49 protein-coding genes and 3 pseudogenes are annotated in these 44,728 nt (G+C 66.1%); 23 read left to right on the forward strand and 29 right to left on the reverse strand.

Annotation, left to right across the window (positions count from 1 at the left end):
* On the forward strand, positions 1–2,724 hold a 2,724-nt coding region (gene leuS / locus ACRDU5_RS08100; RefSeq protein ID WP_526613967.1), incomplete at its 5' end, for a leucine--tRNA ligase.
* Positions 2,725–2,732: 8 nt separating this feature from the next.
* Here the strand turns inward: leuS and ACRDU5_RS08105 are convergent.
* Complete coding sequence (locus ACRDU5_RS08105; protein ID WP_526614012.1) at positions 2,733–3,398, reverse strand: SDR family oxidoreductase; 666 nt, start codon at positions 3,396–3,398, stop codon at positions 2,733–2,735.
* Positions 3,399–3,432: 34 nt separating this feature from the next.
* On the opposite strand from ACRDU5_RS08105, the gene ggh reads away from it, so the two are divergent.
* The gene (gene ggh, locus ACRDU5_RS08110; protein WP_526613968.1) at positions 3,433–4,773 is read left to right on the forward strand and encodes a glucosylglycerate hydrolase; all 1,341 of its coding nucleotides are present in this window, start codon (positions 3,433–3,435) and stop codon (positions 4,771–4,773) included.
* On the opposite strand, the gene ACRDU5_RS08115 is transcribed toward ggh, so the two are convergent.
* The 7 genes from ACRDU5_RS08115 to ACRDU5_RS08145 form a co-directional block, all read right to left on the reverse strand.
* A complete protein-coding gene (locus tag ACRDU5_RS08115) occupies positions 4,770–5,237 on the reverse strand; it encodes a MarR family winged helix-turn-helix transcriptional regulator (protein ID WP_526613969.1) in 468 nt (155 codons plus the stop codon). The two genes, ggh and ACRDU5_RS08115, sit on opposite strands and share 4 nt — an antisense overlap.
* A gap of 19 nt (positions 5,238–5,256) precedes the next feature.
* Positions 5,257–5,946, reverse strand: coding sequence for a GntR family transcriptional regulator (locus ACRDU5_RS08120; RefSeq protein ID WP_526613970.1), 690 nt, complete (start codon positions 5,944–5,946; stop codon positions 5,257–5,259).
* Between the two features lie 88 nt (positions 5,947–6,034).
* Positions 6,035–6,832, reverse strand: coding sequence for an LLM class F420-dependent oxidoreductase (locus tag ACRDU5_RS08125; RefSeq protein WP_526613971.1), 798 nt, complete (start codon positions 6,830–6,832; stop codon positions 6,035–6,037).
* A 9-nt stretch (positions 6,833–6,841) separates the two neighbouring features.
* Positions 6,842–7,735: an Rv0045c family esterase gene (locus ACRDU5_RS08130; RefSeq protein ID WP_526613972.1), complete on the reverse strand. Its 894-nt coding sequence runs from the start codon at positions 7,733–7,735 to the stop codon at positions 6,842–6,844.
* Between the two features lie 18 nt (positions 7,736–7,753).
* A complete protein-coding gene (locus ACRDU5_RS08135) occupies positions 7,754–8,830 on the reverse strand; it encodes an inositol-3-phosphate synthase (RefSeq protein WP_526613973.1) in 1,077 nt (358 codons plus the stop codon).
* A gap of 48 nt (positions 8,831–8,878) precedes the next feature.
* Positions 8,879–9,424, reverse strand: a complete 546-nt coding sequence (locus tag ACRDU5_RS08140) for a PadR family transcriptional regulator (RefSeq protein WP_526613974.1) — start codon at positions 9,422–9,424, stop codon at positions 8,879–8,881.
* 24 nt (positions 9,425–9,448) lie between these two features.
* Positions 9,449–9,742: a hypothetical protein gene (locus ACRDU5_RS08145; protein WP_526613975.1), complete on the reverse strand. Its 294-nt coding sequence runs from the start codon at positions 9,740–9,742 to the stop codon at positions 9,449–9,451.
* 60 nt (positions 9,743–9,802) lie between these two features.
* On the opposite strand from ACRDU5_RS08145, the gene ACRDU5_RS08150 reads away from it, so the two are divergent.
* The 5 genes and pseudogenes from ACRDU5_RS08150 (at position 9,803) to ACRDU5_RS08170 (ending at position 14,910) form a co-directional block, all read left to right on the forward strand.
* Complete coding sequence (locus ACRDU5_RS08150; RefSeq protein ID WP_526613976.1) at positions 9,803–10,237, forward strand: DUF5318 family protein; 435 nt, start codon at positions 9,803–9,805, stop codon at positions 10,235–10,237.
* The gene (locus ACRDU5_RS08155) at positions 10,230–12,683 is read left to right on the forward strand and encodes a transglycosylase domain-containing protein (RefSeq protein WP_526613977.1); all 2,454 of its coding nucleotides are present in this window, start codon (positions 10,230–10,232) and stop codon (positions 12,681–12,683) included. Before ACRDU5_RS08150 ends, ACRDU5_RS08155 begins: the two co-directional genes overlap by 8 nt.
* Before the next feature lie 62 nt (positions 12,684–12,745).
* Positions 12,746–14,392 carry a glycosyltransferase family 87 protein gene (locus ACRDU5_RS08160; RefSeq protein WP_526614013.1) on the forward strand — a complete coding sequence of 549 codons (1,647 nt, stop codon included), beginning with the start codon at positions 12,746–12,748 and terminating at the stop codon, positions 14,390–14,392.
* A gap of 13 nt (positions 14,393–14,405) precedes the next feature.
* A pseudogene (locus ACRDU5_RS08165) lies at positions 14,406–14,513 on the forward strand (DJ-1/PfpI family protein); the annotation flags it as partial.
* Positions 14,514–14,670: 157 nt separating this feature from the next.
* On the forward strand, positions 14,671–14,910 hold the full coding sequence (locus ACRDU5_RS08170) for a DoxX family protein (RefSeq protein ID WP_526613978.1): 240 nt from the start codon (positions 14,671–14,673) through the stop codon (positions 14,908–14,910).
* Between the two features lie 35 nt (positions 14,911–14,945).
* Here the strand turns inward: ACRDU5_RS08170 and ACRDU5_RS08175 are convergent, their stop codons facing one another.
* The 4 genes from ACRDU5_RS08175 to ACRDU5_RS08190 form a co-directional block, all read right to left on the reverse strand.
* Positions 14,946–15,503 carry a copper chaperone PCu(A)C domain-containing protein gene (locus ACRDU5_RS08175; RefSeq protein WP_526613979.1) on the reverse strand — a complete coding sequence of 186 codons (558 nt, stop codon included), beginning with the start codon at positions 15,501–15,503 and terminating at the stop codon, positions 14,946–14,948.
* A gap of 28 nt (positions 15,504–15,531) precedes the next feature.
* Positions 15,532–17,391, reverse strand: coding sequence for a glycoside hydrolase family 15 protein (locus ACRDU5_RS08180; RefSeq protein WP_526613980.1), 1,860 nt, complete (start codon positions 17,389–17,391; stop codon positions 15,532–15,534).
* Positions 17,382–18,443, reverse strand: a complete 1,062-nt coding sequence (locus ACRDU5_RS08185) for a glucose 1-dehydrogenase (RefSeq protein ID WP_526613981.1) — start codon at positions 18,441–18,443, stop codon at positions 17,382–17,384. Before ACRDU5_RS08185 ends, ACRDU5_RS08180 begins: the two co-directional genes overlap by 10 nt.
* A gap of 105 nt (positions 18,444–18,548) precedes the next feature.
* On the reverse strand, positions 18,549–19,136 hold the full coding sequence (locus ACRDU5_RS08190; RefSeq protein WP_526613982.1) for a TetR/AcrR family transcriptional regulator: 588 nt from the start codon (positions 19,134–19,136) through the stop codon (positions 18,549–18,551).
* A 252-nt stretch (positions 19,137–19,388) separates the two neighbouring features.
* Here ACRDU5_RS08190 and ACRDU5_RS08195 point away from each other — a divergent pair, with 252 nt between their 5' ends.
* Entirely contained in the window at positions 19,389–20,273 is an 885-nt protein-coding gene (locus tag ACRDU5_RS08195) for a SigB/SigF/SigG family RNA polymerase sigma factor (protein WP_526613983.1), read from the forward strand.
* 177 nt (positions 20,274–20,450) lie between these two features.
* Positions 20,451–21,326: a S1C family serine protease gene (locus tag ACRDU5_RS08200; RefSeq protein ID WP_526613984.1), complete on the forward strand. Its 876-nt coding sequence runs from the start codon at positions 20,451–20,453 to the stop codon at positions 21,324–21,326.
* 3 nt (positions 21,327–21,329) lie between these two features.
* On the opposite strand, the gene ACRDU5_RS08205 is transcribed toward ACRDU5_RS08200, so the two are convergent.
* Positions 21,330–21,596, reverse strand: coding sequence for a lipoprotein LpqH (locus ACRDU5_RS08205; protein WP_526613985.1), 267 nt, complete (start codon positions 21,594–21,596; stop codon positions 21,330–21,332).
* A 21-nt stretch (positions 21,597–21,617) separates the two neighbouring features.
* On the opposite strand from ACRDU5_RS08205, the gene ACRDU5_RS08210 reads away from it, so the two are divergent.
* The 6 genes from ACRDU5_RS08210 (at position 21,618) to ACRDU5_RS08235 (ending at position 27,609) form a co-directional block, all read left to right on the forward strand.
* Positions 21,618–22,235 (forward strand): lipoprotein LpqH, encoded by a 618-nt coding sequence (locus ACRDU5_RS08210; protein WP_526613986.1) that lies wholly within the window; start codon positions 21,618–21,620, stop codon positions 22,233–22,235.
* Between the two features lie 121 nt (positions 22,236–22,356).
* On the forward strand, positions 22,357–22,647 hold the full coding sequence (gene rpsF, locus ACRDU5_RS08215; RefSeq protein WP_526613987.1) for a 30S ribosomal protein S6: 291 nt from the start codon (positions 22,357–22,359) through the stop codon (positions 22,645–22,647).
* 76 nt (positions 22,648–22,723) lie between these two features.
* On the forward strand, positions 22,724–23,251 hold the full coding sequence (locus ACRDU5_RS08220; RefSeq protein WP_526613988.1) for a single-stranded DNA-binding protein: 528 nt from the start codon (positions 22,724–22,726) through the stop codon (positions 23,249–23,251).
* Positions 23,252–23,289: 38 nt separating this feature from the next.
* Positions 23,290–23,544 (forward strand): 30S ribosomal protein S18, encoded by a 255-nt coding sequence (gene rpsR, locus ACRDU5_RS08225; protein ID WP_526613989.1) that lies wholly within the window; start codon positions 23,290–23,292, stop codon positions 23,542–23,544.
* 34 nt (positions 23,545–23,578) lie between these two features.
* Positions 23,579–24,037 (forward strand): 50S ribosomal protein L9, encoded by a 459-nt coding sequence (gene rplI / locus ACRDU5_RS08230; RefSeq protein WP_526613990.1) that lies wholly within the window; start codon positions 23,579–23,581, stop codon positions 24,035–24,037.
* Between the two features lie 485 nt (positions 24,038–24,522).
* On the forward strand, positions 24,523–27,609 hold the full coding sequence (locus tag ACRDU5_RS08235) for a replicative DNA helicase (RefSeq protein ID WP_526613991.1): 3,087 nt from the start codon (positions 24,523–24,525) through the stop codon (positions 27,607–27,609).
* Between the two features lie 196 nt (positions 27,610–27,805).
* Here ACRDU5_RS08235 and ACRDU5_RS08240 read toward each other — a convergent pair.
* The 7 genes and pseudogenes from ACRDU5_RS08240 to ACRDU5_RS08270 form a co-directional block, all read right to left on the reverse strand.
* Positions 27,806–28,126, reverse strand: a pseudogene (locus ACRDU5_RS08240) (TIGR03085 family metal-binding protein); the annotation flags it as partial.
* 18 nt (positions 28,127–28,144) lie between these two features.
* A complete protein-coding gene (locus tag ACRDU5_RS08245) occupies positions 28,145–29,035 on the reverse strand; it encodes a TIGR03621 family F420-dependent LLM class oxidoreductase (RefSeq protein WP_526613992.1) in 891 nt (296 codons plus the stop codon).
* A gap of 34 nt (positions 29,036–29,069) precedes the next feature.
* Entirely contained in the window at positions 29,070–29,672 is a 603-nt protein-coding gene (locus ACRDU5_RS08250; protein WP_526613993.1) for a peroxiredoxin-like family protein, read from the reverse strand.
* A 92-nt stretch (positions 29,673–29,764) separates the two neighbouring features.
* Positions 29,765–30,439, reverse strand: coding sequence for a class I SAM-dependent methyltransferase (locus ACRDU5_RS08255; RefSeq protein ID WP_526613994.1), 675 nt, complete (start codon positions 30,437–30,439; stop codon positions 29,765–29,767).
* A gap of 3 nt (positions 30,440–30,442) precedes the next feature.
* On the reverse strand, positions 30,443–31,294 hold the full coding sequence (locus ACRDU5_RS08260; protein ID WP_526613995.1) for an NAD(P)H-binding protein: 852 nt from the start codon (positions 31,292–31,294) through the stop codon (positions 30,443–30,445).
* Positions 31,291–31,884 carry an anthrone oxygenase family protein gene (locus ACRDU5_RS08265; protein ID WP_526613996.1) on the reverse strand — a complete coding sequence of 198 codons (594 nt, stop codon included), beginning with the start codon at positions 31,882–31,884 and terminating at the stop codon, positions 31,291–31,293. Before ACRDU5_RS08265 ends, ACRDU5_RS08260 begins: the two co-directional genes overlap by 4 nt.
* A 127-nt stretch (positions 31,885–32,011) precedes the next feature.
* Complete coding sequence (locus tag ACRDU5_RS08270; RefSeq protein WP_526613997.1) at positions 32,012–32,734, reverse strand: NAD(P)-dependent oxidoreductase; 723 nt, start codon at positions 32,732–32,734, stop codon at positions 32,012–32,014.
* Between the two features lie 74 nt (positions 32,735–32,808).
* Here ACRDU5_RS08270 and ACRDU5_RS08275 point away from each other — a divergent pair, with 74 nt between their 5' ends.
* Positions 32,809–33,357, forward strand: coding sequence for a MarR family winged helix-turn-helix transcriptional regulator (locus tag ACRDU5_RS08275; RefSeq protein WP_526613998.1), 549 nt, complete (start codon positions 32,809–32,811; stop codon positions 33,355–33,357).
* Complete coding sequence (locus ACRDU5_RS08280) at positions 33,354–33,788, forward strand: nitroreductase family deazaflavin-dependent oxidoreductase (RefSeq protein WP_526613999.1); 435 nt, start codon at positions 33,354–33,356, stop codon at positions 33,786–33,788. Before ACRDU5_RS08275 ends, ACRDU5_RS08280 begins: the two co-directional genes overlap by 4 nt.
* Positions 33,789–34,057: 269 nt before the next feature.
* Here the strand turns inward: ACRDU5_RS08280 and ACRDU5_RS08285 are convergent, their stop codons facing one another.
* Positions 34,058–35,278, reverse strand: coding sequence for an Ig-like domain-containing protein (locus ACRDU5_RS08285; RefSeq protein WP_526614000.1), 1,221 nt, complete (start codon positions 35,276–35,278; stop codon positions 34,058–34,060).
* Between the two features lie 195 nt (positions 35,279–35,473).
* A complete protein-coding gene (locus tag ACRDU5_RS08290) occupies positions 35,474–36,346 on the reverse strand; it encodes a F510_1955 family glycosylhydrolase (RefSeq protein WP_526614001.1) in 873 nt (290 codons plus the stop codon).
* A 127-nt stretch (positions 36,347–36,473) separates the two neighbouring features.
* Between ACRDU5_RS08290 and ACRDU5_RS08295 the strand changes: the two genes are divergently transcribed.
* Positions 36,474–36,860, forward strand: coding sequence for a BlaI/MecI/CopY family transcriptional regulator (locus ACRDU5_RS08295; RefSeq protein WP_526614002.1), 387 nt, complete (start codon positions 36,474–36,476; stop codon positions 36,858–36,860).
* A 353-nt stretch (positions 36,861–37,213) separates the two neighbouring features.
* Positions 37,214–37,801: a M56 family metallopeptidase gene (locus ACRDU5_RS08300; RefSeq protein ID WP_526614003.1), complete on the forward strand. Its 588-nt coding sequence runs from the start codon at positions 37,214–37,216 to the stop codon at positions 37,799–37,801.
* Between the two features lie 75 nt (positions 37,802–37,876).
* Here ACRDU5_RS08300 and ACRDU5_RS08305 read toward each other — a convergent pair whose 3' ends face one another.
* From ACRDU5_RS08305 to ACRDU5_RS08320, 4 genes and pseudogenes are all read right to left on the reverse strand, one after another.
* Complete coding sequence (locus tag ACRDU5_RS08305) at positions 37,877–38,287, reverse strand: DUF2752 domain-containing protein (protein ID WP_526614014.1); 411 nt, start codon at positions 38,285–38,287, stop codon at positions 37,877–37,879.
* Positions 38,288–38,365: 78 nt separating this feature from the next.
* Positions 38,366–39,014, reverse strand: a pseudogene (locus ACRDU5_RS08310) (cation efflux transmembrane domain-containing protein).
* Between the two features lie 66 nt (positions 39,015–39,080).
* Positions 39,081–39,440, reverse strand: a complete 360-nt coding sequence (cmtR, locus tag ACRDU5_RS08315; protein WP_526614004.1) for a Cd(II)/Pb(II)-sensing metalloregulatory transcriptional regulator CmtR — start codon at positions 39,438–39,440, stop codon at positions 39,081–39,083.
* Between the two features lie 106 nt (positions 39,441–39,546).
* Positions 39,547–39,813: a hypothetical protein gene (locus tag ACRDU5_RS08320; RefSeq protein ID WP_526614005.1), complete on the reverse strand. Its 267-nt coding sequence runs from the start codon at positions 39,811–39,813 to the stop codon at positions 39,547–39,549.
* A gap of 41 nt (positions 39,814–39,854) precedes the next feature.
* On the opposite strand from ACRDU5_RS08320, the gene ACRDU5_RS08325 reads away from it, so the two are divergent.
* The 3 genes from ACRDU5_RS08325 (at position 39,855) to ACRDU5_RS08335 (ending at position 41,221) form a co-directional block, all read left to right on the forward strand.
* Positions 39,855–40,235 (forward strand): hypothetical protein, encoded by a 381-nt coding sequence (locus tag ACRDU5_RS08325; RefSeq protein WP_526614006.1) that lies wholly within the window; start codon positions 39,855–39,857, stop codon positions 40,233–40,235.
* A gap of 88 nt (positions 40,236–40,323) precedes the next feature.
* Positions 40,324–40,584, forward strand: a complete 261-nt coding sequence (locus ACRDU5_RS08330) for an SHOCT domain-containing protein (protein WP_526614015.1) — start codon at positions 40,324–40,326, stop codon at positions 40,582–40,584.
* A gap of 91 nt (positions 40,585–40,675) precedes the next feature.
* Positions 40,676–41,221: a hypothetical protein gene (locus tag ACRDU5_RS08335; RefSeq protein ID WP_526614007.1), complete on the forward strand. Its 546-nt coding sequence runs from the start codon at positions 40,676–40,678 to the stop codon at positions 41,219–41,221.
* 22 nt (positions 41,222–41,243) lie between these two features.
* On the opposite strand, the gene ACRDU5_RS08340 is transcribed toward ACRDU5_RS08335, so the two are convergent.
* The gene (locus ACRDU5_RS08340; RefSeq protein WP_526614008.1) at positions 41,244–41,792 is read right to left on the reverse strand and encodes a DinB family protein; all 549 of its coding nucleotides are present in this window, start codon (positions 41,790–41,792) and stop codon (positions 41,244–41,246) included.
* 162 nt (positions 41,793–41,954) lie between these two features.
* Here ACRDU5_RS08340 and ACRDU5_RS08345 point away from each other — a divergent pair, with 162 nt between their 5' ends.
* Complete coding sequence (locus tag ACRDU5_RS08345) at positions 41,955–42,083, forward strand: hypothetical protein (protein WP_526614009.1); 129 nt, start codon at positions 41,955–41,957, stop codon at positions 42,081–42,083.
* A 461-nt stretch (positions 42,084–42,544) separates the two neighbouring features.
* Here the strand turns inward: ACRDU5_RS08345 and ACRDU5_RS08350 are convergent, their stop codons facing one another.
* Both ACRDU5_RS08350 and ACRDU5_RS08355 read right to left on the reverse strand, forming a co-directional pair.
* Positions 42,545–43,807: an MFS transporter gene (locus ACRDU5_RS08350; protein WP_526614010.1), complete on the reverse strand. Its 1,263-nt coding sequence runs from the start codon at positions 43,805–43,807 to the stop codon at positions 42,545–42,547.
* Positions 43,791–44,728, reverse strand: a 938-nt coding sequence (locus ACRDU5_RS08355; RefSeq protein ID WP_526614011.1) for an NAD(P)/FAD-dependent oxidoreductase, incomplete at its 5' end; no start/stop codon positions are given. The genes ACRDU5_RS08355 and ACRDU5_RS08350, both read right to left, overlap by 17 nt.

The following is a 44,728-nucleotide window of genomic DNA, read 5'->3' on the forward strand; positions in this document are numbered from 1 at the left end:
GACGGTTCCCCGGTGCCCTCCGACAAGATGTTCGTCCAGGACATGTTTCCCTACCCGTCGGGTGAAGGTCTGCACGTGGGGCATCCACTCGGCTACATCGCCACCGACGTCTACGCCCGCTATTTCCGGATGACGGGCCGCAATGTGTTGCACGCCTTGGGCTTCGACTCGTTTGGTCTGCCTGCCGAGCAGTACGCGGTGCAGACCGGCACCCATCCGCGAACACGGACCGAAGCCAACATCGTCAACTTCCGCCGCCAGCTCGGCCGGCTCGGGTTGGGTCACGACGCCCGCCGCAGTTTCTCCACCACCGACGCCGAGTTCTACAAGTGGACGCAGTGGATCTTCCTGCAGATCTACAACGCGTGGTTCGATCCGGACCTGAACCGGGCCCGTCGCATCGAGGAGCTGGTGGCCGAGTTCGATTCCGGGCAACGGAGTCTCGACGACGGGCGGGGATGGTCGGCACTGTCGGCGGGTGAGCGCGCCGACGTGATCGACTCGTACCGACTGGTGTACCGGGCCGATTCGATGGTGAACTGGTGCCCCGGGCTGGGCACCGTGTTGGCCAACGAGGAGGTCACCTCCGACGGTCGCAGTGACCGCGGGAACTTCCCGGTGTTCCGGAAACGTTTGCGGCAGTGGATGATGCGCATCACCTGCTACTCTGACCGGCTGCTCGAGGATCTCGACGTGCTGGACTGGCCGGAGAAGGTCAAAACCATGCAGCGCAACTGGATCGGCCGATCCACCGGCGCCGAGGTGCTGTTCCCGGCGGGCGACGCGAACATCGAGGTGTTCACCACCCGGCCGGATACCCTGTTCGGCGCGACCTACATGGTGCTGGCTCCCGAGCATCCGCTGGTCGAGCAACTCACCGCGGCCGACTGGCCCGACGCCATCGACCCGCGCTGGACCTTCGGGGCGGACACACCCGGCGAGGCCGTCGCCGCCTACCGCCGGTCGATCGCGGCCAAGTCGGACCTGGAGCGCCAGGAAGCCAAGACCAAGACAGGGGTGTTCCTGGGTCGCTATGCCACCAATCCCGCCGGCGGGCAACAAATCCCGATCTTCATCGCCGACTATGTGCTGGCCGCGTACGGGACCGGGGCGATCATGGCAGTCCCCGCGCACGATCAACGGGACTGGGAGTTCGCCCAGGAATTCGGCCTTCCGATCGTGGAAGTGATTGCCGGCGGCGACATTTCGCAGACGGCGTATACCGGCGAGGGAGAACTAGTCAACTCCGACTACCTGAACGGGCTGAGCGTCCAGGCGGCGAAGGAGGCCATCACCGCCCGGCTGACCGCCGACGGCCACGGCTGGCCCCGGCTCGAGTACAAGCTGAGGGACTGGTTGTTCGCCCGGCAGCGGTACTGGGGTGAGCCGTTCCCGATCGTCTACGACGACGACGGCCGCCCGCATCCGCTGCCCGAGTCCGAGCTGCCGGTCGAGCTTCCGGACATCCCCGACTACTCGCCGGTGCTGTTCGATCCCGACGACGCCGACAGCGAGCCATCGCCGCCGCTGAACAAGGCGACCGACTGGGTGCACGTCGAGCTTGACCTCGGTGACGGCCGCAAGACCTACACCCGCGACACCAACGTCATGCCACAGTGGGCGGGCAGCTCGTGGTACGAGTTGCGCTACGCCGATCCGCACAACTCGGAAGCCTTGTGCGACAAGGATAACGAGGCGTACTGGATGGGGCCCCGCCCTGCCGAGCATGGCCCGGACGACCCCGGCGGTGTCGATCTGTATGTCGGCGGCGTTGAGCATGCCGTGCTGCACCTGCTGTATTCGCGGTTCTGGCACAAGGTGCTCTACGACCTCGGGCATGTGTCGTCGCGCGAGCCGTACCGGCGGCTGGTCAACCAGGGCTATATCCAGGCGCACGCCTACACCGACGACCGCGGGTCCTACGTGCCGGCCGCCGAGGTGACGGAACGCGACGGGAAGTTCTTCTACACCGGCGAGGCCGGCGAGGCCGAGGTGTTCCAGGAGTTCGGCAAGATCGGCAAGAGCCTGAAGAACTCGGTGTCGCCCGACGAGATCTGCGACGACTACGGCGCCGACACGTTGCGGGTGTACGAGATGTCGATGGGCCCGCTGGAGGCGTCGCGGCCATGGGCGACAAAGGACGTCGTCGGCGCGTACCGGTTTCTGCAGCGGGTGTGGCGACTGGTGGTCGACGAGCAGACCGGCCAGGTCCGGGTCAGCGATGACGAACCGGACGATGAGACGCTGCGGCTGCTGCATCGCACGATCGCCGGGGTGTCGGATGACTACGCGTCGCTGCGCAGCAACACCGCGGTCGCCAAGTTGATCGAGTACACCAATCACCTGACCAAGCAGCACACCGGGCTGGGCCCACAGCTTGCTAGGGGAGTGCCCCGGGCCGCCGTCGAGCCGCTGGTGCTGATGGCCGCCCCGCTGGCCCCACACCTGGCCGAGGAACTGTGGCAGCGACTCGGCCACCACGCGTCACTGGCGCACGGCCCGTTCCCGGAAGCCGACCCCGCATACCTGACCGTGGACACCGTCGAGTACCCGGTCCAGGTCAACGGCAAGGTGCGCGGCCGCATCACCGTGCCCGTCGACGCCGATGCCGACACGCTGGAGGCGGCGGCACTGGCCGACGAGAAGGTGCAGACCTTCCTTGCCGGCGCCACGCCGAAGAAGGTGATCGTGGTGGCCGGACGCCTGGTCAACCTCGTCGTCTAGCGCCGAAATCACGTCGGGCGGACGATCACCTCGTGAACGTGCGCGGCGCGAGGTGCGTTCACGGCGTCCGCGACGACCTTGGCGGCGGTCTCCGGACGGAGAAATCGCTCGGGCTTGTACTCGCCGCCCTCGTAGGCGACGAGACCTTCCTGCATCGCCGTCGCGATCCGGCCCGGATGGATCGACGTCACCCGAAGCTCTGGCTCGTCGTTGCGCAGCGAGTCGGCGAAGCCGCGCAACGCGAACTTGCTTGCCGAATACGACGCCAGGCCGGGTGAGGCGTTGATCCCTGAGCCGGAATTGATGAACACGACGTGGCCGTGCGCGCTGCGCAGGGCGGGCAGCAACGCGAGCGTAAGCGCCACCGCCCCAATGACGTTGACCTGCATAGTGGTACGCCACTCGTCGACCGTCGATTCCGCGACACGACCCGGGAACGCCGCGCCGGCGTTGTGGACCAACACGTCGAGCTCGACGATCGGCTCGACGGCGGCGGGGATGGCGTCGGTGTCCTCGAGATCGACCGGCCAGGTGGTGGCGCCGAGCCGCTCGGCGACAGCGTCGAGCCGGGAGGACGGCCGCCCGGCCAGAAACAACGTGTGGGTGGGTGCCAGCGCATCGGCAATCGCCGAACCGAGCCCACCCGCCGCTCCGGTGATCAGCGCGGTCGGCATGCCGGTCACCCTACCGACTGCGATCATTGATGCGATGGCACCCGACCCCAGCTTCGCCCCCACCCAGCTCGCGGCCCGCGCGGCGTACCTGCTGCGCGGTAACGACTTGGGCGTGATGACGACCGCCGCGCCATTGCTCTACCCGCACATGTGGAGCTGGGACGCCGCATTCGTCGCGGTCGGGCTCGCCCCGTTGAGCGTCGAGCGGGCCGTCGTCGAGCTGGACACCCTGCTATCGGCGCAGTGGCGCAACGGCATGATCCCGCACATCGTGTTCGCCAATGGCGCCGACGGCTACTTCCCCGGCCCGGCCCGTTGGGCGTGCTCGGCGCTCTCCGCCAACGCACCGCGGACCCGGCACACATCGGGCATCACCCAGCCGCCGGTGCACGCGATCGCACTGCAGCGCATCCTCGACCACGCCCGCTCGCGCGGGCGATCCACCCGCGCGGTCGCCGAGGCGTTCCTCGATCGGCGCTGGGACGACCTGGTGCGCTGGCATCGCTGGCTGGCCGAGGCCCGCGACCAGAACTCGCATGGTCGCATCACGCTGTATCACGGCTGGGAATCGGGGATGGACAACTCACCGCGTTGGGATAGCGCCTACGCCAACGTGATTCCCGGCACCGTGCCGGAGTATCAGCGCGAGGACAACAACATCATCACCGACGCCAGCCAGCGTCCGTCGGACGGCGAGTACGATCGCTACCTCTGGCTGCTGGAAGAGATGAAGGCCGCCCGCTACGACGACGACATGTTGCCGAAGGCGATGAGCTTCGCCGTCGAGGATGTGTTCGTGTCGGCCGTCTTCTCGGTGGCCTGTGATGTGTTGGCCACCATCGGCGAGGATCACAAACGGCCGCACGCCGACGTCCGGGACCTGTACTCGTGGGCGGAGAGGTTTCGCGCCGGGGTTGCCGAAACGACCGACGAAAGAACCGGCGCGGCACGGGATTACGATGTACGAGCGGACAAGTTGATCGTCACCGAGACAGTCGCGCAGTTCGCCCCGCTGCTGTGCGGCGGGCTGCCGCACGACAAGGAACGTTCGCTGCTGCGGCTGTTGGAGGGGCCACGGTTCTGCGGCCATCCCGACCTGAAGTTCGGACTGATCCCGTCCACATCACCGGTGTCGCGCCACTTCCGGCCCCGGGAATACTGGCGCGGACCGGTCTGGCCGGTGATGACGTGGCTGTTCTCCTGGGCGTTCGCCCGCCGCGGCTGGGCCGAACGGTCGTCGATCCTGCGGCGCGAGGGCCTGCGGCAGGCCAGCGACGGCACCTTCGCCGAGTACTACGAGCCGTTCACTGGAGAGCCGCTGGGCAGCATGCAGCAGTCCTGGACCGCCGCAGCGGTGTTGGACTGGCTGGGCTAGCTGCCTTCCTGGTCGCCCTCTTGACCGGCCAGCCGCTCCAGCGGGCCGATTGCCTTGGTCAGCGTCTCCAGATCGTCCTCGCTGAGCTTGCCGAGCAGCGCCGCCAGTTGGGCACGGCGGGCCGCCAGCGATTCGCGGTGCTGGACCAGGCCGCGCGGGGTCACGTCGACGAGTACCGCGCGCAGATCCGACGGATCGCGCGAACGCTTCACCAGACCGAGCTTTTCGAGCCGGCGGATCGCCACGGTGGTGGTGGGGGTGCGGACGCGTTCGTGGGCCGCCAGGTCCGTCATCCGGATCGGGCCCTTGTCCAGCAGGGTCAACAGAATCGACAGCTGCGCCAGTGTCAGGTCTCCGGCTGCGCCCCGATTGGCATCGCCACGCCTCAGCACGGAGAAGACCTTGGAGAGCACGCGCTGCAGCTCGCCGGCCAGTTCGGCGACGTGCGGCTCCGGCTCCACCATAATTCGCCAGTCTAACCTGTCAGGGTCTGACGCGATGCAATCCTGCGTGGACACCCGACGGGCTGAGCACGCCGCGGCGCACCAGCTCGGCGAGCATGATCCGCCCCATGGCTTCCGAGCGACCGCTGCACGCTGCCCGCGCGGCGTCCGGGTCGCGCTGGTGGATGGCGACGGTCTCGGCCTCGTAGAACGGCAGCATCTCGTCGTGGTTGTTCAGGTAGGTCACCCAGAACACCCGGGGGATGAAGCTCTGCGATGCCCTTATCGCGGCCTGCAGTCGCGGGCCGGCGTACTCGTCGTTGATGATGCGGCGGTACTGCCAGGCGGCCTCCTGGAACGAGCGCGACTCCCGGTTGGCGCGCATCAAGTCGATCAACGAGTCCAGCTGATCGAGCACCTGCGGCCGGGGGTCGACCGCCGCGCGGGCCGATGCCATACCGATGAGCAACCCGTACAACTCGTGATGCTCCAGGACGCTGGCCTCGTCGAAACGCTCGACGAACGCGCCGCGGTGGTAACGGGTGGACAGGATGCCATCGTGCTCGAGCTGAACCACGGCCTCCTGGATCGGGACCCGGCTCAGACCCAGCTCGTGGGCGATTTCGTTGCGGTCCACCCGATCCCCGGAACGCAGCTTCCCGGTCAGCACCAGGTTGATGATGTGGGAAACGACCTGGTCCTTCTCTTTGACCCCGTACTTCTTGGGCATGGCGGCGACAGTTTCTCACGCCGCCTGCGTGTCGGGCGGCGATCTGACCGAATGAGACCGCCGGTCTCGTTCAGCCCGGACCGTTTCTTCAGTTCGCCGCGCGCCGATCACGCCAGCGGCACAATGCTTCTGCGGCGGTCAGGTCGTAATCGGGCCCGTTGGGGCCGATGGTCAGCATCGTGATGCCGAGGTCGGCCAGCGCGTCGGCGTCGGCGAGCAGCGCGTCCAGGCCGCCGCTTTCCTGGACCCCCGCCGAGTGCTCGACGGTGGCGGGGTCGCGGCCCACCGCCGCGCAGTGCTCGGCCAGGATCTCGGCCTTGCGCGGGTAGGTGTTGCGGTCGGTGAAACCGTGCCAGGTGTCGGCGTGCTCGGCGACCAGGCGCAGCGTCTTCCGTTCACCTTGACCGCCGATCAGGAGCGGAATGTCGCGGGTGGGCTGCGGATTGAGCTTGGCCAGCCGGGATTTGATACGGCGCAGTGCTTGCGCAAGATCGTCGAGACGGCTGCCGGCGGTGCCGAACTCGTAGCCGTACTGTACGTAATCCTTGCGCTTCCAACCCGAGCCGATGCCGAGAATCAGCCGACCGTCGGAAATGTGGTCCACGGTGCGTGCCATGTCGGCGAGTAGCTCCGGGTTGCGATACGAATTGCACGTCACCAGGGCACCGATCTCGATGCGTGAGGTCTGCTCGGCCCACGCGCCCAGCATGGTCCAGCATTCGTAGTGCGGGCCGTCGGGGTCACCGTAGAGCGGGTAGAAGTGATCCCAGTTGAACACCACGTCGACGCCGATGTCTTCGCAACGGCGCACGGCGTCACGGATATGGCGGTATTGAGGTGAGTGTTGCGGCTGCAATTGCACGCCGATACGTATCGGGAAGGCCATGGGCCAACGCTATCGGGTCAGGATCCCCCGCAGGATGTCGACGAGCGCGCAGGGCTGGTCGCCCTGCACCGAGTGGCCAGAGTCGGCGACGACACGGGTGCGCTGGAAGCCGGGCGCGCGCTTCGAGAATGCTTCGGCGTCCTCGTCGTTGACGAAGTACGAGTTGGCGCCGCGCACCAACGTGGTCGGCATCGCGATCGCGGGGACGTCGTCCCACAGTCCCTCGAACCCGTCGCCCTTACGGAACGAGTCATAGCGCCATGTCCAGGTGCCGTCGTCGAGTCGCTTCGAGTTGTGGAACACGCCGCGGCGCAACGAGTCCCGGTCGCGGTGCGGCGCGGCGGCTATCGTCACATCCAGCATCGCGGCGAAGCTGGGAAAGGTACGCTCGCCCTGTACGAGGGCGACGGTGCCCATCTGGGCCTTGGTCATTTCGGTATGCCGCTCGGGAGCTGACGGGGTGACGTCGACGAGCACCAGCTCGGGTACCAAGTCCGGCTCGGTCGCGGCGATGCGCAGCGCGGTAAGCCCGCCTAGCGACATGCCGACGACGAGCCGCGGATGCGGCGCCCACTCGCGCAGCAGCGGCCGAAGGGTTTCGGCGTTGAGCTTGGGCCCGTAGTCGCCGTCCTCGCGCCAGGCAGAGCGACCATGCCCGGGCAGGTCGATCGCCAGCGCCGGCTCGCCCAGCCCCACGATGACGGTGTCCCAGGTGTGGGCGTTCTGCCCGCCGCCATGCAGGAAGACCACCCGCGGCGACTCGTCACCCCACTTCAGCGCGCTGATCGGGCCCTTAACGACCCGCCGCACCGCCGGCAAGGCGCCGATGACGCCGGCTTGTTGCGCGTTCTCGTCAAGCAGTGCGAACTCGTCGAGCCCGACCAGTGCGTCATCGTTGACCACGACGGGGACTCTACGGCGTCAGCCCTCGATGAAGGTCTCGAGCTGCTCGCGGGCCACGTCGTCGGGCAGCTGCTGCGGCGGGCTCTTCATCAAGTAGGCAGAAGCGGCCACCACCGGACCTCCGATGCCGCGATCCTTGGCGATCTTCGCCGCGCGGACCGCGTCGATGATGACGCCCGCGGAGTTCGGCGAATCCCACACCTCGAGCTTGTACTCCAGGTTCAGCGGCACGTCGCCGAAGGCGCGGCCCTCCAGCCGGACGTAGGCCCACTTGCGGTCGTCGAGCCAGCCGACGTGATCGGACGGGCCGATGTGCACGTCCTTCGTCTTGAACTCCCGCTGCAGGTTCGACGTGACGGCCTGGGTCTTGGAGATCTTCTTCGACTCCAGCCGCTCACGCTCGAGCATGTTGAGAAAGTCCATGTTGCCGCCGACGTTGAGCTGCATGGTGCGGTCGAGCTGAACGCCACGGTCCTCGAACAGCTTGGCCATCACGCGGTGGGTGATGGTCGCGCCGACCTGGCTCTTGATGTCGTCGCCGACGATCGGCACACCGGCGTCTTCGAACTTCTTGGCCCACACCGGATCGGAGGCGATGAACACCGGCAGCGCGTTGACAAACGCCACGCCCGCATCGATCGCGCACTGCGCGTAGAACTTGTCGGCCTCATCGGAGCCCACCGGCAGGTAGGACACCAGCACGTCGACGTTGTTCTCCCTGAGCACCTTCACCACGTCGACGGGCTCGACGTCGGACACCTCGATGGTGTCGGCGTAGTACTTGCCGATGCCGTCCAGTGTCGGACCGCGCTGCACCACGACATTGGTCGGCGGCACGTCGGCGAGCTTGATGGTGTTGTTCTCCGACGCGAAGATCGCCTCGGACAGGTCGAACCCGACCTTCTTGGCGTCGACGTCGAACGCTGCGACGAACTTGACGTCCCGGACGTGATACGGGCCGAGACGCACGTGCATCAGGCCCGGCACCGTGGCGGTCTCGTCGGCATCCTGGTAGTACTGCACGCCCTGCACCAGCGAAGACGCGCAGTTGCCGACACCGACAATCGCGACCCGCACCTCGGTGTGATCACTCATGAGACGTTCTCCCTCTCCAACCACTGTCATTGCAAGAAATCAGTAGATCTACGACTGCTCGGCGCGACCCTGCGCGACCCGTTCGGCCGCGATCAAATCGTTGAGCCATTTCACTTCGCGCTCGCTGGACTCCAACCCCAGCTGGTGAAGTTGGCGGGTGTAGCGGTCAAGCGAGCTGCTGGCCCGCGCGACTGCTTCACGCAGGCCTTCCCGGCGTTCCTCGACCTGACGACGGCGCCCCTCCAAAATCCGCATCCTGGCCTCGGCCGGCGTGCGGTTGAAAAACGCGAGGTGAACGCCGAATCCGTCGTCGGTGTAGTTCTGTGGACCGGTGTCTGCGACCAGCTCGGCGAAGCGCTGCTTACCGGCGTCGGTCAGCTGATAGACCCGGCGTGCGCGGCGCATTTTCGGGATGCCGTCCGGCGCCGCGTCCTCGGCGATCAGGCCGTCGGCCTGCATGCGGCGCAGCGCGGGGTACAGGGAGCCGTACGAGAACGCACGGAACGCTCCCAGCAGCCCGGTCAGGCGTTTGCGCAGCTCGTAGCCGTGCATGGGCGACTCGAGCAGAAGGCCCAGGATTGCGAGCTCCAGCATCGACCCACCTCCTTTGCTTGGCCGCTACGACGCTTCGACACCTCGGGCAATAGTATCGCGCCGATATATTCCGCGCCACACCGGGACGTACGGGGATCGGCTCAGCCGGGTATTGATCTGTTCGACGTTGCCGGCGCCGTCGAGCTCGATGTAGCCGCTGCTGTAGTCGCTGGACACATACACCGACATCGACAGCGCGCCCGATGCGGTCGCTGTCCTTCGCCCGGGTGCCCGGGGTCTGCCGCCCCCAACCAACTGCTGCCACGACGACGATCGTAAGAGTTCGTCCGGCATCCCCGCAGACCAGATGCCGGTCACGGTCGGGCGGCTGACCCCGTCACGCCTCGGCCGTCGCGGTGCCGACGTACTCTGGTCACCGTGCGACTGCAGCGACAGGTGGTGGACTATGCGCTTCGGCGCCGGTCTCTGCTGGCCGAGGTCTATTCGGGACGCACCGGCGTCTCGGAGGTCTGCGACGCCAATCCCTATCTGCTGCGGGCCGCGAAGTTCCATGGGAAGCCCAGTTCGGTGATGTGCCCGATCTGCCGCAAGGAACAGCTCACATTGGTGTCATGGGTTTTCGGTGACCACCTGGGTGCAGTGTCGGGTTCGGCGCGCACCGCCGAGGAGCTGGTGATGCTGGCCTCCCGCTACGACGAGTTCTCCGTATATGTGGTGGAGGTATGCCGCACCTGCAGTTGGAATCACTTGGTCAAGTCGTATGTGCTCGGCGCGGTCCGTCCCACCGGGCCTTCTTCCGGGTCGCGTCGCACACGGACCGCGCGCAATGACGCGCGGACGGCCAGTGAATAGCGAAGGGCGCCACAACCGGTCAGCCAGCGACGTCCCTACGGGACCAGCGGCTGACGGTGTCGGCGCACGCCCGTCCCGGCGAGCCGACCGGCCCGCCGTTCCGCCCGACGACCGACTGACCGCGGTCATCCCGCCGGTGCGGGAGGACACCCTTCCACACCGCGACCCCATCGAGGCCGTCAAGGCCGCACTCGACGGCACGCCGGCACCGAAGTCGCCGCCGCCGCCACCACCGCCGCGCCGCCCGCCCGGTGGCGGTGGACCGGGTGGACCGCCAGGCCGGCCTCCCCGCCGCCTGCCCGCCATGGAGCAGATCAACTGGCGATGGGTCCGCCGCGGGATCTACGTCACCTTTGCCGCGCTGATCGTGCTGCCCATCGTGACGTTCGGGATGGCCTACCTGATCGTCGACGTGCCCAAACCGGGCGACATCCGGACCAACCAGGTCTCGACGATTCTGGCCAGCGACGGCAGCGAACTGGCCAAGATCGTCCCGCCGGAAGGCAACCGCGTCGACGTCAACATCGACCAGATACCGGTGCACGTGCGCAACGCGGTGATGGCCGCCGAAGACCGTGACTTCTACTCCAACCCGGGCTTCTCGTTTTCCGGGTTCGCCCGCGCGGCGAAGAACAACATCTTCGGTGGCGACACCCAGGGCGGGTCGACGATCACCCAGCAGTACGTCAAGAACGCGTTGGTCGGCTCGCAACGAGCCGGGCTGGGCGGCGTCGTGCGCAAGGCCAAGGAGCTGGTCATCTCGACGAAGATGTCCAGCGAATGGTCCAAAGACCAGGTGCTGGAGTCCTACCTGAACATCATCTACTTCGGACGCGGGGCCTACGGCATTGCGGCCGCATCGAAGGCGTACTTCGACAAGCCGGTCGAGCAGCTCACCGTCGCCGAGGGCGCACTGCTGGCCGCCCTGATCCAGCGGCCGTCCACGCTGGACCCGGCGGTGGATCCCGACGGCGCGGCGGCGCGGTGGAACTGGGTGCTCGACGGCATGGTGGAAATCGGCGCGCTGTCGTCCACCGAACGTGCGGCACAGGTCTTTCCGCCGACCGTGCCACCGGATCAGGCCAAGTCCCAGAATCAGACCACTGGGCCGAACGGGCTGATCGAGCGACAGGTGCAAAAGGAACTGCTCGAACTGTTCAACATCAGCGAGCAGACCCTGAACACCGAGGGACTCCAGGTCACCACCACCATCGACCCCCAGGCCCAGGCGGCGGCCGAGGAAGCGGTGACCGAATACCTCGACGGCCAGGATCCCGACATGCGCGGGGCGGTGGTGTCCGTCGATCCGAAGAACGGCGGGGTGGAGGCCTACTACGGCGGATCCGACGCGCAGGGCTTCGATTTCGCCCAGGCCGGCCTGCCGACCGGCTCGGCGTTCAAGGTGTTCGCCCTGCTTGCCGCGCTGGAGCAGGGCATCGGGCTGGGCTATCAGCTGGACAGCTCGCCGCTGACCGTCAACGGCATCAAGATCACCAATGTCGAGGGCGGCGGCTGTGGCACGTGCAACATCGCCGAGGGGCTGAAGCAGTCACTGAACACCATCTATTACCGGCTGATGCTAAAGCTGGAGAACGGGCCGGCCGACGTCGCCGACGCCGCACACCAGGCCGGCATCGCCGAAAGCTTCCCGGGCGTCGAGCACACCCTGTCCGAGGACGGCGAGGGCGGGCCGCCGAACAACGGAATCGTGTTGGGCCAGTACCAGTCTCGGGTCATAGACATGGCCTCGGCGTACGCGACGATCGCTGCGTCGGGCGTCTACCACAAACCGCATTTCGTGCAGAAGGTGGTCAACGCCGAGGGCCAGGTGCTCTTCGACGCTGCCCAAGAGGACAACTCCGGCGAGCAGCGCATCGACAAGGCCGTCGCCGACAACGCGACCGCCGCCATGCAGCCGATCGCTGCGTACTCCAACGGCCATGCGCTGGCCGGTGGTCGGCCGTCGGCGGCCAAGACGGGCACCAACCAGCTCGGCGACACCGGCGACAACCGGGACGCCTGGATGGTCGGCTTTACCCCGTCGCTGTCGACGGCGGTATGGGTCGGCACCACGGAAGGCGCCAAGCCGCTGGAGAACAAGTGGGGATCGCCCATCTACGGCTCCGGGCTGCCGTCCGACATCTGGAAGGCCACCATGGACGGTGCGTTGGAGGACACCGAGACCGAGTCGTTCCCCAAGCCGACCGAGATCGGCGGATACGCCGGTCCGCCCGCAGCGCCACCGCCGCCTCCGCCGACGACGACAACGCCGACGCCGCCTTCGGAAACCGTGATACAGCCGACGATTGAAGTGGCGCCGGGCATTACCATCCCGTTCGGTCCGCCGACGACGGTGCCCGTCGGGCCGCCGCCACCGGCCGGACCTCCGCCCGGTCCCGTCGGAGCGCCATTCCCGCCACCGCCTCCGCCGCCTCCGCCCCCGTGACCGAAGGCGGCGACACCGAGGGTGGCGACGCGGCGCCGGCTGGTGAGCCGGTCCGCCCTACCGTGTCGCCCCGGCCGCTGGCCGCCGACCTGCGCAGCGCCCACGACCGCGATCTGCCCAGCCGCACCGACGCGATCGGCGGTGCGCTGTCACAGGTGATCGGTGGGCCGGTGGGTCGGCACGCGCTGATCGGTCGGGCCGGCTTCCTCACCCCGCTGCGGGTGATGCTGGCGATCGCCGTGGTGTTTCTCGCGCTGGGCTATACGACGAAGGCGGCATGCCTGCAGACCACCGGCACCGGCACCGCCGATCAGAAGGTGGCCAACTGGCAGAACCAGCGGGCGTATTACGAGCTGTGCTATTCCGACACCGTCCCGCTCTACACCGCGGAAATGTTGAACCTCGGCAAGTTTCCGTACAAGTCGAGCTGGGTCGAGACGGACCGGGAGGGCAGGCCGCAGACGCAGTTCGACGGCAACCTCGCCGTGCGCTACATGGAGTATCCGGTCATCACCGGCATGTACCAGTACCTGTCGATGACACTGGCCAAGACCTACACCGCGCTGACCAAGCTGGTGTCGGTTCCGGTGGTCGCCGAGGTGGTGATGTTCTTCAACATCGCCGCGTTCGGCCTGGCGCTGGCGTGGATGGCGACGGTGTGGGCCACCGCGAAACTGTCCGGGAGACGGATCTGGGACGCGGCCTTGGTCGCTGCGTCGCCGATTGTGATTTTCCAGATCTTCACCAACTTCGATGCGCTGGCAACGGCTTTCGCGGTGGGGGCCATCCTGGCCTGGGCGCGGCGAAAACCCGTGCTCGCCGGCGCGCTGATCGGACTGGGTGTGGCGGCCAAGCTGTATCCGGTGTTGCTGCTTATCCCGCTGGCGATCATCGGAGTGCGTACCGGACGGATTCGAGAAGTGGGCAGTACGGCCGCCGCCGCGGTGGGCGCCTGGCTGCTGGTCAATCTGCCGGTGATGGTGCTGTTCCCGCGGGGGTGGTCGGAGTTCTTCCGGCTCAACGCCCGGCGCGGCGACGACATGGACTCGCTGTACAACGTGGTGAAGTCCTTCACCAACTGGCAAGGCTTCGACACCAACCTGGGGCTGTGGGAACCGCCGATGATCCTCAACACCGTCGTCGGGGTGTTATTCGGATTATGTTGTGCGGCTATCGCTTACATCGCGCTGACCGCAAAGCAGCGGCCCCGCGTGGCGCAACTGGCATTGCTGGTCGTTGCGGCGTTTCTGTTGACGAACAAGGTCTGGAGCCCACAGTTCTCGCTGTGGCTGGTGCCGCTGGCGGTGCTGGCGCTGCCGCATCGGCGCATCCTGCTGGCGTGGATGACCATCGACGCGCTGGTGTGGGTTCCACGAATGCAGTACCTGTACGGCGAGCAGAATCGCGGATTGCCCGAACAGTGGTTCACAGTCACCGTCGTACTGCGCGATATCGCGGTTATTGGGCTGTGTGCGTTGGTGATTCGGCAGATCTACCGGCCCGAGCTGGACCTGGTGCGCAACGGCGGTCAGGTCGACGACCCGTCGGGCGGGGTGTTCGACCGTGCACCCGACGCGCCGCCGCGCTGGCTGCCGGGCTGGCTGCGGCCGAACGGTCAACGCGGCGCACGCGATGAGGCTCCCCCCGACCAGGCCAACCCGGGCGCACCGCAGCCCGAGCCGGATTACGCTGGCCAACGCACCACATAGAGGGGGCCGGCGGGCCGCGCTGCTCAACGGGTTGACGGTGACCACGCACTGGCGAGTCCAGGAGTTGTTCAACTCACTCGGCGCCCAGTACGTCCCGCAGCGGGTGGTCGAACACTCCCCCGCAAGCGGGAGGTGCCCCCGGCAGGTGGAGGCGCTGGCTCACGAGTTCTACCGGTACCGGTCGTACTTGCGCCGCTCTGAACGGATAGCGCCGTCCGGGCGGGGTAATACTTCGGCACGCAATCCGCCCCGTTGTCTTTCCGAAGGGAGCTTTTGTGATGTCAATCCCCCGCTCGTGGTGGCCCTGGCTTGGTACGGCCAAGGCTGCCGGGGCGGTAGGCCTGTTGGCCAGCCTGTTTGTGCCGGTGGTTGGAGTTATCGCCGGCATCGGCCTGGTGGTGTATTTCGCCGGGGCTGTCATCACGGTGGTGCGGGCTCGCTGGTATTCGCACATCCCGTTTCCGCTGATCTATGTGGCGCCGGTGGTCGGTTCCCTCGCGCTGGTGGCCGCCGCCTGAGCACCGTCTCGGCGTTTGATCGCCGCCGGCGCCGATCATTCGCCCGGGCGCAGGGTGTTGGCTGCTTCGCGATTTCTGGCGGGGCATGCCTCGATGGGCACCGGGATCGTCACGTCGCCGTACTTGTCGAACCGGAAAGTGACCGCCACCGATGTTCCCGGCCGGGCGGATTTGTCGAGCCCTTCCACGCGCACGGCGATGGGCTGGCCGGGACCGGCGGAGCCTCCCACGTGTTCGAGCGGCCGGCCGGCGGCGATCGACGATTTCGGTGGAATCTGCAAGGTCGCCCCGGGGAAGATGCCGATGGCACGGGCCGCGTCGGAGGCGATGGCGAGCAATCGCTCCGGCTCGGTAGGCCGGTTGTTGGTCGCCGTGAAGGTCAGCGCCGCGTCGCCAACCTGGATGGCGCAGGACCCGGACGTGAAGCGGGGCACGATGAAAGCGTTTTGGACCGTCGTGTCCGCGGTGCGCGACTCCGAGCCGCGGTTTGACGAGTCGAGCACGGGTTTGTCGCCGCCGCATCCGGCGGTCAGCACGGCGACCACCAGGCCCGCCGACGCCGCGCGGTATCGGGTTGGGGTGTGTGTGCCCATGCGGGGGCTTTCCCGGCCGGACGTCCGTCTACACGTTTCGCTGCGGCGCCGAGGTCTGGGTGGGTTCGGCAGCGGGGCTGAGATCTTGGTCCTGGGGACGCGCGGACGTGGTGGTGCGGCTGCCGCGCAGTTGTCGCGCGGTGTTGATCAGGCCGACCATGCTGAAGGCCTGCGGCGTGTTGCCGAGCTGGCGGCGGTTGGCGGTGTCGTACTCCTCGCTGAGCAGCCCGACATCGTTGCCCAGCCCCAGCAGTCGCTCGAACAGGTCGGTGGCTTGCCCGATGCGGCCGATGCCGGCCAGCGCGTCGGCGAGCCAGAAACTGCATGCCACGAAGACACCTTCGCCGCCGGGCAACCCGTCGTCGGTCTTGTCCGGCCGGTATCGCAGTAGGAAGCCGTCCTGGCACAGCTCGGCCTGCACGGCATCGACGGTTCCCGCGACCCGGGGGTCGTCCCACGGCAGGAAACCGACGCGGGGAATGAGCAGCAGCGCGGCGTCGAGTTCATCGGAGCCGTAGGACTGGGTGAAGGTGTGCCGGTCGGCGTCAAAGCCGTTGGTGCATACGTCGCGGTGGATGGTGTCGCGCAGCGCCCGCCAGCGGTCGACCGGGCCGTCGAGGTGGTGATCCTCAACGGTGCGCACCGCACGGTCGACCCCGGCCCAGGCCATCACTTTGGAGTGCACGAACTGCCGGCGCGGGCCGCGCACCTCCCACAGGCTGTTGTCGGGTTGATCCCATTGCCCCTCCAGGTAGTCCAGCAGTGCGCGCTGGACGTCCCAGGCGGTGTCGTCGGCGGGCAGGCCCGCTTCCCGGGCCAGATGCAGCCCGTCGAGGACCTCACCCCACACGTCGAGTTGGAATTGGTCGGCGGCGCCGTTGCCGATGCGCACCGGTGTGGAGCCTTCATAGCCGGATAGCCACGGCAGCGTCAGTTCGGGCAGCCGGCGCCGGCCGTCGAGGCCGTACATGATCTGCAGGGTGGCCGGATCACCGGCCACCGCGCGCAGCAGCCACTCCCGCCACGCGCGGGCCTCGGCGACAAATCCGGTGCCCAGCAGCGCCTGTAGCGTGAATGTCGCATCGCGCAGCCAGCAGAAGCGGTAGTCCCAGTTGCGCGGTCCGCCGATCTGTTCGGGCAGCGAGGTGGTGGCGGCGGCGACGATCCCGCCGGTCGGCGCGTAGGTCAGCGCCTTGAGCACCACCAGCGCACGGCGCACCTGGCTTTCCCACGGTCCGTGGTAGGCACACCGCGCCATCCATTTCGCCCAAAATCGCTCGGTGTCAAGCAGGGCGTGCTCGGGATCGATGGGCTCGGGTTTGGGCAGATGTGACAGTTGATGGGTGAGCACGAACGGGACGCGTTGACCGGCGGCCACTTCGAAGTCGGCGATCGTGGTCAGGTCGTGTCCGTGGGTGGGTATCGGGGTGCGCAGCCACGCCGCATCAGGGCCGGCGATCGCGGACAGGTCGTGTTCGCCTCGGCGCACCCACGGCACGAGGTGGCCGTAGTCGAAGCGCAGCCGCAGCGTCATGTGCATCGGTACCCGGCCGCTGACACCTTCGACGATGCGCACCACTTCGGCGGATTGGTCGCGCGGCGGCATGAAGTCGATGAGCCGAACGGTGCCGTCGGGGGTGTCCCATTCGGTGTCGAGCACCAGCGTGTCGCCGCGGTAGGCCCGCCGGGTCGCCGGGCCGCCGGCCGCCGGCGCCAGCTGCCAGGTGCCGGCACGTTGATCGGCGAGCAGGGCGGCGAAGCACGCCGGGGAGTCAAACCGCGGCAGGCACAACCAGTCGATGCTGCCGTCGCGGGCGACCAGCGCCGCGGTCTGCAGATCGCCCAGCAGCGCGTAATCTTCGATGGCAGTCAGCGGGGTTACCTCCATTCCTCATCGAGGGTGATGACCACCTTGACGTCGTCCGGACCGGTGGTGAACGCGTCGCTGAAGCGGCTCAACGGAACTAACCTGCTGATCAGGCTTGTCAACCAGGTCAGATCGGCGTTGGCCAGGGCCTGCGCGGCCTGACGGTAGTGGCCGACGTTGGCGTTGACCGAGCCGACCACCGCGTCGTTTTCGAGCACCAGCTCCCGATTCAGACCGCCGGCATCCAGCCGCAGGGTGCGCCCGGCCGACGAAACCCCGGTCAGGCACACGATGCCGTAGGAACCGGTGCCCGCGATGGCGTCGAAGACGACCGTGTTGGCGCCGGTGGCTTCGATCACCACGTCGGGCTGCAGACGCGCGGTGACGTCGTCGACGTCGGCGTGATGGTAGGTGGCTCCCAGCGCCGACACGATGACGGGTTTAGGCCCGTCGGTGACCCGGTCGAGCACATGCACGTCCAGGCCTCGCTGCACGCCCAGCAGCGCGGCCAGCAGCCCGATCGGGCCGGCACCGGTGACCAGGACCCGCGTCGGTTCAAACCATGCCCGCTGCCCGATGCGGTCTACCTGCTCCCAGGCCTTGGCCACCACCGAGGTGGGCTCCATCAGCACGCCCACCTGCTCCAGCCGTTGGTCCAGCTTCACCGCGTAATCCTTTTCCACACACCATAATTGGCTGCCGAAGCCGTCGATCTCCTTGATCCCCCGCTCGGTGTAGCGGCCGTTGCGGCACATGTCGAACTCGCCGCGCGCGCACGCCCCGCACGGCGCCGGGTCGGGTCGGCGCACCACCCCGACCACCAGATCCCCGGGGCTCCAGTCGCTGCCCGGAGGTGCCTGCAGAACCCGTCCGAGCGATTCATGCCCCAGCACCAACCGGTCGCGGTGCGGCGGGGCCGACCCGTAATCGCCGCGCACGATCTCCTTGTCGGTGCCGCAGACTCCGATCGCTAATCCCCTGACTAGCAACTCATTTTGTTGCGGCACGGGATCGGCGAACTCTTCGACGCGCAACGATTCCGGCTTGGTCGGGTCAACGGTTAAGGCTTGCATGACCGTGTCCTCCTGCAGTGACGGCCGACCACGGCAAGCACCGAGGCCCGGACCTCTGTTGAGTTCCCCGTCTTGGGCGCCGCGATACCTCCGGGTGGATTTGCCCTACCCGGGTTTGGGCCGGTGTTGGTCGATCAACCACGCACCGAACTTCTTGGCGCGTTTTGCCGCGTCTACATCGCCTTCGGCGGCCGACACGATGCTGCCCTTCATCAAGATGTTCCAGGCGCACGAGAATTCGGTGGGGTCCCGCAGGCCCGCCTGTTCCGCGCGACTGCGCACAATCTTGCGGATATTCTCCAAGTGATCGACGCAGGCCCTGCCGATCACTCCGTGCGAGCCCATTTCGAACATCACCTTGATGAACGAGCACGCCTCGTAGTCGGTGCGATGGTGAAACCAGTCATCGAAAACGTCGAAAATGGCCAGTAGTTGCCCCTCAGGGTCCGCGGCGCGCTCGCGAGATCGGCGCTCGACGATCTCCACCGTCCACACCTGCTCGCGCTGCTCGAGGAACGCCAGCACCAAATCGTCCTTGGACGGAAAGTGGCGATACAGCGTGGTCTTGGCAACACCGGCGGTCGCCACCACTTCATCAACTCCGACATCACGGATGCCGCGGCGGGTGAACAGGTCGTAGGCGGTGGCCAGGATCCGATTACGCGCGTCCGGCGAGTGAGCGACGCCAGTCATTCTGCGCCCCTTTTGGTTTGGATCAGCCCACCCAGCCTACCCACGCTACAGACCGGCCTGTCATCCGACGTTGGGGCGTTGCCGTGTGGGCGCTGAGCAAGGGCACCGCGGCAGGGCGCCCCGGTTCACGGTCTTTTATCAGGTCCCTTTCAGCCTCCAGGCCCATCGTGTGAATACCTTCGGCTACAGACCGGTCTGTAGCTCTCGGGCCGCGCCCATTCGTATCAACCGGGGAACTGAGGGGATAAACCGATGACACCGAGCCAGCTCCAAGCAGAGCATCACACCGGTGCGGCGATGCCGGCGCATGCGCCGACCGCCGCGGCGGCACACGACGACGACTACACGCAGGTCAGCGCGCTGTGCAGAGTGTTTACCGAGGTCACCGACGACAAGGAACGGCGGCGGTTGCGCTCCCGGATCATCACCGCAAGTTTGCCGCTGGCCGACCACATCGCGTATCGGTATGTCGGCCGTGGCGAATCGGCAGATGACTTGATCCAAGTTGCCCGCATGGGCCTGATCAAGGCCATCGACCGTTACGACCCCGCCAAGGGCCAGTTCCTGGGGTTCGTGGTACCCACCATCATGGGTGAGGTTCGCCGACACTTCCGCGACAACACCTGGGGAATCCATGTTCCCCGCAAGGTCAAGGACACCCACCGGCGGGTGCACGCCACGAGCGGTCAACTCGCACAGCAGCTGGGCCGGGCGCCGACAGCCCGTGAGGTCGCCGCCGAACTCGGTATCGACCACGAGGACGTCGTGCAGGCGCTCGAGGCCACCAACGCGTATCGGCCGCTGTCGCTGGACTCCGCCATGCCCGGCAGCCCGAACGCCGAACCGCAGAACGCCTGGCGGCATGGCGCCGAAGATTCCCGCTACAACACCGTCGAGGACGCGCTCACCGTCGCCGAATTGGTGGGCAGGCTGACCGAGCGGGAAAAGGTGATCTTGAGGTTGAGGTTCCGCGACGATCTGCCGCAGACCCAGATCGCTGCGCGCCTGGGCATCTCCCAGGTGCATGTCTCGCGGCTACTGGCAGCGACGCTGGCGCGGCTGCGGCAATACTTTTGGGACGACGCACCGGCGAGGCGCGGCGCGCTGGTCGGTCTGTGCTGCGTCGTCGCGGTTTGAGGTCGCGTGCCGATGAAGCAGCTTGGTATTGCGGCGGCCCTTGCGGCATTGCTCGTGCTTGGGTCGGGATGTACGGATCTCCACGATCAGCGGGGCGGCGTATCAACCACCCCGGCAGCATCGCCCGCCACGACTCCGAGAGCGCCGACCGGCGCCCGAGCGGGCTATGCCGACCTGGTGGAACGCGTCGGGCCCAGTGTGGTGACCGTGCAGCGCGACGGCGGCATCGGCAGTGGCGTGGTGTTGCGGGCCGACGTGGTGGTCACCAATGCGCACGTTGTCGGCGACGATCGCGACGTTTCGATCGTCTTCGCCGACGGCACGACCTCGCGCGGGCGGGTACTGGCCACCGACACGGTGACCGATCTGGCCGTGGTGCGCACCGAGCGCAAGGATCTACCGGTACCGCAGTTCCGCCGTGAGCTGCCCCAGCCGGGGGAGATCGCGGTGGCGATCGGCAGCCCGCTGGGGTTCCAGAACTCGGTGACTGCCGGCGTCATCTCCGGCCTGCACCGCGACATCCCGGGTTCGGCGGCGCAGACACCCTCGCTGGTGGATCTGATTCAGACCGACGCATCCATATCACCGGGAAACTCCGGTGGTGCGCTACTCGATGCCAGCGGTCGCGTCGTCGGCATCAACGAGGCCTATGTCCCGCCGGCCGCGGGGGCGGTGTCACTAGGCTTCGCCATCCCGTCGGCGACGGTGCTGGATGTCACTGAACAACTGCTCACCGACGGCGAAGCCACACACCCATATCTCGGCATTTCTGCCGGCCAGGTGACCTCGGCGATCCAGCAGATGCTTGGGGTCCAGGTCGACCACGGCGCGCTGGTTCTCGGCTTGGATCCGGGTGCGCCCGCGGCGACCGCCGGGCTGCGGCGCGGCGACATCATCGTCGAGTTCGCCGGAAAACCGGTAAACACCGTCGAGGACCTCCTGGGAGCACTGCGCCAAACCGAAACCCGCTCACAGCAGCCGCTGGTATTTGTCCGTGGCGGTGAGCGCCAGCAGGTGACGGTGGACGTCGGCTACCGCTCGGGCTCGGGCTGACCCTCAGCACACCGTCTTGATCGTGAACGCCGCGGTCGCGGGCCGATGCGGTTTATCAAGGTAGAAGCCGTATCCCCGGCCGGCAATCGTAATGACTCCGAGGCCACGGCCGGCTTCGGCGCGACCGACACCACCGGCCCAGGCACTGCCGGTGAACCCGCCCAACTGGCGAATCTTGACGAACTTTGCGTCAAAGTCGCCGCCCGTGCGCAGCATTGCGGTGAAACCGGCCCCGTCGCCGACAACATCAATGGTTAACAGCCACCGCATTTTCGTGCATGTGACCGGGCCGTGAGCCCAATCGTCTTTCGTTGCACCATCATTGCGATCCGAGGAGGGTTTCCCCGGGAATGCTCAGGCCATACGCCACCCGACATCAGACAACGCACCAAAACGGCGAAAGGCTTTGGTATAGAGCACCCGCTGCCGGGGAAAACAAATCGGCGCAGGACCACCTGCAGCCCAACGAAACAGGGGCGAGGCGACATGGACAACCGATTCGTAACCTCAGCCGCAGCCGCGGCCATGGCCACCGTCACCCTTGGTTGCGCATCGGGATCCGCCGCGCTGCTGGAAACCCACGCCGCCCAGGTGCTCATCAATGGCAACGACGCCGGGCGCCACCTAGTCGAATGCAGTCAGGTGCAATGGCTTTGGAACATCAAGACGCTAGAGGACAATCCTGGCTTCACCGCACAGGTACAAACCGGAGATCCGGTCGTGGCCAGATCGGTACAGATCAACAATGTGGGTGGATTCACCGGAAGCTTCTGGGAACTCACCACCGGAAACGCCGAGGCCAGCCTCGAGCGAGGAACCTTCACTATCACCGGCACCGCCGAAGGGTTCTATCACCACGATCCCGATGAACGATCGAGCGCAACATTCGAGATCACCACGGACTGCTAGAGCGCGCGATTTCGCAGATCAGCGGGCGTTCCTGTAGCCTGGGCCGGTTGCCGACGCAGGCGACCCTCCTGCCACGGATCGACCGTGGCCGCGTTAGCCCATAGGAGGTGATGAGGTCCTCATGCGTCCATACGAAATCATGGTCATTCTTGACCCCACTCTCGACGAACGCACCGTCGCCCCGTCGCTGGAGACGTTCCTCAGCGTCATCCGCAAGGACGGTGGAAGCGTCGACAAGGTCGACATCTGGGGCAAGCGCCGGCTGGCGTACGAGATCGCCAAGCACGCCGAGGGCATCTACGCGGTGATCGACGTGAAGGCCAACCCGGCCACCGTGACCGAGCTCGACCGTCAGCTCGGCCTGAACGAGTCCGTGCTGCGGACCAAGGTGCTGCGCACCGACAAGCACTAGTCCGTAAACGTCTGCCGGCTGTCGTGCGCGTTGCGTAGGCTCGCGCCCAACAAGCCGCCCACCTGAGGAGGATCTCGTGGCTGGTGACACCACCATCACCGTCGTCGGAAATCTGACCGCCGACCCGGAACTGCGCTTCACCCCGTCCGGCGCCGCCGTCGCCAACTTCACGGTGGCGTCGACGCCGCGCATCTATGACCGCCAGAGCGGGGAATGGAAGGACGGCGAGGCGCTGTTTCTCCGGTGCAGCATCTGGCGTGAGGCCGCCGAGAACGTGGCCGAAAGCCTGACCCGCGGCGCGCGGGTGGTCGTGCAGGGCCGGCTCAAGCAGCGGTCCTTCGAGACCCGTGAGGGCGAGAAGCGCACCGTCGTCGAGGTCGATGTCGACGAGATCGGCCCGTCGCTGCGGTATGCGACCGCCAAGGTGAACAAGGCCAGCCGCAGCGGCGGTGGCGGTGGCGGGTTCGGCGGCGGCGGATCCCGCGGCGATTCCGGCGGTTCCGGCGGCTCCACTGGGGGCAGCTCCGAAACCAAGGACGACCCGTGGGGCAGCGCCCCGGCGTCGGGATCGTTCTCCGGCAGCGACGACGAACCGCCCTTCTGACTCACGACTAATCAGCAATTCGAGAAAGAGATAGATCCATGGCGAAGGCCACCAAACGACGTCCGGCTCCCGAAAAGCCGATCAAAACCCGCAAGTGCATCTTTTGCTCCAAGAAGGGGCAGCCGATCGATTACAAGGACACCGCGCTGCTGCGGACCTACATCAGCGAGCGCGGCAAGATCCGCGCCCGGCGGGTCACCGGCAATTGCGTGCAGCACCAGCGCGACATCGCGATCGCGGTCAAGAACGCCCGCGAGGTTGCCCTGCTGCCGTTCAGTTCGTCGACGCGGTAAGCACCGCACGTTTCGAAACGGAAAGACGTAGAAGATGAAACTGATTCTTACCGCCGAGGTGGACCACCTCGGTTCGGCGGGCGACACGGTCGACGTGAAGGACGGCTACGGACGCAATTACCTGCTGCCCCGCGGGCTCGCCATTGTGGCCAGCCGCGGCGCCGAGCGCCAGGCCGAGGCGATTCGCCGCGCCCGCGAGGTCAAGACCGTTCGTGGGCTCGAGCACGCTAATGAACTGAAGACGGCACTGGAGGGTCTCGGGACGGTGACGCTGCCGGTGAAGACGGCTTCGGAGACCGGCAAGCTGTTCGGGTCGGTGACGCCCGCAGACATCGTCGGGGCCATCAAGAAGGCCGGTGGGCCCAATCTCGACAAGCGCACCGTGCAAATGCGCAGGGGACACATCAAGACCCTGGGCACCCACCCGATCGCGGTGCGGCTGCATCCCGATGTGGACGCCGCGGTGCCGGTGCACGTCGTCGCCGAGTCGTAAACGCTCCCGTCAATTACTGGGGTGAAGGCCATGATCGATCTTCATCCGCGCGTTGCTGCGCGCTGGCGAACACTCGGCGATTGTCGCTGCACAGCGAAGCTAACCTGCCGTTAACCTGCGCGGTGCCGACCCGAAACACAACACGCCCGAGAACGCAACCCGGCACGACACGCCGAGGAAATTGTCATCCACAGATATCAACGGCCCTTGTGGTCCGCTTATCTGCGGGGATGCCATAAACGCCGACCTTCGTCCACAGGTTCTCCCCAAGGCCTCAACACGGGTGAACGCAGATATCCACACCCCATGCACAAGTTCATAAACAGGGTGGCTTTGCGACCGCTCCAGCAACGTCTAGCGTTGGCCGTCGCAAGGCAGTTCCGCCGCCGGGGAGGTTGTTTGGCGTCGGGGGTCTGACCTACAGTCACGGTAGCGGCCCATCGAACGTACGTTCGAGCAAGGCGTGGAGGAGGTGAGGACGCTTCGTGGCTGTCGTAGACGATCTCGGCCATCCGGGGATGGACGTCCCACCGCCCAGCGAGGACTTCGGTCGCCAGCCTCCGCAGGATGCGGCGGCCGAACAGGCCGTGCTGGGCGGGATGCTGCTGAGCAAGGACGCCATCGCCGACGTGCTCGAGCGGATCCGCCCCGCAGACTTCTACCGGCCGGCGCACCAGAACGTCTACGACGCGATCCTCGACCTCTATGGGCGCGGCGAGCCGGCCGACGCGGTGACGGTGGCCGCGGAGCTCGACCGGCGTGGCCTGCTCCGCCGGATCGGCGGAGCTCCGTACCTGCATACGTTGATCTCCACCGTGCCGACCGCCGCCAACGCCGGGTATTACGCGGGCATTGTCGCCGAGAAGGCGCTGTTGCGCAGGCTGGTCGAGGCCGGCACCCGGGTCGTTCAGTACGGCTACGCCGGTGCGGAAGGGTCCGACGTCGCCGAGGTGGTGGATCGGGCGCAGGCCGAGATCTACGACGTCACCGACCGGCGGATGTCGGACGACTTTGTGCCGCTGGAAGACCTGCTGCAGCCGACGATGGACGAGATCGATGCGATCGCGTCGCACGGCGGGCTGGCGCGCGGTGTGCCGACCGGCTTCACCGAACTCGACGATGTGACCAACGGCCTGCATCCCGGGCAGATGATCATCCTCGCGGCCCGCCCCGGCGTGGGCAAAGCGCTGGCGCTGGACACCCCGCTGCCGACCCCGACGGGCTGGACGACGATGGGCAATGTCGCGGTGGGAGATTGGCTGCTGTGCGCCGACGGCCGCCCGACGATGGTGATTGCGGCGACCGATGTGATGCTGGGCCGGCCCTGCTACGAAGTCGAATTCTCCGACGGGACAACGATCGTCGCCGATGCGCAGCATCAGTGGCCGACCGGCTACGGCGTCCGGACCACCGCCGAACTGCGCTGCGGCCTGGACAGCATCGCCGCGGCCGGCTCGCTGGGGCGGTACGACGAGCGCCGCGCCGTCGCCACCCTGATGTCGCCGGTACTGCAGATCGACGCGGTACGCCGGGTGCGCAGCGTGCCGGTGCGCTGCGTGCAGGTGGACAACAACGCACACCTCTATCTGGCCGGCCGCGGGATGGTGCCGACGCACAACTCGACGCTGGGCCTGGACTTCCTGCGGTCCTGCTCGATCAAGAACCGGCTGGCCAGCGTGGTCTTCTCGCTGGAGATGAGCAAGTCCGAGATCGTAATGCGGCTGCTGTCTGCCGAGGCGAAGATCAAGCTGTCCGACATGCGCTCGGGCCGGATGAGCGACGACGACTGGACCCGGCTGGCCCGGCGGATGAGCGAGATCAGCGAGGCGCCGCTGTACATCGACGACTCGCCGAATCTGACGATGATGGAGATCCGCGCCAAGGCACGTCGGCTCAAGCAGCGGGCCGATCTGCGGCTGGTCGTCGTCGACTACATGCAGCTGATGACGTCGGGCAAGAAGTTCGAGTCCCGGCAGCAGGAAGTATCCGAATTCTCGCGCAGCCTAAAGCTTTTGGCCAAGGAGCTCGATCTTCCCGTTGTTGCGATCAGCCAGTTGAATCGAGGCCCGGAGCAGCGCACCGACAAGAAGCCGATGCTGGCCGATCTCCGCGAGTCGGGCTGCCTCACGGCGAACACCCGAATCCTGCGGGCCGACACCGGCGCCGAGGTGACCTTCGGCGAACTTCTCGCCAGCGGAGAGCGGCCGCTGGTGTGGTCGCTCGACGAGCGGATGCGAATGGTCGCGCGGCCGATGACCAATGTGTTCCCGAGTGGTCGTAAAGAAGTGTTCAAGCTTCGGCTGGCATCTGGGCGAGAGGTGGAGGCGACGGGTAACCATCCGTTCATGACGATCAGCGGGTGGACTCCGCTGGGCGAGTTGAAGGTTGGCGATCGCCTTGCCGTGCCGCGTCGAGTGCCGGAGCCTGTTCACACACAGCGCATGGACGACTCCGAGTTGATCCTGCTTGCGCACATGATCGGCGATGGGTCGTGTGTCAAGAATCAGCCAATTCGCTACGCGAGCATCGATGAGGCAAACCTGGCGGCGGTGACGATCGCAGCCGCACATTTCGGGGTGACCGCCGTGCGCGACGAGTACGCGGCGGCACGAGTAACGACGCTGCGGCTGCCAGCGCCATATCGACTGACACACGGTAAGCGCAACCCTATCGCCGCATGGCTTGATGGTCTCGGCCTCTTTGGGCGGCGTAGTCATGAAAAGTTCGTACCGCAGAGGGTTTTCAAGCTGCCGAATGATCAAGTGGCGCTGTTTCTGCGGCATCTGTGGGCGACGGATGGTTCGGTGCGCTGGAATGATTCGAATGGGGCCGCACAGATTTACTACGCATCGACGAGCCGTCGTCTGGTCGACGACGTCATGCAACTGCTCCTCCGTCACGGCGTCTGTGCCCGAATTGTGCGTGTGCGCAAGTCGGGCTACCGCGATTGCTGGCATTTGTGCATCGATAGGGCAGAGAATCAGACCAACTTTCTTCGCAATATCGGTGTGCACGGCTTGCGCGGTGAGTCCGCACGCGAAGTCCTGTCCAGACTCGATACCCTCACTGGCCGTCCAGGCGGCGATACGATACCCAAAGAGGTTTGGAAGAAGATCGGAAAAGCGCTGGCCGCCAAGGGGATGACTCATCGCGAACTCTCAGCGGCGATGAACTCAACGTTTGCCGACGCGACCCGCAGATTCGCACCAGGGCGGCCTAGGTTGCACAGCGTCGCGGCGCTGCTTGAAGATCGCGAAACTCACACGCTGGCAACCAGCGATGTCTTCTGGGACAAGATTGTGGAAATCACTAGCATCGGCGAACACGACGTTTACGACGGGACTGTAAGCGGGACACACAATTTCGTCGCAAATTTAGTTAGCATACATAATAGCCTCGAACAGGATTCGGACGTCGTCATTCTGCTGCACCGGCCGGACGCTTTCGAGCGCGACGACCCCCGCGGCGGCGAGGCGGACTTGATTATCGGCAAGCACCGCAATGGCCCAACCAAGACCATCACCGTCGCGCATCAACTACACCTATCGCGCTTCACCAACATGGCGAAGTAGCTCCTACACCGGTGTAGATTCTCATGGCGCGTGTCATATTCTCACTGCCTGTGTCATATGCTCTTCATATGTGACATCGCGGTGAGATTCTTTGTCAGACGGGCGATCCCAGCACCTGTGCGCACTTACCACGAACCCCGACGCATTGGCCCCGAGAGAGGTTGTCACGACCTGTGGATCGAAGCGAGCGCTGGACTCACATGCCGACGTGCGTACGACGCTCCGCCGCAACGGCCTCTGGCGGTCCGGGCACTTCGACCTGCGCTGCAGTCTGACGCCCAAAGACATATAGGAGCAGTTCGCCCGGCGCACCGCTGAGTCGAGCCGTCGGCTCGCCCGATCGAACCGTCACCCGCTCGTCGGTTCCTGCCCACTCAATCTCGAACCCGCAAGCGGGGAGCCGCCGGCTCAGGTAGCGGCTGCCGCGGTGAACGTATCGCCACAAGGCAGCGTCCAATGCGAGCGTGAGGTTACGGGGCCCAAGCCCATTCGCTCTGCAAACATCCTCGTGGTGAATATCCGGGCGTGTGCCTCCTCAGCGCAACCGTCCGATGATTGGGGCCATCGCCTCCAGGCTGTGCTCCAGGACGGTGACGTAGGTGAAGCCATACCTCTCGCGGTTGTGCTGGATCTTGTCGGCGATCTGCTGCGCTGTGCCGACCAGGAGGCCGGGCACCTCTGCGCGCTCCTCGATGCTCAGCGACGGCGCGAGGTACTGGAGCGCGTCGAGCGCGGCGTGCCGCTCGGTGGTCACCGCGACGGCCGGCGCCACGATGTTGAGATCGACCTCACTGATCCGGTCGCCGAGCGCCGCGCGGGCGTACTCGACCCGCTCGTCCATGATCGCCGAGCCGCCGAGGAGGGGGAACCGCCCCTCCCCGTGCCGGCTGGTCGCCGCGCCGCTGAAGCTGATGATGTCGGCGCTCCTGGCCGCGAGCCGCAGGACTCGGTCACCTCGGCCCCCGATGAGCAACGGCGGCCGCTTCGACGGCTGCGGCTGAGCGGTGGGGTCAGAGAAATGTCGCTGCAGTTCGGACACCGTGCGTTCCAGGTGATCCACCCGTGCGGCGCCCGTCGGGTAGGCCAGGCCGGCGGCCTCGAACTCATCCTTGGTGTGGCCGGTTCCCAGGCCGAGCTCGAGGCGACCGTCGACGAACAGGTCGGTGGTCGCGGCCTCGCGCGCAAGGAGAGTCGGGTTGTAGAAGTTGGCGTTGAGCACGTACGTGCCCAGCCGTGCCCGCTGGGTGACCTCGGCGGCCAGCATCAGCGCGGGAAACGGGGCCGGCATCCCGAGGTGGTCGATGATCGCGATCGTGTCGTAGCCGAGGTCCTCGGCCTTGCGGCATTTGTCCATCCACTCGCGGCGGCTTGCGGCGGCGCGCAGGGCTACGCCGAACCGGAATGCGCGCCTCTGTGGTTGTGGCATGTACTGCCCGTCTTTAGTCGTGTTCGGCTTCGGGTCAGTGGTCGGTGGACTGGGCGAGGTGGAGCAGTTCGTCGACGTCCCACTGGTCGTCGGCGTGCTGCCCGTACTTTGCGGCCAGGATCCGGCCGTCGGGGGCGATGAGGAAGTCGGCGGGCAAGCCGAGCATTGTTTGACCGCGCGGCCCGGGCGTTCCGCCGGCGCGAACTCCGCGAGCGACGACCGCGTATGTCTTCGGCCGTAGCGGCGTCGTCCAGGCGCGGGGGTGCAGCACAGATCGCCATGCTGTTTCAACGCCGAACGCGGTGTACAGCTCACGGTCCGGGTCGGCGATCGCGGCAAAGGGCAGCTCACCCTGATGGGGCAGCATGTCCTCGACCGGGGAGTGAAACACCACGACCTCACCGATCCCCGCAGCCAGGATCTCGTCGTGCCGGCGGGCCACCGACCGCAGGTGCAGGTTGCAGATGGGGCACCCGGCGAAGCGCCGGAACTGTAGGTGAGTCCGTCCCTCGCCGGCGGGCACGCGGATCCGCTCCGACCGGATCGTGGTGAGCACTCGCGCAGTGATGGTGTCGCCTGGTCCGAAGCGGTTCGTGCCGGAGCCGAACGCCGAGGGGGTACTGCTGGCTGATTTCATGGGATTGTCCATTCTGTTGGGGCTCAACTGGTTCGGGAGGCAGTGCTAGCCACGGCGGCGGGAACACTGCCGCGATAAGGGACTGAATTCGACTAGGGCAGGTGCGCGGTCAGCAGCCAGCCGGGCACGGACTTACGTCCGTTTGGCTCGTCGCGCACATCCCCCAACGGCAACGCCGAAAAGCCCTCTGACAACTCGGCGTGAAGACGGGCCGACGTGATCTCGTCGATCGACCAGTACGTTGACACCACGTCACGCAGCTCTTCGTCGGTCACGGCGTTGGCTGGACCGTCTGGCATGCCTGCGCGGTCGAAGACCAGCACGAAGTACGACGCTCCTGGGGCGGCGGCGCGCACGATCGACTGCAGGTATCCCTTTCGCGCCTCGACGGCGATGGAGTGAAACAGCGTGCTGTCGACGATGGTGCCGAAGCGGCGGTCGTAGCCGGTGAAGTCGCTGATGTCAGCGACGTCGAAGGTGGCGCTGGTCAGCCCACGCTTGGCCGCCTCAGCCCGGGCCAGCTCGATGGCGGTCGGTGACAGGTCAAGCCCCACGGTGGTGTAGCCGCGTTCGGCGAGATACAGCGAGATCGCCGCCTCACCGCACCCCACGTCGAGTACGTCGCCGTGGAACTTCCCTTGCTCGATCAGCGCGGCGAGTTCGGGTTGCGGTTCACCGATACTCCACGGCGGTCTGGGACCGGCCCCGAGACCGGGGGCCTCGCCCCGGTAAGCGGATTCAAACGTGAAATCTTCTGGTGCGGTCACGGATTACTCTCCTTGCTGGTCGGTGAATAGGGCGCGATGGTCGGCAATCCAGTTCGCGAACGACTCCGCTGGACGGCCCAGGATCATTTCCACCTCATGGGTCACTGCAGCCGGCTTGTCGACGGTCACCGCCAGATACGCGATATAGGCGTCGGCGAACGCGGCCGGGAAACCCAGCCCGACGAAATGTTGCCGCACGATCTCCGGCGGGACCTCCTGGTAACGCAATGGGCGGTCGAGAACCGCACCGATGACGTCGACCAACTCGGCGTTGGTGAACGCTTGCGGACCGGTCAGCGCAATCTTGCGCCCGTTGAGGCCATCGGTGAGCAATGCCTGCGCGGCCACCGCTGCGATGTCGCGTTCGACGATGGGTGCCATCGAGGCGGATGCGTACGGGCCGCTCACCACGTTTCCGGTCTGCAGTTGAGTCGACCACTCACCGGCGGCGTTGGTGGCGAACATCGCGGGGCGCAGGCTCACCCACTGCAAGCCGGAATCGACGGCGAGCTGCTCGACCTCTCGGTTGCGGTCGCCGCGGAAGCGTGACGGCTGAAGGGATAAGTCGTCGTCGGCGTTGATCGCCGAGAGCGCCACGAGCCGGGTCACTCCCTCGCTTCGGGCCTGCTTCACAACCGTCGGGAGCTCATCGCCGAGCGCCCGGGAATTGAGAAACACCGCGTCGGCGCCGTCAACGGCCGCCGACGCCGACGTCACTATCTGCACGCCTGCCGGGAAGCCGGCGATGTCGGGACGGCGAGTGACGGCGCGCACTGTGGCGCCGGCGTTGACCACAAGGGTGACCAGCGGGCGGCCCACATTACCTGTCGCGCCTGTAACGAGGACTGTTGTCATGGTGTCGGCCTTTCAGTTTGGTTGTTCCTGAGTGCGCGTGAGGCCTGGGCTGCCTTGCGCGATGACGACGGGGGCACCACTGTCGATGTGAGCAGCACGAAGGCCAGTACGGCGGTGGTGGTGCGCGCGGCATGGGCCACCTGCCAGCGGTCACGCACATTCGACCAGTCGCCCGGTGGGGCCAGGACCGACCAGCTCTGTTGGTCGGTGTTGATCGGCACGCTGATTGACACACTGATCGCCAGGGAGGCCAGTAGCAGAAGTACGGCGGTCAGTGCCAGCCAGCGGCCGCTGTGGCGTCGGCGGATCATGGCAAGCATCAGCGCCGCCGCGGCGAGGATGGCCGGCGCCAGCAGTGCGGTGGCCAAGTCGTCGAGGTGCTCGAGTTCGATGAGGCGGACTTGGGTGTAAACCGCGGCGCCGAAGTCGCGCAGGCTGGCTTCGAAAACCAGGACGGTGGTCAGGAATCCCGCGAACAGGCCACTGAACAGCACCGCCGCGAAGGCCGATGTCGTCTGCAGTAGAGCTGGCCGGTCTGCTGGATCGGCGGCCGACTCGGTGGTCGCTGTGTCGGTGTGTGACGTCGTCATCTGTTGTCTCCGTATCTGTGATGAATGCGAGGAGTCGGGCTCGCTACGCGAGGTCGGACTCAGCGAGGAAGGGGGCATCGGTGGGTGATGGCACGTCAGCCGGATTTGGCGACAGCGATGCTCGAATTCACGAAGCCGCCGCCGACGCCGGCCCGGCGGACTCGCCGGAGCCCGCTTCCCGACGGATCATCTGCCACAGGCTCGGAGTGTTCTCGGTGGTCGAGACGATGACGGTCCGGCGCGCGGTCGCCGAGTCGGTGGCCAGCGACACCACGTAGTCAGCCAGGTCTATGCGCGCGGTGAACCCGCCGACGGGATCGACCTCCCCGCGGACGTAGTTGGTGGGTTCAGACAGGTCGAACAGGCCCGAGGGGCGAACGATGGTCCAGTCCAGGTCGCTGTCACGCACGATGGTCTCCATGCGCCGGAAGTCGTCGTAGACGGTCTTGCCGATCGTTTTAGTAAGGATCGGCTCCACCAACCGCAGGGTGAGCGGGGCGCGGCGGCGGCGAGTCGGGTAGGCGGCCGTCGAACTGACCACGACCAGGCGCCGTGTCTTAGCGGTGCGCATGGCGGCCACGATGTTGCCGGTCCCCACCGAGTACGTGTCGACCGGCTCACGGGTGAACGTGACGCCGAGCGTCGACACGACGGCGTTGACCCCGGCCACCAGTGACCGGACCGCGGAAGCATCCCGCACATCGGCCTCAGCCACCGTCAGTCCCGGCCCGGCCAGCGGGAACTCGCGCGGACGGCGGGTCACCGCCACGACTTCGTGGCCCGCGTTCAGGGCCAGTGCGGTGGCGAGGCGGCCGGTCTGACCGTTCGCACCGAATATCGCTAGTTTCATGACACCTCCATTAATCGTCACAACAGATGAGCATCACTATAAGTGATTATCATAAATCGTGCTAGTGTTCGGGTGTGGACGATCGACCGACTGGGATTGCCGCGCTCGACGAACGGATCCCGTTTCTGCTGTCGCAACTCGGGTCGCACGTCGCTGGCGAGTTTCAGCGCCGCATGAGCGGCATCGGCGTGCAACCGCGGACCTACGCGGTGCTCATGGCGCTGGCGACCGACGACGGCCAGTCTCAGCGCCAGCTCTCGGCCCGACTTGGCATTCACCGCAACGCGATGGTGACCGTCATCGACGTCCTCGAAGCCGACGGACTGGTCACACGGCTGGCAAACCCCGACGACCGCCGAGCATTCGCTATCACTCTCACCGACCATGCCCGCAGCCTCTTGCCAGACCTGGACAAGGCGAGCCGCGCGCTCGAAGACACGGTTACTGCGCCGCTTTCGGCCGACGAACGAAACATCCTGCGCGTACTACTGCAGCGGATCGCCGGCGGCGCAGGCCTGATCCCCGGCGTCCACCCCGACCTTGCCCGCGGCGTCGGTGTCATGGCGCAGCAGCACAAAGAGTCTGCAAGAAACGCCAAGCCAAAGAAGGTTGACCAGTCGTGACCGAACAGATACCCGATGCCAACACATTGAAGGCGTTCAACGCCGGGATTGTCGATCAGTTCCGCGCCAATGGCGGTAAGGCCGACGGACAGCACCAGGGTGCGAATCTGTTGCTGCTGACGACGACCGGAGCGAAGTCCGGCCAGCCGCGTCTGGTCCCGCTCGCCTACCTGCGCATCGACAACAAGATGCTGATCGTCGGCGCCTACGCCGGCGCGGACATCGATCCCGCGTGGGTGCACAACCTGCGGGCCAACCCGCGGGCGCACATCGAAGTCGGCACGGAATCCTTCGACGTGATCGCCCGCGAGTTGGCGCCTGCGGAGCGGGACGAGACGTTCCCCAAGATCGCCATGGCGGCACCGGGAGTCGCCGACTACCAAGCGAATACCAGCCGGGCCATCCCGCTGTTCGAGCTGCAGAAGGCCTAGCTCGTCGCCGAAAAGGTAGTCCCGATCGTGAATCGCCCACCCGGTACGGTCGGCTCGTCAACAAGCGCCTCGGCGCCCCGCCCGCGGAACCCGCTTGCCCACGCGGTAGCTACCGGCAGCGCCGGATGAAAGCGCTGCAGGCGGTGCAACTGACCGCGCGGAAACATTGGTGGCTCAGTCATGTTGCGAAGATGCCGAGCTCCGGTTGTCGTACTTGGCCGTTATCGGTGAACAGATCATCGTGCACCATACGACGGAGACCAGACGCGTCAGATGGTTGCGTTGCCTGCGCGCCATTGCTCCCACGGAATGTTCCAGTCTCCGAGTCCATCAGTGCCCGGTAGTGCCGACCCCACGGTGTTGATGACCTCGACGATGTCGCCGCGCTTGGAGTTGTCGTAGAACCAGATCGCATTGCTTGGACTGACGTTGACGCAGCCGTGGCTGACATTGCTGCGGCCCTGGCTGCCCACCGACCATGGCGCGGAGTGCACGTAGATGCCGCTGTAGGACATCTGGGTGGCGTACTCGACCTCGAGGCGGTACCCCTCCGGTGAATTGACCGGCACCCCGTACGTCGACGAATCCATAATGAGATCGCGGTAGCGGTCACCAATGATGTAGGTGCCATTGTCGGTCGGGCTGCTGTTCTTGCCCATCGAGATCGGCATGGTCTTGACCACTTCGCCGTTGACCCGCACGGTCATCGTCTTGCTGGCATCGTCGGCGGTCGCGATCACTTCGTCGCCGATGGTGAACCGTGTCGTGACGTCCTCTTGACCGAATAGGCCATCACCCAGGTCGACGCCGTAGGTCTTGACCTGTACCTCCACGGTGGTGCCGGGCTTCCAGTAGTTCTGTGGGCGCCAACGTACTTCGCGGTTGTTCAGCCAGTAGAACGCTCCCTCCACTGGAGGGTTGGCCGTGACGGTGATCGCCTGTTGGGCCGCTAACCGGTTGGGAATATCCTCGTCGAACCGAATTGCGATGGGCTGGCCAATTCCTACGACTTCCCCGTCGTTGGGCAGGACGTAGGGCATCGTCAGGTTCTCGGGTGAGCGGGTTTGGAACGTTATGCTGTTGCGCGCTATGCCGCCCAATCCGAGCGCTTCGGCGTGCAACGTGTACTGCTTGTTGTACCCGAGCGGTTCGGCCGTCGACCAGGTCAGGCCGTCCGGGCTGAGCTGGCCCGCCACCGGCTCGCCCTCCTCGTTGAGCATGCTCACCGCCCCGAGCACACCGTCGCCGGCGCTCACCATGACCGGCGCGTCGACCCCCACGCCTACGGCGCCGTCGGTCACAGTTGCCTGCAGCTTCGGCACCAACAGGTTGCTGAAGGGATCGCCCTTATCGGTGATTACCTGCGGCGCCGGCGGTGCCGCGTTGCTACCGCACGCGCCGAGGGCAAGCACCCCGGCCGATACCGCCGCAGCTGCCATCAGCCAGAACGTGAGTCGGCGCCGACGGGTCACCGATCCGACCTGCCGCATACAACCCTCCGTGTTTGTCGGCGGATAGCAACTCGCCGGGCGACAACAGTTCCCTTCACAGTCTCTTGCACCGTCGATATGCCCTAATAACTAGTCCTTCGATGAAGATCTGATGAAGGGCATCGACAGCCATCTACGTGCTTGGTACGTAAATAGTAGATGATGCGCTTCGGCTCACGCATTCGTTGGTGGAGATCACCCGTTGTCGATGCGATGAAACACTGTGAATGTCGCGCCGTTGTCGCTGCTGTGGTGGATTGCGTCATCCGTGGCGATGTAGATCTCCGCGTCACCGTGAGTCGTGATCGCTTGTGGACTACCGGCTACTTGCCCTCGGCGGGCCCAGGTTGCGCCCCGATCAGAGCTCATGTACACGACGCCGTCCGGGGCGACACCGACTAGCCGCCCGGAGGAGGGCCAGTCGGCGAGACTGAGAAGCGGAGCGTGTGACAGGACCGCGAACGTTTGTCCACCGTCGGTGCTGCGAGTGGGGCCCTGTTTGGTGGTGGCGACGATTTCGTCGGGTTGATCGGGAGCGACGGCGATGTCGGCGATACCGAGCCTGGCGCTGCGGTCCCAGTTCTGCATGTCTGTGCTGACCATGATCTGGCCGGACTGGCTGTCGTAGCCGTAGATCCTGCCGTGCTTGGCTTCCATCCCATGAAAATCGGCCTCGCCCGACAGCGACAGGGCTGTCCAGTTCTGTGCTGCGTCGGTGCTTTCGATGAGACCGAGGTTTGACGGTTGGCTTTCATCGTGCGGACCGGGGTGGCCGCTTGCGAGGAAGTGGTTCGGACCGACGATGGTGAAGCCCATGAAATCCTGTGTGCGACCGGCGATCTGCTCGCTGTCGCCTTGGCCGTCGAGCCGGAACACACCATGGTGGCTGGCCACGTACAGCATTCCATCGGCGGGGTTTACCCCGAGGCCGTGAATGTGCTCGAGCGCTGGAGGGCGCGCGTCGCCGCCAGTCCCGCACCCGGCGAGCAGCGCAAGCGTGACTGCCGACGCAACCGCGACCCGGTTCTGCCGGTTGACTCGTTCGTGGACGCGCGTGACGAGGTCCACGGCGACAGTCTACGATCTCCGTACCGAGATCGTAGGAAACACCGAGATCAGACGCGGACACAATCCGGCACACAGGCTCGGCGCCGCCGCGGCCGTATGCTGTGACACAGGCGACAGGAGACAGGACATGCGCGCGCGGGGATTCGGAGAACTCGAAGCGGTGATTATGGAACGCATCTGGAACCGCGACGCGCAGACCACGACCGTTCGTGAGATCTTCGATGAACTCGCCGCCGAACGTGAGATTGCGTACACCACCGTGATGTCCACCATGGACAATTTGCACGGCAAGGGCTGGCTGGCGCGCGAGAAGGACGGGAAGGCCTATCGGTACTGGCCGACGCTGACACGAGAACAGCACAGTGCCCGGTTGATGCGGGACGCACTCGATGGCGGGGGGCGTTCGGAGTTGGTGCTCAACCACTTCGTCGAGCAGATCGGCCCGGAGGAATCGGCTCGGCTCCGCGCGGCATTGCGACGGATCGCGGCGCGAAGCCGAAGGGCAACTAAGTGAGTGTCGCGGCCTGCTTACTGCTTTACAGCATGGTGGTGCTGGTAGTCGGACCGCCGGTGCTGCGGAGATTGACGCAACCTGGCTATTCTCCGCGTCTCGGCGTGGCCGCCTGGGTGACCGCGATCGGAAGCGTGCTGGTGTCCTGGGCTGTGGCGACCATGTTTGTACTCGCCGAGCTCGTTCATCATTGGAACCATCCGGGTTCGGTGCTTGCCAGTTGCCTGGCGACTCTGCGTGGCCTCGCTGCCGGTAACGCTGGAACCGCTTTGCAGCTCGGGCTGCTCATTTTTGTTGTACTCGGTGCCGTGGCAGTCGCGGTCAGCGCTGCGCGATTGGTGCGGACGCTCGTGCGGATGCGGAGCCAAACTCACGGGCATGCATCTGCTGTACGTCTGGTCGGCCGCCGACAGGCTGGTCTCGACGCGACGGTCATTGATGCGCCAGAGCCTGCGGCCTACTGCATTGCCGGCCGTCCAGACGCTGTCGTCATCACTAGCGCCGCACTTGCGACGCTGACCAAGCCGCAGCTGGCCGCGATCCTTGCCCATGAGCGCGCGCACCTTGACGGTCGCCATCCCGAGATCGTTGCCGTCGCGCGCAGTCTGGCGGCGACCTTCCCCCGCCTGAGGTTGATGACCGAAGGAGCGCACCACATTTCGCGGTTGGTCGAGATGTGCGCCGACGACGCCGCTGCCCGCGAACACGGACCACAACCGATTCTGGACGGGATTCTCGCCCTCACCGGCGCTACGCCCGTCCCCTCGGGTGTCATGGGTGCGGCCGGCGTTGCGGTGTTGGCTCGAGCCGAGCGTTTAGCCACCGCACGGAACCCGGAATTGGGCCGAAAGGCGTTGACCGCCGCGCTCATCGCCATCACCTCGGGCGGCCCAGTGGCTACCGTCTTGCTCGCCGCTTCCGGCATGCTTCTGTGCGGAATGTGACAGCGGCTCGCTGCGGCAGACGGTTCCAAGTACACACTGGCCCAATGGCTTTCATTGCGGTACCTTGACCGCCGTTCAAGCGGGCCAGGGACTGGTCAGCAATTCGGCGTGCAACTGTTGGTTAATCTCCAGCGCGACCAGCGCGATTACGACGCACCACACGACGACGGCGCGGCGCGGTCTCGGCGGCGTAATCCACCATCCGAACACGCGGCCCACAAATGCCCGAACAAGAAGTGCCAGGGTGACGAGGGGCACCAGCGGCGCGGCAGGGTTGTACTGGATCGCGGCAGCCAGATGAGCATGCGTGGTCAGGTAGACAGAACGCGTGCCACCGCACAAGGGGTCCATGATGCCGAAATAGTGCAGTGGACCGTGCAAATCGATCGGGGGCAGCCCAACCACCGCAAGCAATACCGTCGTCGCCGCGGTGACCAGCGCGACGGTGGTCCACCACGGGTACCGGTCAACCGGTTCAACCCGCATCAATCGCACGCCGTGATGGCCGTCGGACGCTGAGACGCTGTCCATCGGGTCCAGTATTGCCCTGGTCCGATGCGCTAGTCAGCAGCAGTGCTCTCCGCGCCAAGCCCTCGCGACCTTCCTTTACCGCGACAGCTGCGATGACCAAGGCGACGATCGGATCGGCCCACGACCAACCGAACAGCGAATTAACGAGCAATCCGACAAGCAGTACGCCAGACCGGTAGGTGCACAGCAGGGTCTGCTTGGAGTCGGCGACTGCGCTCGCAGAGCCCAGCTCGCGACCGGCTCGGCGTTGTGCGTACGACAGCAACGGCATCACCAGCAGCGACACCGCCGCCAGAACGATCCCGATGGAGGAATGTTCAGCGGCATCGGCGCCGAGCAGCGAGCGGACCGACTCCACCGTGATGTAGGCCGCCAGCGCGAAAAACGACACCGCGATGATCTTCAGCGCAGTCCGTTCGCGGGCCTCCGGGTCCTTGCCCGCGAACTGCCATGCCACCGCCGCAGCGGAAGCCACCTCAATGACCGAATCGAGGCCGAAGCCGATCAGTGCGGTCGACGAGGCCACCGTTCCAGCCGAGATCGCGACGATCGCCTCGACGATGTTGTAGGTGATCGTGGCGGCGACCAGCAGCCGCACCCGCCGAGACAGCACGGCCCGCCGACCTGCGTCCATTTGCACCACGGGGCTGGAAGACGGTTGCGCCGATACGGCAGCACTCATCGGCGCAACCATCCGACCCCGTCGTAGGCGCGGCGAACGGCAGAACGGGGCGGTCGGCATTTTCGCTCACCGGGCCACCTCCAAAGCCGTCGTCGCGATGGCCGAGTCGTTCTCGTCGACGCACGGCTGCGCAGAATCCACGGCGAGCACAACCTTCACCAGCTCGCTCAACGCGCGGGACAGATGCTCATCAGCAAGTGCGTAGCGGACTTGGCGCCCCTCATACGTCGCCACCACCAAGCCGCAGCCGCGCAGACAAGACAGGTGGTTAGAGACATTGGATCGGGTCAGCCCCAGCTGGCTGGCGAGCCGGCCTGGGTAGCTCACCCCGTCCAGCAGAGCGATCAGAATTCGGCAGCGAGTCGGATCAGCAAGCGCACGCCCCACCCGTGCGAGCGCCGATTCCCGCTCCTCATATGTCATCACACACAAAACAGTACAGTCCATGCTGACATATGGGAACCGCTGAATAGTTCGCGTCTGTGCGTTGCCTCGGCAGCAGGAACACGCCACCGATTGAACGCCCGGCCGTTCAGCGTCGCATAACTGTCACGCGGGCACGGCTACCCTTGCGTGCAGTGCGGGCAATCACCCATTGGAACTGCGGTTCTTCGAACACGTCCGTTCCGGCCGCCCGCTGCTCGGAGTCTTCCAAGACGCGATCACACCAGTGTGGTCTGCGATAGGGGGTGGCTGTCACCTCAACCGTGACAGCCGCGCGGCCATTGAGGCGGCCGGCTTCGAGATCGACGAACTCGACCGATTCACCTACGCGCCGTTGAAATTCGTTCCCCCGCATGCCCACATCCTCGGTCGGGCTCGCAAACCGAAAGGCGCATCGTGACAATACAAACGACTGAACTCGACAGCCCGACACCCCGGTGGCGGCGCTGGACGGACGTGCGCTCCTTGCGGGCCAGCCCGGAATCCGGGTTGCTGGGCGGCCTGTGCTGCATCACCGCGGCAATCACCACCGCCGCTGGCCTGGGCGCCGCAGGTTTCTTCACCACCCTGATGGACCGTTACCAGGTCTATTTCATCCTCGGCAGCGTGGCCGTCATGGCGCTGTGGCCGCTTCGCCACCTGCGACAACAGGGCATCTCGCCGCTGAATTTGCGCGCCGTCCTGCGCACGGTTGGCCGGCACGCGATCGCGATGGGCACCGTCTATGTCGTCACCCTCGGCATCGCGATGGCCGCTTCACAACTGGTCACGATGTGAGACCTCGCCATGACTACTTCCCAATTCGCGTGGCTCCCTGGCTGTTTCGGCCACTACGCAAGTTCAGCTCAGAAAGGGGTGAACGATGATGATGTGGTATGACGCAGACGGCTGGGGATGGGCCGGCTGGACCCTGATGACGGTGGGGATGGTGGCCTTCTGGGCGCTCGTGATCACCGCGGTGGTCCTTGCCATTCGCTACCTGACTGGCTCGCGCGGCTCCGCCGCGAGCGCCACCAGTTCCGGACAGAACCGCGCCGAAGACGTGCTCGCCGAACGCTTCGCGCGCGGCGAGATCGACGAAAACGAATATCGACAACGTCTGTCGGCGCTGCGCGAACACCGGTGAATCGCGTTCGCTTCCACGGTGCGCCCGCTATCTACGTATTGACATAGTAGATTGAAACGGTCGACGCGACAGGGACAGGAGGTCATCGGATATGGCCAAATTGACGAGGCGGGCGGCGCTCGCCGTGCTCGCCACCGGGGGCGGCCTGGTTGGTCTGGGATACGTCCTGCGCAACGTCGTCGACGTGCCCGTCAGCCACGCGAACGGCCCGGGGATGGGCGGCATGTCGGACACGGACATGAGCAGATACATGAACATGTTCATGCGACATAGTGAGCTCAGGCGCAGCGTGGAAGACATTCCCGGAGGCGTCCGCACCACCACCGAATCGGACTCTCCCGACCTCGCGGCCGAACTGCAGGCGCATGTGTCGTCGATGTACTCGCATCTCAACGAGGGCGCCGAGGTCATGTGCATGAGCTCAAGCCTGCCGACGCTGTTCCGTCGCGCTGCTGACTATCAGCGGCAGATCAGTTTCACCGACAAAGGGGTGGTCGCGGTGGAAACGGCGAGCGACCCCGATCTAACCCAATTCATCCGCGCCCATGCACGCGAAGTCACCGGTTTCGTCGTCGATGGAATGCCGGCGATGATGGAGGGGATGATGGGGAACGGGATGATGGGAATGGGTTCTTAACTCCTGCCGGTCAGCCCTTGCATCAGTTGGCTGCATTGCTGATCGTGAGTTGGCGTTGGTGGAAGTCGAAATGCTGTCCGGGGTAGCGGTAGATGTCTTCCAGCGTCATGTAGTCGTTGAAGAACGGATCCCATCGCGTCGGGTAGTGCATGCCGCGGTGGAAGGCCTCGTCGCGTTCCCGGGCGAGTTTGTGTTGGAGCGAGGCGATCACGCGGTCGAGCTTTGTCCCCATACGGTGTCGGTTGTAGACGAGGGCGGCCGCGCAGGAGCCGCAATAGTTGATCGTGTGGAACGGCGTTGTTGTGGCGTTGAGGACGCGGGCGAAGACGCGGCTGACGGGATCGGGTAGTCGGTCGAAGATCCGCACGAGAATCAGCAGTCGCTGCACGATCATGTAACCGAACACCATGTGGAACAACAGCTGCTCGTTGGTCCACCGTGTGCCGCGCGTCGACTTCGTCCAGGCATCGTGACCCTCGGCCTCGGCGAGTAGTTGATGGAATTCGACGCGGGCCCGCTCCAGATCGGTCGCCAGCGCGGTGCGATCGACCGCGCCATCTTTAGGTGTCATCGCGATCACCGCCCGGCGCGTAGGGCATGGTCAGCTGGACAGGCGTTGGAGTTGGTAGCGCCAGAGTTCGAAGCCTACTACGTTCTGCTCTGTACTATCTACGTACGTAGGCCGTATAAGGCTGCGTGTGGGTCGTGGTGAGCAATAGTCGAAGGATCGCCCATGGGTGAACTGCTGGCCGTACCGGCCACGCTGGTGTTCGGGGCGATCTGTTATATGAGCGGGAACCGGCAGCCGATGCCAGGCCGGGAACTCGCAGCCAAACGCTGCAGAGCCTGCCCGCCGATGTGATCGCGAGCTGGTTGGACGGCGAGGGTATTGGGGATGGCGTGCCGTTCTTGATTTCGCCTGACGGCCAGTGCGATTCGGCGTGATCGAGTTCGTGGCGGCTTTATGTGATTTCCCAGCCAAAGTGGCCCGGCAATTCCTGCTAATCTTCGCTGCAACTCGACAACGGGGCGACGGTGAACGTCGTGTTGCCGGCACAGGTGGGCCAGCCGCGCGGCCGCGGCCGCCTTAGTGGCGGCGGGGTTCACCGGGGCAGTTAGCCGGTTCCTGACGCGGCGGTGCAGCTCTCAACAGCACTGATGCAACGAAGATTAACAAGCCTTCGCGACACGCCGAAGTCTTGTCAAACTAGCCCGGCGATTCTGGTCAATCTTCGCTGTATCTCGACAACCGGAAGTAGGTTCTCACCGCGCGTGTCATAGTCTCAGCCGCGTTGTCATGCCCGTGGCGTGTGCGAGACGGCATCAATTAAGACTTGTCGGTTTCCGCCGCGATCTGCTGTATGTCGGCAGGCAAAGTCCAGAACGCTCGCGCTCCAGTTTCCGGCACGATTTTCCGAGACCCGCGTACGTACCGGCGGCGGTGGCGAGTCCGCCGACCACGAGGGCCCACCCTGCGGTCCAACCCGTGTGTGCGGCCATGCTCCCGACGATCAGCGGGCCGAGGGCGCGCGCAAAGGTAGCCGAGGTGTGCAACCGCGCGTTCGCCGAGGCGAACGTGTGCAGCGACACCTGCCGGGTCACCATAAGCGGGCGGAGCACGCTGCTCGTTCCAGCGGCCGCGCCGCACGTCAGGCCGGCGAGGTACAGCCAGGGTGTCGACGTCGTCGCGAGCATGCTGGCCACTGCGGTGGCGTGCAGCGCAGCGGCTGCCGCGGCGAGCAATTCCGGTGGTGCTCGGCCGATCCGGCCGGCGAGGACCAGGCGTCCGGCGACCTTGCCCACCCCGCTCGACGCGAGCACGAACCCCGCCGCGCGCGGATCGACACCTCGGTCGATGAGCATCGTGACGACCAACGCCGTCGCGGCCACCGCGCTCGCCTGCCCGAGCAGGTACGCGAGGCGCAGGCGCCGCATCGGGCGCGACCGGGTGGGCGGACCCGGCGATTTCGGCGGATGACGTGGCACCGGGACGACCTGCCGGGGCAGGTACCGGGCGTGTAGTGCCGCTGTCGCGCCGCCGCCGCCGCATCCGAGAACCGCGACGGCACCACGCCAGTCGAGCGTTTCGACGAGGTGCTGGGTCAGTGGCACGAAGATGGTGCTGGCAAGTCCGCCGGCCACGGTGACGGTGGCGATGGTGCGACGCATTCGGTGTGAATCGAGCAGGGTGAGAACGACAATCGCGGGTTCGTAGAGGGTGGCGGCCATTGCCGCGCCGATCAGAGTCCACGCCGCGTACAGCGTGACGACCGAGGACGCCGATGCCCACAGCGTCGTCGCGATGATGGTCAGCAGGGAGCCGGCGGTCATGACCACCCGTGGTCCGAGCCGCCCCAACAGCGCGGCCACGGCGCGCGCGGACAGACCGGACACCAGCAGTCCCACCGAGAACGCGCCACTGACCGCCGTGACACCCCAGCCCGGTTCGCGGGCCATGTCCGGCGCCACGACGGCGAAGGCGTAGTACAGCACCCCCCAGGAGATCAGCTGGGTGATCGCCAGCGCGATCGTGGCCCGCCGCAGTTCTGGCGGGCCTGACCGTAGGGTGTCAGCCGCAGCAGGCACTGGTCGCCAGCTCCGGCTCGCGCGCCTCTGGCGCCGGTTCGGTCTTGACGCCGCAGGCCGACCCGGATGCCGGAAGGACCAGTTCGACGCGGGCGGCGGCGTCGTGGTCGCCGGCCAGCTCGGCGACCACCGAGCGGGCTTGCTCAAAACCGGTTGCCAGCAGCAGGTTGGGCGCGCGGCCGTAACTCTTGGCGCCGATCGCAAAGAACCCTTCCTCGGGATGTGCGAGTTCGGCTGCGCCGTGCGGCGGCACCGAACCACAGGAGTGCACGTTGGGGTCGATCAGCGGAGCCAACGCCCGGGTGCTCTCCACCCAGGGGTCGAGGTCGAGGCGCACCTCGCGCAGAAAACCGAAGTCGGGGCGGAATCCGGTGGCCGCGATGATCTCGTCGAACGGCCCGACCGCTTGGCCCTCGGCCGACACCAACACGATGCCCGACTCGCCGACGTCGGTTCGTTCGACACGGAAGCCCGTCTCGAGTCGCACCCGACCGGAGGAGACCAGCCGGTGCGCGTCGGCGCCGAGCCGTCCCCGCTCGGGGAGCCGGGTGTCGACCTCGTTCCCGAAGACGTTGTCGTTCTCGCCCCGGCGCACGATCCACGTGACCGTGGTGCCGGCGGCCTCTTCGGTCAGGAGCGACAGTTCACGGATGACGTGTTTGGCCGAATGCCCGCTGCCGATGACGGCGACTCGCCGGCCCGCGTAGCGGTCGCGTTGAGCGCCGTGCACATCGGGGATGCCGTAGCTGATCCGTCCGCCGGCCTGCTGCTCGCCGATGGCGGGGATGCCTTCGGCGCCGACCGGATTCGGGGACAGCCAGGTGCCGGTCGCGTCGATGACGGCGCGCACCGGTGTCCGCGTGACGCCGGTCGGGCCGCTGGTGGTGACGATGAACGGCCGGTCGGCCCGATGGTCGTCGC

Origin of the sequence: Mycobacterium sp., assembly GCF_050701515.1 — a bacterium.
Lineage (GTDB): Bacteria > Actinomycetota > Actinomycetes > Mycobacteriales > Mycobacteriaceae > Mycobacterium.

What these genes read in the sequence shown, in the direction of transcription:
- ACRDU5_RS08105 (WP_526614012.1), bottom strand. Translation starts at nt 3,398, where the DNA reads ATGCCGACCGCGCTGATCACCGGAGCGGCGGGTGGGCTCGGTTCGGCG.
- ggh (WP_526613968.1), top strand. Translation starts at nt 3,433, where the DNA reads ATGGCACCCGACCCCAGCTTCGCCCCCACCCAGCTCGCGGCCCGCGCG.
- ACRDU5_RS08115 (WP_526613969.1), bottom strand. Translation starts at nt 5,237, where the DNA reads ATGGTGGAGCCGGAGCCGCACGTCGCCGAACTGGCCGGCGAGCTGCAG.
- ACRDU5_RS08120 (WP_526613970.1), bottom strand. Translation starts at nt 5,946, where the DNA reads ATGCCCAAGAAGTACGGGGTCAAAGAGAAGGACCAGGTCGTTTCCCAC.
- ACRDU5_RS08125 (WP_526613971.1), bottom strand. Translation starts at nt 6,832, where the DNA reads ATGGCCTTCCCGATACGTATCGGCGTGCAATTGCAGCCGCAACACTCA.
- ACRDU5_RS08135 (WP_526613973.1), bottom strand. Translation starts at nt 8,830, where the DNA reads ATGAGTGATCACACCGAGGTGCGGGTCGCGATTGTCGGTGTCGGCAAC.
- ACRDU5_RS08140 (WP_526613974.1), bottom strand. Translation starts at nt 9,424, where the DNA reads ATGCTGGAGCTCGCAATCCTGGGCCTTCTGCTCGAGTCGCCCATGCAC.
- ACRDU5_RS08170 (WP_526613978.1), top strand. Translation starts at nt 14,671, where the DNA reads ATGTCAATCCCCCGCTCGTGGTGGCCCTGGCTTGGTACGGCCAAGGCT.
- ACRDU5_RS08175 (WP_526613979.1), bottom strand. Translation starts at nt 15,503, where the DNA reads ATGGGCACACACACCCCAACCCGATACCGCGCGGCGTCGGCGGGCCTG.
- ACRDU5_RS08180 (WP_526613980.1), bottom strand. Translation starts at nt 17,391, where the DNA reads ATGGAGGTAACCCCGCTGACTGCCATCGAAGATTACGCGCTGCTGGGC.
- ACRDU5_RS08185 (WP_526613981.1), bottom strand. Translation starts at nt 18,443, where the DNA reads ATGCAAGCCTTAACCGTTGACCCGACCAAGCCGGAATCGTTGCGCGTC.
- ACRDU5_RS08190 (WP_526613982.1), bottom strand. Translation starts at nt 19,136, where the DNA reads ATGACTGGCGTCGCTCACTCGCCGGACGCGCGTAATCGGATCCTGGCC.
- ACRDU5_RS08195 (WP_526613983.1), top strand. Translation starts at nt 19,389, where the DNA reads ATGACACCGAGCCAGCTCCAAGCAGAGCATCACACCGGTGCGGCGATG.
- ACRDU5_RS08205 (WP_526613985.1), bottom strand. Translation starts at nt 21,596, where the DNA reads ATGCGGTGGCTGTTAACCATTGATGTTGTCGGCGACGGGGCCGGTTTC.
- rpsF (WP_526613987.1), top strand. Translation starts at nt 22,357, where the DNA reads ATGCGTCCATACGAAATCATGGTCATTCTTGACCCCACTCTCGACGAA.
- rpsR (WP_526613989.1), top strand. Translation starts at nt 23,290, where the DNA reads ATGGCGAAGGCCACCAAACGACGTCCGGCTCCCGAAAAGCCGATCAAA.
- rplI (WP_526613990.1), top strand. Translation starts at nt 23,579, where the DNA reads ATGAAACTGATTCTTACCGCCGAGGTGGACCACCTCGGTTCGGCGGGC.
- ACRDU5_RS08245 (WP_526613992.1), bottom strand. Translation starts at nt 29,035, where the DNA reads ATGCCACAACCACAGAGGCGCGCATTCCGGTTCGGCGTAGCCCTGCGC.
- ACRDU5_RS08250 (WP_526613993.1), bottom strand. Translation starts at nt 29,672, where the DNA reads ATGAAATCAGCCAGCAGTACCCCCTCGGCGTTCGGCTCCGGCACGAAC.
- ACRDU5_RS08260 (WP_526613995.1), bottom strand. Translation starts at nt 31,294, where the DNA reads ATGACAACAGTCCTCGTTACAGGCGCGACAGGTAATGTGGGCCGCCCG.
- ACRDU5_RS08265 (WP_526613996.1), bottom strand. Translation starts at nt 31,884, where the DNA reads ATGACGACGTCACACACCGACACAGCGACCACCGAGTCGGCCGCCGAT.
- ACRDU5_RS08270 (WP_526613997.1), bottom strand. Translation starts at nt 32,734, where the DNA reads ATGAAACTAGCGATATTCGGTGCGAACGGTCAGACCGGCCGCCTCGCC.
- ACRDU5_RS08285 (WP_526614000.1), bottom strand. Translation starts at nt 35,278, where the DNA reads ATGCGGCAGGTCGGATCGGTGACCCGTCGGCGCCGACTCACGTTCTGG.
- ACRDU5_RS08295 (WP_526614002.1), top strand. Translation starts at nt 36,474, where the DNA reads ATGCGCGCGCGGGGATTCGGAGAACTCGAAGCGGTGATTATGGAACGC.
- ACRDU5_RS08300 (WP_526614003.1), top strand. Translation starts at nt 37,214, where the DNA reads ATGCGGAGCCAAACTCACGGGCATGCATCTGCTGTACGTCTGGTCGGC.
- ACRDU5_RS08305 (WP_526614014.1), bottom strand. Translation starts at nt 38,287, where the DNA reads ATGCGGGTTGAACCGGTTGACCGGTACCCGTGGTGGACCACCGTCGCG.
- ACRDU5_RS08320 (WP_526614005.1), bottom strand. Translation starts at nt 39,813, where the DNA reads ATGCGGGGGAACGAATTTCAACGGCGCGTAGGTGAATCGGTCGAGTTC.
- ACRDU5_RS08330 (WP_526614015.1), top strand. Translation starts at nt 40,324, where the DNA reads ATGATGTGGTATGACGCAGACGGCTGGGGATGGGCCGGCTGGACCCTG.
- ACRDU5_RS08335 (WP_526614007.1), top strand. Translation starts at nt 40,676, where the DNA reads ATGGCCAAATTGACGAGGCGGGCGGCGCTCGCCGTGCTCGCCACCGGG.
- ACRDU5_RS08340 (WP_526614008.1), bottom strand. Translation starts at nt 41,792, where the DNA reads ATGACACCTAAAGATGGCGCGGTCGATCGCACCGCGCTGGCGACCGAT.
- ACRDU5_RS08345 (WP_526614009.1), top strand. Translation starts at nt 41,955, where the DNA reads ATGGGTGAACTGCTGGCCGTACCGGCCACGCTGGTGTTCGGGGCGATC.